This is a genomic window from Flavobacterium marginilacus (genome assembly GCF_026870155.1).
Classification (GTDB): Bacteria; Bacteroidota; Bacteroidia; order Flavobacteriales; family Flavobacteriaceae; genus Flavobacterium; species Flavobacterium marginilacus.
Genome location: NZ_CP113975.1, coordinates 5,132,756 through 5,190,130, shown reverse-complemented (window position 1 = coordinate 5,190,130; position 57,375 = coordinate 5,132,756). Strand labels below are relative to the sequence as shown.

At 34.9% G+C, this 57,375-nt stretch carries 59 protein-coding genes and 1 pseudogene (1 of these 60 running past the window's edge); 41 read left to right on the top strand and 19 right to left on the bottom strand.

Annotation, left to right across the window (positions count from 1 at the left end; genetic code table 11):
• Positions 1 to 106: 106 nt before the first annotated feature.
• The gene (locus tag OZP07_RS21665) at positions 107 to 568 is read right to left on the bottom strand and encodes an FKBP-type peptidyl-prolyl cis-trans isomerase (protein WP_281636741.1); all 462 of its coding nucleotides are present in this window, start codon (positions 566 to 568) and stop codon (positions 107 to 109) included.
• 394 nt (positions 569 to 962) lie between these two features.
• Between OZP07_RS21665 and trhO the strand changes: the two genes are divergently transcribed.
• From trhO to OZP07_RS21580, 17 genes are all read left to right on the top strand, one after another.
• Complete coding sequence (trhO, locus tag OZP07_RS21660) at positions 963 to 2,321, top strand: oxygen-dependent tRNA uridine(34) hydroxylase TrhO (protein ID WP_281636740.1); 1,359 nt, start codon at positions 963 to 965, stop codon at positions 2,319 to 2,321.
• Positions 2,322 to 2,327: 6 nt separating this feature from the next.
• A complete protein-coding gene (locus OZP07_RS21655; RefSeq protein ID WP_194642926.1) occupies positions 2,328 to 3,569 on the top strand; it encodes a peptidase U32 family protein in 1,242 nt (413 codons plus the stop codon).
• Entirely contained in the window at positions 3,569 to 3,799 is a 231-nt protein-coding gene (locus OZP07_RS21650) for a ferredoxin (RefSeq protein ID WP_194642924.1), read from the top strand. Before OZP07_RS21655 ends, OZP07_RS21650 begins: the two co-directional genes overlap by 1 nt.
• A gap of 92 nt (positions 3,800 to 3,891) precedes the next feature.
• Positions 3,892 to 4,881 carry a virulence RhuM family protein gene (locus OZP07_RS21645; protein WP_194642922.1) on the top strand — a complete coding sequence of 330 codons (990 nt, stop codon included), beginning with the start codon at positions 3,892 to 3,894 and terminating at the stop codon, positions 4,879 to 4,881.
• Positions 4,882 to 5,041: 160 nt separating this feature from the next.
• Complete coding sequence (locus OZP07_RS21640; RefSeq protein ID WP_281636739.1) at positions 5,042 to 6,445, top strand: PSP1 domain-containing protein; 1,404 nt, start codon at positions 5,042 to 5,044, stop codon at positions 6,443 to 6,445.
• A complete protein-coding gene (locus OZP07_RS21635) occupies positions 6,429 to 6,908 on the top strand; it encodes a gliding motility lipoprotein GldH (protein WP_194642918.1) in 480 nt (159 codons plus the stop codon). The genes OZP07_RS21640 and OZP07_RS21635 overlap by 17 nt, the downstream gene beginning before the upstream one ends.
• Before the next feature lie 9 nt (positions 6,909 to 6,917).
• Entirely contained in the window at positions 6,918 to 9,236 is a 2,319-nt protein-coding gene (locus tag OZP07_RS21630) for a penicillin-binding protein 1A (RefSeq protein ID WP_194642916.1), read from the top strand.
• A gap of 258 nt (positions 9,237 to 9,494) precedes the next feature.
• A complete protein-coding gene (locus OZP07_RS21625; protein WP_281636738.1) occupies positions 9,495 to 10,193 on the top strand; it encodes a CoA transferase subunit A in 699 nt (232 codons plus the stop codon).
• 69 nt (positions 10,194 to 10,262) lie between these two features.
• Positions 10,263 to 10,922, top strand: a complete 660-nt coding sequence (locus OZP07_RS21620) for a 3-oxoacid CoA-transferase subunit B (protein ID WP_281636737.1) — start codon at positions 10,263 to 10,265, stop codon at positions 10,920 to 10,922.
• A gap of 341 nt (positions 10,923 to 11,263) precedes the next feature.
• A complete protein-coding gene (locus OZP07_RS21615; RefSeq protein ID WP_281636736.1) occupies positions 11,264 to 12,379 on the top strand; it encodes a sensor histidine kinase in 1,116 nt (371 codons plus the stop codon).
• Positions 12,376 to 13,065 carry a LytR/AlgR family response regulator transcription factor gene (locus OZP07_RS21610; RefSeq protein ID WP_281636735.1) on the top strand — a complete coding sequence of 230 codons (690 nt, stop codon included), beginning with the start codon at positions 12,376 to 12,378 and terminating at the stop codon, positions 13,063 to 13,065. The genes OZP07_RS21615 and OZP07_RS21610 overlap by 4 nt, the downstream gene beginning before the upstream one ends.
• Before the next feature lie 132 nt (positions 13,066 to 13,197).
• Positions 13,198 to 13,953, top strand: coding sequence for a dioxygenase family protein (locus OZP07_RS21605; protein ID WP_281636734.1), 756 nt, complete (start codon positions 13,198 to 13,200; stop codon positions 13,951 to 13,953).
• A gap of 14 nt (positions 13,954 to 13,967) precedes the next feature.
• The gene (locus OZP07_RS21600) at positions 13,968 to 14,666 is read left to right on the top strand and encodes a pirin family protein (protein ID WP_194642904.1); all 699 of its coding nucleotides are present in this window, start codon (positions 13,968 to 13,970) and stop codon (positions 14,664 to 14,666) included.
• Positions 14,667 to 14,672: 6 nt separating this feature from the next.
• The gene (locus tag OZP07_RS21595; RefSeq protein ID WP_281636733.1) at positions 14,673 to 15,185 is read left to right on the top strand and encodes a hypothetical protein; all 513 of its coding nucleotides are present in this window, start codon (positions 14,673 to 14,675) and stop codon (positions 15,183 to 15,185) included.
• Positions 15,186 to 15,526: 341 nt separating this feature from the next.
• A complete protein-coding gene (locus OZP07_RS21590) occupies positions 15,527 to 15,901 on the top strand; it encodes a hypothetical protein (protein WP_194642900.1) in 375 nt (124 codons plus the stop codon).
• A 452-nt stretch (positions 15,902 to 16,353) separates the two neighbouring features.
• Positions 16,354 to 16,821: a GNAT family N-acetyltransferase gene (locus OZP07_RS21585; protein WP_281636732.1), complete on the top strand. Its 468-nt coding sequence runs from the start codon at positions 16,354 to 16,356 to the stop codon at positions 16,819 to 16,821.
• 65 nt (positions 16,822 to 16,886) lie between these two features.
• On the top strand, positions 16,887 to 18,146 hold the full coding sequence (locus OZP07_RS21580; RefSeq protein ID WP_281636731.1) for an MFS transporter: 1,260 nt from the start codon (positions 16,887 to 16,889) through the stop codon (positions 18,144 to 18,146).
• A 50-nt stretch (positions 18,147 to 18,196) separates the two neighbouring features.
• Here OZP07_RS21580 and OZP07_RS21575 read toward each other — a convergent pair.
• The 3 genes and pseudogenes from OZP07_RS21575 to OZP07_RS21565 all read right to left on the bottom strand — a co-directional run bounded on the left by OZP07_RS21575 (position 18,197) and on the right by OZP07_RS21565 (position 22,375).
• Positions 18,197 to 19,866, bottom strand: a pseudogene (locus tag OZP07_RS21575) (IS1182 family transposase).
• Between the two features lie 101 nt (positions 19,867 to 19,967).
• Entirely contained in the window at positions 19,968 to 20,711 is a 744-nt protein-coding gene (locus OZP07_RS21570; RefSeq protein WP_281636730.1) for a hypothetical protein, read from the bottom strand.
• 62 nt (positions 20,712 to 20,773) lie between these two features.
• On the bottom strand, positions 20,774 to 22,375 hold the full coding sequence (locus OZP07_RS21565; RefSeq protein ID WP_281636729.1) for a fumarate hydratase: 1,602 nt from the start codon (positions 22,373 to 22,375) through the stop codon (positions 20,774 to 20,776).
• A 266-nt stretch (positions 22,376 to 22,641) separates the two neighbouring features.
• Here OZP07_RS21565 and OZP07_RS21560 point away from each other — a divergent pair, with 266 nt between their 5' ends.
• Positions 22,642 to 23,205 (top strand): DUF4256 domain-containing protein, encoded by a 564-nt coding sequence (locus OZP07_RS21560; protein ID WP_281636728.1) that lies wholly within the window; start codon positions 22,642 to 22,644, stop codon positions 23,203 to 23,205.
• Here the strand turns inward: OZP07_RS21560 and OZP07_RS21555 are convergent.
• The 4 genes from OZP07_RS21555 to OZP07_RS21540 form a co-directional block, all read right to left on the bottom strand.
• Entirely contained in the window at positions 23,202 to 24,839 is a 1,638-nt protein-coding gene (locus OZP07_RS21555) for a S41 family peptidase (protein ID WP_281636727.1), read from the bottom strand. The two genes, OZP07_RS21560 and OZP07_RS21555, sit on opposite strands and share 4 nt — an antisense overlap.
• A 2-nt stretch (positions 24,840 to 24,841) precedes the next feature.
• Positions 24,842 to 25,675 carry a DUF4349 domain-containing protein gene (locus tag OZP07_RS21550; protein WP_281636726.1) on the bottom strand — a complete coding sequence of 278 codons (834 nt, stop codon included), beginning with the start codon at positions 25,673 to 25,675 and terminating at the stop codon, positions 24,842 to 24,844.
• Positions 25,676 to 25,754: 79 nt separating this feature from the next.
• Complete coding sequence (rnpA, locus tag OZP07_RS21545; RefSeq protein WP_281636725.1) at positions 25,755 to 26,147, bottom strand: ribonuclease P protein component; 393 nt, start codon at positions 26,145 to 26,147, stop codon at positions 25,755 to 25,757.
• A 190-nt stretch (positions 26,148 to 26,337) separates the two neighbouring features.
• A complete protein-coding gene (locus OZP07_RS21540) occupies positions 26,338 to 26,763 on the bottom strand; it encodes a hypothetical protein (protein ID WP_281636724.1) in 426 nt (141 codons plus the stop codon).
• Positions 26,764 to 27,050: 287 nt separating this feature from the next.
• Here OZP07_RS21540 and OZP07_RS21535 point away from each other — a divergent pair, with 287 nt between their 5' ends.
• The 4 genes from OZP07_RS21535 to OZP07_RS21520 all read left to right on the top strand — a co-directional run bounded on the left by OZP07_RS21535 (position 27,051) and on the right by OZP07_RS21520 (position 30,021).
• The gene (locus OZP07_RS21535) at positions 27,051 to 27,785 is read left to right on the top strand and encodes a lysophospholipid acyltransferase family protein (protein WP_194642884.1); all 735 of its coding nucleotides are present in this window, start codon (positions 27,051 to 27,053) and stop codon (positions 27,783 to 27,785) included.
• Positions 27,786 to 27,797: 12 nt separating this feature from the next.
• A complete protein-coding gene (locus tag OZP07_RS21530; protein ID WP_194642882.1) occupies positions 27,798 to 28,784 on the top strand; it encodes an acyl-ACP desaturase in 987 nt (328 codons plus the stop codon).
• A 95-nt stretch (positions 28,785 to 28,879) separates the two neighbouring features.
• Positions 28,880 to 29,533, top strand: a complete 654-nt coding sequence (locus OZP07_RS21525; RefSeq protein ID WP_194642880.1) for an HD domain-containing protein — start codon at positions 28,880 to 28,882, stop codon at positions 29,531 to 29,533.
• A 32-nt stretch (positions 29,534 to 29,565) separates the two neighbouring features.
• Complete coding sequence (locus tag OZP07_RS21520) at positions 29,566 to 30,021, top strand: hypothetical protein (protein ID WP_194642878.1); 456 nt, start codon at positions 29,566 to 29,568, stop codon at positions 30,019 to 30,021.
• Positions 30,022 to 30,098: 77 nt separating this feature from the next.
• Here OZP07_RS21520 and OZP07_RS21515 read toward each other — a convergent pair whose 3' ends face one another.
• The 7 genes from OZP07_RS21515 to OZP07_RS21485 all read right to left on the bottom strand — a co-directional run bounded on the left by OZP07_RS21515 (position 30,099) and on the right by OZP07_RS21485 (position 36,599).
• Entirely contained in the window at positions 30,099 to 30,497 is a 399-nt protein-coding gene (locus OZP07_RS21515) for a hypothetical protein (RefSeq protein ID WP_281636723.1), read from the bottom strand.
• A 217-nt stretch (positions 30,498 to 30,714) separates the two neighbouring features.
• Positions 30,715 to 31,497 carry an enoyl-CoA hydratase/isomerase family protein gene (locus OZP07_RS21510; protein WP_281636722.1) on the bottom strand — a complete coding sequence of 261 codons (783 nt, stop codon included), beginning with the start codon at positions 31,495 to 31,497 and terminating at the stop codon, positions 30,715 to 30,717.
• A gap of 10 nt (positions 31,498 to 31,507) precedes the next feature.
• The gene (locus OZP07_RS21505) at positions 31,508 to 32,923 is read right to left on the bottom strand and encodes a sensor histidine kinase (RefSeq protein WP_281638495.1); all 1,416 of its coding nucleotides are present in this window, start codon (positions 32,921 to 32,923) and stop codon (positions 31,508 to 31,510) included.
• Between the two features lie 56 nt (positions 32,924 to 32,979).
• Positions 32,980 to 33,534 (bottom strand): CopD family protein, encoded by a 555-nt coding sequence (locus tag OZP07_RS21500; protein ID WP_281636721.1) that lies wholly within the window; start codon positions 33,532 to 33,534, stop codon positions 32,980 to 32,982.
• 6 nt (positions 33,535 to 33,540) lie between these two features.
• Positions 33,541 to 34,548 carry a PDDEXK nuclease domain-containing protein gene (locus tag OZP07_RS21495; protein ID WP_281636720.1) on the bottom strand — a complete coding sequence of 336 codons (1,008 nt, stop codon included), beginning with the start codon at positions 34,546 to 34,548 and terminating at the stop codon, positions 33,541 to 33,543.
• 63 nt (positions 34,549 to 34,611) lie between these two features.
• Entirely contained in the window at positions 34,612 to 35,625 is a 1,014-nt protein-coding gene (gene hemH / locus OZP07_RS21490) for a ferrochelatase (protein ID WP_281636719.1), read from the bottom strand.
• Positions 35,626 to 35,726: 101 nt separating this feature from the next.
• Positions 35,727 to 36,599 (bottom strand): AraC family transcriptional regulator, encoded by an 873-nt coding sequence (locus OZP07_RS21485; RefSeq protein ID WP_194642867.1) that lies wholly within the window; start codon positions 36,597 to 36,599, stop codon positions 35,727 to 35,729.
• A gap of 228 nt (positions 36,600 to 36,827) precedes the next feature.
• On the opposite strand from OZP07_RS21485, the gene hemA reads away from it, so the two are divergent.
• The 13 genes from hemA to OZP07_RS21420 all read left to right on the top strand — a co-directional run bounded on the left by hemA (position 36,828) and on the right by OZP07_RS21420 (position 46,772).
• Positions 36,828 to 38,084 carry a glutamyl-tRNA reductase gene (hemA, locus tag OZP07_RS21480; RefSeq protein ID WP_194642865.1) on the top strand — a complete coding sequence of 419 codons (1,257 nt, stop codon included), beginning with the start codon at positions 36,828 to 36,830 and terminating at the stop codon, positions 38,082 to 38,084.
• 158 nt (positions 38,085 to 38,242) lie between these two features.
• Entirely contained in the window at positions 38,243 to 39,169 is a 927-nt protein-coding gene (hemC, locus tag OZP07_RS21475) for a hydroxymethylbilane synthase (protein ID WP_281636718.1), read from the top strand.
• A gap of 16 nt (positions 39,170 to 39,185) precedes the next feature.
• Complete coding sequence (locus OZP07_RS21470; RefSeq protein ID WP_281636717.1) at positions 39,186 to 39,839, top strand: uroporphyrinogen-III synthase; 654 nt, start codon at positions 39,186 to 39,188, stop codon at positions 39,837 to 39,839.
• Positions 39,840 to 39,930: 91 nt separating this feature from the next.
• Positions 39,931 to 40,956 (top strand): uroporphyrinogen decarboxylase, encoded by a 1,026-nt coding sequence (gene hemE / locus OZP07_RS21465; RefSeq protein ID WP_281636716.1) that lies wholly within the window; start codon positions 39,931 to 39,933, stop codon positions 40,954 to 40,956.
• 80 nt (positions 40,957 to 41,036) lie between these two features.
• On the top strand, positions 41,037 to 41,414 hold the full coding sequence (locus OZP07_RS21460) for a hypothetical protein (RefSeq protein ID WP_281636715.1): 378 nt from the start codon (positions 41,037 to 41,039) through the stop codon (positions 41,412 to 41,414).
• Between the two features lie 44 nt (positions 41,415 to 41,458).
• Positions 41,459 to 41,764, top strand: coding sequence for a hypothetical protein (locus tag OZP07_RS21455; RefSeq protein WP_194642855.1), 306 nt, complete (start codon positions 41,459 to 41,461; stop codon positions 41,762 to 41,764).
• Positions 41,765 to 42,673, top strand: coding sequence for an oxygen-dependent coproporphyrinogen oxidase (gene hemF / locus OZP07_RS21450; protein WP_281636714.1), 909 nt, complete (start codon positions 41,765 to 41,767; stop codon positions 42,671 to 42,673).
• A gap of 80 nt (positions 42,674 to 42,753) precedes the next feature.
• Positions 42,754 to 43,215, top strand: coding sequence for an IS200/IS605 family transposase (gene tnpA / locus OZP07_RS21445; protein ID WP_281636713.1), 462 nt, complete (start codon positions 42,754 to 42,756; stop codon positions 43,213 to 43,215).
• A 171-nt stretch (positions 43,216 to 43,386) separates the two neighbouring features.
• Positions 43,387 to 44,382 carry a porphobilinogen synthase gene (gene hemB / locus OZP07_RS21440; RefSeq protein WP_281636712.1) on the top strand — a complete coding sequence of 332 codons (996 nt, stop codon included), beginning with the start codon at positions 43,387 to 43,389 and terminating at the stop codon, positions 44,380 to 44,382.
• Between the two features lie 5 nt (positions 44,383 to 44,387).
• A complete protein-coding gene (locus OZP07_RS21435; protein ID WP_281636711.1) occupies positions 44,388 to 44,771 on the top strand; it encodes a c-type cytochrome in 384 nt (127 codons plus the stop codon).
• Positions 44,772 to 45,063: 292 nt separating this feature from the next.
• Positions 45,064 to 45,222, top strand: coding sequence for a hypothetical protein (locus OZP07_RS21430; RefSeq protein ID WP_281636710.1), 159 nt, complete (start codon positions 45,064 to 45,066; stop codon positions 45,220 to 45,222).
• Positions 45,223 to 45,234: 12 nt separating this feature from the next.
• On the top strand, positions 45,235 to 46,605 hold the full coding sequence (locus tag OZP07_RS21425; RefSeq protein ID WP_349293673.1) for an anti-phage dCTP deaminase: 1,371 nt from the start codon (positions 45,235 to 45,237) through the stop codon (positions 46,603 to 46,605).
• Between the two features lie 11 nt (positions 46,606 to 46,616).
• A complete protein-coding gene (locus OZP07_RS21420) occupies positions 46,617 to 46,772 on the top strand; it encodes a hypothetical protein (RefSeq protein WP_281636709.1) in 156 nt (51 codons plus the stop codon).
• A gap of 78 nt (positions 46,773 to 46,850) precedes the next feature.
• Here OZP07_RS21420 and OZP07_RS21415 read toward each other — a convergent pair whose 3' ends face one another.
• Positions 46,851 to 47,558 carry a class I SAM-dependent methyltransferase gene (locus OZP07_RS21415; protein ID WP_281636708.1) on the bottom strand — a complete coding sequence of 236 codons (708 nt, stop codon included), beginning with the start codon at positions 47,556 to 47,558 and terminating at the stop codon, positions 46,851 to 46,853.
• 11 nt (positions 47,559 to 47,569) lie between these two features.
• Complete coding sequence (locus OZP07_RS21410; protein ID WP_281636707.1) at positions 47,570 to 48,193, bottom strand: class I SAM-dependent methyltransferase; 624 nt, start codon at positions 48,191 to 48,193, stop codon at positions 47,570 to 47,572.
• A 90-nt stretch (positions 48,194 to 48,283) separates the two neighbouring features.
• Here OZP07_RS21410 and OZP07_RS21405 point away from each other — a divergent pair, with 90 nt between their 5' ends.
• From OZP07_RS21405 to OZP07_RS21380, 6 genes are all read left to right on the top strand, one after another.
• A complete protein-coding gene (locus tag OZP07_RS21405) occupies positions 48,284 to 49,156 on the top strand; it encodes a LysR family transcriptional regulator (RefSeq protein WP_281636706.1) in 873 nt (290 codons plus the stop codon).
• Positions 49,157 to 49,212: 56 nt separating this feature from the next.
• The gene (locus OZP07_RS21400; RefSeq protein ID WP_281636705.1) at positions 49,213 to 49,995 is read left to right on the top strand and encodes a hypothetical protein; all 783 of its coding nucleotides are present in this window, start codon (positions 49,213 to 49,215) and stop codon (positions 49,993 to 49,995) included.
• 15 nt (positions 49,996 to 50,010) lie between these two features.
• Positions 50,011 to 50,481: a methylated-DNA--[protein]-cysteine S-methyltransferase gene (locus OZP07_RS21395; RefSeq protein ID WP_281636704.1), complete on the top strand. Its 471-nt coding sequence runs from the start codon at positions 50,011 to 50,013 to the stop codon at positions 50,479 to 50,481.
• A gap of 98 nt (positions 50,482 to 50,579) precedes the next feature.
• Positions 50,580 to 51,293, top strand: coding sequence for a 3'-5' exonuclease (locus OZP07_RS21390; RefSeq protein WP_281636703.1), 714 nt, complete (start codon positions 50,580 to 50,582; stop codon positions 51,291 to 51,293).
• Positions 51,294 to 51,305: 12 nt separating this feature from the next.
• Positions 51,306 to 52,376 carry a winged helix DNA-binding domain-containing protein gene (locus OZP07_RS21385; protein WP_281636702.1) on the top strand — a complete coding sequence of 357 codons (1,071 nt, stop codon included), beginning with the start codon at positions 51,306 to 51,308 and terminating at the stop codon, positions 52,374 to 52,376.
• 326 nt (positions 52,377 to 52,702) lie between these two features.
• Entirely contained in the window at positions 52,703 to 54,142 is a 1,440-nt protein-coding gene (locus OZP07_RS21380) for a nucleoside recognition domain-containing protein (RefSeq protein ID WP_281636701.1), read from the top strand.
• Positions 54,143 to 54,770: 628 nt separating this feature from the next.
• Here OZP07_RS21380 and OZP07_RS21375 read toward each other — a convergent pair.
• Positions 54,771 to 56,468 carry a SulP family inorganic anion transporter gene (locus tag OZP07_RS21375; RefSeq protein ID WP_281636700.1) on the bottom strand — a complete coding sequence of 566 codons (1,698 nt, stop codon included), beginning with the start codon at positions 56,466 to 56,468 and terminating at the stop codon, positions 54,771 to 54,773.
• On the bottom strand, positions 56,461 to 57,375 hold the 3' portion of the coding sequence (locus OZP07_RS21370; protein ID WP_281636699.1) for a polyphosphate kinase 2 family protein. The gene runs 57 nt beyond the window's last position; 915 of the gene's 972 nt are visible here — the last part of the coding sequence; its start codon lies off the right edge, out of view; its stop codon occupies positions 56,461 to 56,463. The genes OZP07_RS21375 and OZP07_RS21370 overlap by 8 nt, the downstream gene beginning before the upstream one ends.

Below are 57,375 nucleotides of genomic sequence, written 5' to 3'. Positions count from 1 at the left end.
AATTGATGTTTTTAGCTGTCATTTACAATCGTTGCAGGTTTTAAAAAAACGAAAGCCCCACTTGATGCGGGGCTTTTATATTATTTGTCGTTTTTAGGCAAAAAATTTAATTAACAGTAATTAGGCTGACATCAAAAATCAAAACTGAACCGCCTGGAATACCATTATAATTGTAGCTGCCATAACCTAAATGTGCAGGTACCAAAAGAATACCGCTTCCGCCTTCTTTAAAATAGGTAAGTCCTTCAGTCCAGCCCTTTATTACCTGCTGCAGGTTAAATGAAATCCCAGTGTTATTTTGATCAAAAATAATTTTGTTTGTAAAATAACCTTTGTAAGTCACTTTTACGTTTGAAGTAGAGGTAGGCTGTTTTCCTGTCCCCGCTTCGTTAATTACATAATACAAGCCAGAATCTGATCTTTTTGCATCCAGTTTGTTATCTGCAATATATGCTTTAATTTCTGCTTCATTTTGAGCAGTATAATCTATTGCCGCAGGCAATTCATTGTCGTTGTTGGTACAAGATATAAAAAGTACGGCTATAATCGCCAAAATTGAGTATTTCATAAGTTTTTTAATTATTGTTGGTCACAAATATACTTTTTTGAGTTCATATTAGTAATAAGATTTTCTCAAAAAAATCCAAACAGGCATCCATTTCATTGTGTATTTCTTGGATAGGATGTCAATTTGAATCCAATTGTAAATGGTGGAAAATCAATACTATATTTCTTTTTGAGCACAGATTGCGGCGAATTGCTTCGCCAGTTCGGCTTTCAGCCTCATATACAAGACCAATCTTACTAAAAACATCAAATCTTTCTGCTTCCAAAAAAGTTGAAATCACAATATTCCGCTAAATATCAAGTGAAAATCCTAAAAAATTCACTAATTTTGCGCCCGATTTCGAACCAACACTATCGGAATCAACATATATTTCTCAACTTAAACTGTTTATAGCATGCAACTGTACAACACCTTAAGCGCAGAAGAAAGAGCCATCATGATCGATGATGCCGGTAAACAACGACTAACGTTGTCATTCTATGCGTATGCCAAAATTCAAGATCCTAAACAATTTCGCGACGATTTATTTGTAGCCTGGAATGCACTCGATGCTTTGGGCCGAATTTACGTTGCCAACGAAGGCATCAATGCCCAAATGAGTATTCCTGCCGAAAATCTGGAGGCTTTTAGAGCGACTCTGGAAGTCTATGATTTCATGAAAGGCATTCGTTTGAATGAGGCTGTTGAGCATGATGATCATTCCTTTTTGAAACTGACCATCAAAGTCCGTCACAAAATTGTTGCTGACGGTTTGAACGACGATACCTTTGATGTTACCAATATAGGCGTTCACCTGAAAGCCAAAGAATTCAACGAAATACTTGAAGATCCAAACACGATTGTAGTAGATTTTAGAAATCACTACGAAAGTGAAGTGGGGCATTTTAAAAATGCCATCACTCCTGATGTAGAAACTTTCAGAGAGAGTCTGCCAATAATCAATGAACAGCTTCAAGACCACAAAGAAGATAAAAACCTGGTAATGTACTGCACCGGAGGTATTCGTTGTGAAAAAGCGAGTGCTTATTTTAAACACCAAGGTTTTAAAAATGTTTTTCAATTAGAAGGTGGAATCATCAACTATGCAAAACAACTGAAAGAAGAAGGTCTTGAAAGCAAATTCATTGGTAAAAACTTCGTGTTTGATAATCGTCTAGGTGAAAGAATTACCGATGATATTATTTCGCAATGCCACCAATGCGGGAAACCTTGCGACAACCACACCAATTGTGAAAACGACGGCTGTCATTTATTGTTTATCCAATGTGACGAATGCAAAAGTGCGATGGAAAACTGCTGTTCTACTGAATGTCTTGATATTATTCACCTGCCATTGGTGGATCAGGTGCGATTGAGAACTGGGCAACAGGTTGGAAACAAAGTTTTCAGAAAAGGAAAATCGGAGAACCTAAGATTCAAACATTCGGGTGACTTACCAAATACAGCTTTGGCTCCTGCAGAAAAAACTGTCGATATTCGTCAAAAAGTAAAAGTAAAAAAAGTGCTTCTTGGCAAAGCGGAACATTTTTACGTGAAAGCGAGCGTTGGTCAATTTACTATTGAAAACCACGAACTAAACAGTGGTGACAAAATTTTAATCTCTGGCCCGACAACAGGTAATGAGGAATTAGTTTTAGACAAAATTATCGTAAACGGAGCTGCAACTCCAACGGCTAAAATTGGCGATAAAGTGACTTTTGAAGTTCCTTTCAGAATTAGATTATCGGATAAAATTTACAAAATTTTAGAATAGTTTATCATGACAGCAACAAACAAAATTGAACTCATGGCTCCCGCTGGGAACTTTGAGTCGCTTCAGGCTGGATTAGATAATGGCGCTGATTCTGTTTATTTCGGAGTAGAACAATTGAACATGCGTGCCCGTGCCACGGTAAATTTTACGATGGACGATTTACCCGAAATCGCCCGCCGTTGCGAAGCCCAAAATGTTAGAAGTTATTTAACGTTGAATACTATTATTTACGATCACGACTTATCGGTTGTCAAAACATTATTGAACAAAGCCAAAGAAGCCAATATCACTGCGGTGATAGCCTCTGACCAAGCAGTCATTGCAATGGCAAGAGGAATTGGAATGGAAGTTCATATTTCGACACAGTTGAATATCACCAATATCGAAACCATCAAATTCTACAGTCTTTTTGCCGATACGATGGTTTTGAGCCGTGAATTGAGTCTGCGACAAGTAAAAAAAATCACGGAACAAATCGAAAAAGAACAAATCAAAGGGCCAAACGGTAAACTTGTTGAAATCGAAATTTTCGGTCACGGTGCTTTGTGTATGGCCGTTTCGGGGAAATGCTATTTGAGTTTGCATTCGCACAACTCATCGGCAAACCGTGGTGCCTGCAAACAAAATTGCCGTAAAAAATATACCGTTATCGATCAGGAAACGGGTTTTGAAATCGAGTTGGACAACGAATACATGATGTCTCCAAAAGATTTATGTACATTGGATTTTCTGGATCAGGTAATCGATTCGGGCATTCAAGTATTGAAAATTGAAGGCCGAGGCCGTGCTCCGGAATATGTTGCTACCGTAATAAAAACCTACCGTGAAGCAATTGACAGTTATTTCGAAGGTACTTTTACCAAAGAAAAAATAGCAGTTTGGATGGAAGATTTGAACACTGTTTATAACCGTGGTTTTTGGTCAGGTTATTATCTTGGTCAGGAATTAGGTGAATGGAGCGATGTTTCGGGATCGATGGCGACACAGAAAAAAGTCTATGTGGGGAAAGGAACCCATTTTTTCCCAAAAGCGGCAATTGGACAATTCAAAATCGAAGCTTACGACATAAAAATCGGTGATAAAATATTGGTAACAGGTCCAAGCACCGGAGCGCAGGAAATGGTTATTGAAGAAATGTTTGTGAATGACACTACAGCAGAGAAAGCAACGAAAGGTGACGACTGTACTTTGAAACTTCCTTTCAGAATCCGAATGTCCGACAAATTATATAAAATCGTAGAAACCTAATGGTCATTGTTACGCTACAAAGGGACAAATGTATTGGCTGCAATTATTGCGTAGAAATGGCACCAGTTCAATTTCGAATGTCCAAAAAAGACGGAAAATCGGTGTTGATTAAAAGCGTGAATGCTAAAGGTTTTTTCACTTTGAAATCACCCGACCACACGATAGTTGAAAGTTGTGAGCTGGCAGCCAAAGCTTGTCCGGTGAAAATTATTACGTTGAAAGAGACTTAGAAATTCGTAAAAAAACTACTTTTTTATTTTGCTATCTTTACATTTGTTCCAATTCAAATCCAATGATTTTAGAATAACATTGACAAATAGTTATGAGTGAAGATCTAAAAAAGTTTATTTTATATACCGCGCCAAACGGAGAAATTCGTGTTGATGTACTGCTTCAAAATGAATCGGTGTGGTTGACTCAAAAAGCAATAGCAGAGTTGTTTGGCGTTAAAGTTCCAGCTATAAGTAAACATTTTAAGAATATTTTTGAAGAAGGAGAATTGGTAGAATCTTCAGTTATTTCCAAAATGGAAACAACTGCTTCTGATAATAAAAATTACATTACAAGTTATTATAATCTCGATGCTATAATTTCAGTTGGATACCGAGTAAACTCTACAAAAGCAACCCAATTTAGAATTTGGGCAACTCAAACTTTAAAAGACTATATTATAAAAGGTTTTGTATTAGATGACAATCGTTTAAAACAAGGTCAGGTTATTTTTGGAAAGGATTATTTTAAAGAATTACTTCAAAGAGTTCGTTCTATCCGGGCGAGCGAAAGAAGAATTTACCAGCAGGTAACCGATATTTTTGCCGAATGCAGTATTGATTATGACAACAATTCAGAGATCACTAAAAACTTCTATGCAACAGTTCAGAACAAATTTCATTTTGCCATAACCGGCAAAACTGCTGCCGAAATAATATTTAATACTGCCGACGCCCAAAAGGAAAATATGGGACTGACTACCTGGAAAAACAGTCCAAACGGAAGGGTTTTAAAATCGGATGCGGTGATTGCAAAAAACTATTTACAGGAAAAAGAAATTAAACAGCTGGAACGAACAGTAACAGGTTATTTTGATTACATTGAAGGATTGATAGAAAGAGAAAATACTTTTACAATGGAACAATTAGCAACAAGTGTTAATAAATTTCTCGACTTTAACGACTATAAAGTTTTGGAAGGAAAAGGGAAAATTTCTAAAATTCAGGCTGATAAAAAAGCAATTGCCACTTATGAAGTCTTCAATAAAACACAAAAAATAATTTCTGATTTTGATAAGGAAATAAAAAAACTCAAATCATAATACCATTAATTTCTTAATTCCGCCTTCAGCTTTTCAGCAAAACTTTACATTTTTTTTGGCATTTTTACCCCTTGCGACTTAAACCAAAAAAATACTATCTTTACAGATTAAATCTTTTAAGAACTTAAATTGCTTTTATAGCAATACTACATATAGCATTATGGCATGTACAAGTTGTTCAACTTCTGATGGCGGCGCACCAAAGGGTTGTAAAAATAATGGGACTTGCGGCACCGACAGCTGCAACAAATTAACGGTTTTTGACTGGCTTTCGAACATGAGTTTACCCAATGGAGAAGCTCCTTTTGACTGTGTGGAAGTCCGTTTTAAAAACGGCAGAAAAGAATTTTACCGAAATACCGAGAATTTAACATTAAGCATGGGGGATATAGTGGCAACTGTTGCTTCGCCTGGACATGACATTGGAATTGTAACCCTTACAGGAGAATTGGTAAGAATTCAAATGAAGAAAAAAGGGGTGAATCCTGCCGGTAATGATGTTGCTAAAATTTATCGCAAAGCATCTCAAAAAGATATCGATATTTGGACTGTAGCCCGAAACAAGGAAGAGCCGATGAAGGTTCGTGCCCGTGAATTGGCCATTGCCCAAAAACTGGAAATGAAAATTTCGGATATTGAATTTCAAGGTGACGGCTCTAAAGCGACTTTCTATTATACTGCCAATGACAGAGTCGATTTCAGACTTTTAATCAAAGATTTTGCTAAAGAATTCAGCACCAGAGTTGAGATGAAACAAGTAGGTTTCCGTCAGGAAGCAGCTCGTTTAGGCGGAATCGGTTCCTGCGGAAGAGAATTATGCTGTTCTACTTGGCTGACTGATTTTAGAAGTGTGAACACATCAGCTGCACGTTATCAGCAATTGTCTTTAAATCCTCAGAAACTTGCGGGTCAATGCGGTAAACTGAAATGCTGTCTTAATTACGAACTGGACACTTACATGGATGCCTTAAAGGATTTTCCTGAATTTGATACCAAATTAATTACTGAAAAGGGAGATGCCATTTGCCAGAAACAAGACATTTTCAAAGGTTTAATGTGGTTTGCTTACACTAATAATTTTGCTAACTGGCATGTTCTAAAAATTGAGCAGGTAAAAGAAATTATTGCTGAGAACAAACTAAAAAACAAAGTTTCTTCGTTAGAAGACTATGCGGTTGAAGTTGTTTCTGAGCCAGAACAGAATTTTAATAACGCAATGGGTCAGGAAAGTTTAACACGTTTCGATCAGCCGAAAAGAAAGAAAAAACCAAACAAAAAACCAAGAGCTGCGGGTGAAAAAATGATTGTACCAAACAATGGTAATAATGCAAACAATCAAAATAAGCCGGCAATTCAGAAAAATAATACCCAAAATAATACAAAATCAGGCATTGACCAGAAAGAGAATCCAGTCAGAGAAAATCCGAATGGTAATAATGCCAATAGAAACCGCAAGAAAAACAACCGCAAAAAACCAAACGGTAATCGTCCAGCTGGTGCTGAGAATAAATCAGAAGAGCCTAGAAAACCAATAATTATTAAAAAAAATGAGAATAAAGAATAGTCTTTTACTGATTTTCGCTGCAGTGCTTCTTTTTTCATGTGATAAAAAAAGAGTTTTTGATGAGTATAAATCTGTAGGAAGTGCTTGGAACAAAGACAGTATTGTTACTTTTGATCTGCCTGTTTTGGATTCTACAAAAAGATACAATTTATTTGTAAATTTAAGAGATAACAACAATTATAAATACAGCAATTTGTTTCTTATTGTTTCTTTGGAAAGTCCTAATGGATATACCAAAGTTGATACTTTAGAATACCAAATGGCAGCACCTGACGGGACACTGCTAGGAGATGGTTTTACAGATCTTAAAGAGAGCAAATTATATTACAAAGAGAATGTCCGTTTTAGAGGTAAGTACAAGGTGCATATTAAACAAGCGGTCAGAGAAAACGGAAAAGTGCCTGGCGTAGCTTTTTTGGACGGGATTACCGAAGTTGGTTTTAGAATAGAAAATAAAGATTAGAACACGATTATGGCTATCAAAAAAAATAACCCTCAGACAAAAAACATCAATAAAGATGTGAAATATTATTCCAGAAAATTTTGGAAAATTTACTTCTACGGACTGGGAATTATTGCTTTATTCTTCCTTTTTGCTTCATGGGGTCTTTTTGGATCTATGCCTTCGTTTGAAGATTTAGAAAATCCAGATTCTAATTTAGCAACCGAAATTATTTCTTCTGACGGAGTTGTTTTAGGTAAATACTTTAAGCAGAACCGTTCCCAATTAAAATATTCGGACTTGCCAAAAAGTCTAGTTGACGCGTTAGTCGCTACCGAAGACGCACGTTTTTACGAACATTCAGGTATAGACGGAAGAGGAACATTAAGAGCTATCGCAAGTTTAGGAACAAGCGGAGGAGCGAGTACTTTGACGCAGCAGTTAGCAAAACAGTTATTTCACGGAGAAGGATCGAAATTTTTACCTTTCCGTATTGTGCAGAAAATGAAAGAATGGATTATTGCCATTCGACTGGAAAGACAATATACTAAAAACGAAATCATTGCAATGTACTGCAATGTGTATGATTTTGGAAATTATTCTGTAGGCGTAAGCTCAGCTGCCAAAACGTATTTTTCTAAAGAGCCAAAAGATTTAACTACCGATGAATCAGCTATTTTAGTAGGTATGTTCAAAAACTCAGGACTTTATAATCCGGTTAAAAATCCAGTTGGTGTAAAAAACAGAAGAAATGTGGTGCTTTCTCAAATGGAAAAAGCAAAACTCATTACCGAAGATCAAAAACACCAATTGCAGAGTCTGCCAATTACATTGCATTTCAAATTAGAAAGCCATAGAGAAGGTACAGCAACTTACTTTAGAGAATACCTTCGTGAATACATGAAAAAATGGGTAGAAGAAAATAAAAAACCTGATGGTTCTGACTATGATATTTACAAAGACGGTTTAAAAATTTACACTACAATAGACTCCAGAATGCAGGCTTATGCCGAAGAAGCCGTTTCGGCGCACATGGCTAATATGCAGGAAGAATTTTTTATTCAGTCCAAAACCAATAAAAATGCGCCTTTTGTTAATATTTCTGATGCAGAAACCGATCGCATCATTAATCAAGCAATGAAATCATCTCACAGATGGGCTGTTTTAAAGGAACAGGACAAAAGTGACGAAGAAATCATTAAAACCTTTGGCGAAAAAACCAAAATGACGGTTTTCACTTGGAAAGGAGAAAGAGATACTATCATGACTCCAATGGATTCCATCCGCTATTACAAGCACTTTCTGCAGGCTGGAGTAATGTCTATGGAGCCACAAACAGGTAATATTAAAGTTTGGGTTGGTGGAATTAATTACAAATATTTTCAATACGATCACGTAGGACAAGGAGCCAGACAAGTAGGATCTACGTTCAAGCCTTTTGTATATGCAACTGCAATCGAGCAATTGAATATGTCTCCTTGTGACTCTATACTCGATGGTCCGTTTATGATACGCAAAGGACGTCATCATGTAACCGAAGATTGGGAACCAAGAAACTCTGATAACAATTACCGTGGAATGGTAACTTTAAAACAGGCACTAGCCTACTCCATCAATACAGTATCGGCAAAATTAATTGACAAAGTAAGTCCAGAAGCTGTAGTTGAATTAACTCATAAATTAGGAGTAAAATCAGATATTATCAATCAGCCGTCCATTGCTTTGGGAGCTGTTGAGATTACTGTTGAAGATATGGTAGCAGCCTTCAGTACATTTGCTAATCAAGGAGTTTACACCAAACCGCAGTTCTTAACTAAAATAGAGAACAAAAGCGGTGAAGTTATCTACGAACCAATACCGGAATCCCACGATGTTTTGAACAAAGACATTGCATTTGCCATTATTAAACTGCTAGAGGGTGTAACTGAGAGCGGTTCCGGAGCAAGATTGAGAACTCAAGGAGGAGGAAGCGGAGACAACCGATGGACAGGTTATCCGTATATGTTTAAAAACCCTATTGCAGGAAAAACTGGAACTTCTCAAAATCAGTCTGATGGCTGGTTTATGGGAATGGTACCAAACCTTGTAACGGGTGTTTGGGTAGGCTGTGAAGACCGTTCGGCACATTTCAAGAGTCTAACTTACGGACAGGGAGCCGCAATGGCTTTGCCTATCTGGGGGTATTTCATGAACAAATGCTACAAGGACGAGAATTTAAAAATTTCCAAAGAATCTTTTGAAAGACCAGCCAATCTTTCTATCAAAGTAGATTGTTACACACCGCGTCACACCGTTGTGCAAGATTCGACTGCAACTCCAGAACAGGATACAGAGGAGTTCGCATTATAAAAAGCCTTATCCTAATCCATTAGGACGTGACACCGCTAGAACAAGGAGCCCAATATAGCAAAACGCTTATTCGGCTCCTTTTTCTATTGCTGTCGGACTATCCGTGCTGCTTCGGCAGCTAGCTCCTATTCCCTCACCAAAAAAAACAGAAATCAAAAAAAAGAAAGCGGAACAAATATGATTATTTTACTACATTTGATTGCTAAAATCATTTTTATAAATTAATTACGAAATCGATATAGTAATAAAAAAATTATCATGATTAATAAAAAAGTAAATACTGTTCAGGAAGCACTGCAGGGAATTGAAAACGGAATGACACTGATGCTTGGCGGCTTCGGACTGTGTGGCATTCCAGAAAATTCCATCGCCGAATTGGTTCAAAAAGAAACTAAAAATTTAACCTGCATCTCTAATAATGCTGGAGTAGACGATTTTGGTCTTGGTCTGCTTCTGCAAAAAAAACAAATCAAGAAAATGATTTCTTCCTATGTAGGCGAAAATGCCGAGTTCGAGCGCCAGATGCTTTCTGGCGAACTTGAAGTGGATCTCATTCCTCAGGGAACTTTGGCTGAAAGATGCCGTGCTGCTCAGGCTGGAATTCCAGCTTTTTTTACACCGGCTGGTTATGGAACTGAAGTCGCCGAGGGAAAAGAAATTCGTGAGTTCAATGGTAAAATGCATATTATGGAACACGCTTTCAAAGCCGATTTTGCTATCATAAAAGCATGGAAAGGTGACACTGCAGGAAACCTCATCTTTAAAGGAACAGCCAGAAATTTCAATCCGGCAATGGCAGGAGCTGCCAAAATCACCGTCGCCGAAGTAGAAGAACTAGTCGATGCAGGAACTTTAGATCCAAATCAAATTCATATCCCAGGGATTTTAGTGCAGCGTATTTTTCAAGGCGAAAAATATGAGAAAAGGATAGAACAGCGAACAGTAAGAATTAGATAATTAGAAAATGAGGGAATTAGATTAATATAGGCAATACATTATCTAATTTTCTAATTAACACATTAACAAATGGCATTAGATAAAATAGGAATTGCAAAACGAATTGCACAGGAATTGAAAGACCGTTATTTCGTGAATCTCGGAATAGGTATTCCGACTTTGGTGGCAAATTATATACCAAAAGGAATTGATGTCGAATTTCAAAGCGAAAATGGTGTTCTCGGCATGGGGCAGTTCCCTTTTGAAGGAGATGAAGATGCTGATATTATCAATGCGGGAAAACAAACGATTACCACTTTACCCGGAGCTTCCTTCTTTGATTCCGCCACCAGTTTTGGAATGATCCGCGGAAAGCATGTTGATTTAACCATTCTAGGTGCCATGGAGGTTTCAGAGAACGGCGATATAGCCAACTGGAAAATCCCAGGCAAAATGGTTAAAGGAATGGGAGGAGCGATGGATTTAGTTGCTTCGGCTGAAAATATTATTGTAGCAATGATGCATGTCAACAAAGCAGGAGAATCCAAAATATTAAAAAAATGCACCCTGCCATTAACAGGCGTAGGCTGTGTAAAAAAAGTAGTAACCGAATTGGCTGTTTTAGAAATCACATCCCAAGGGTTTAAACTGCTTGAACGTGCACCAGGAGTTACAGTCGAACATATTGTCGCCTCGACTGAAGCCAGCTTGATTGTAGAAGGTGATATTCCGGAAATGATAATTAATTAACATTTTCAGTAAAAAATAATTCTTATAAATTGTTTTTATGACAGAACTTATAAAAGAGGATTCGTTTATAATCGCTTGGAATACTGGATTTTTTGTATTTTAGTCTATAAATTAGCATATAATTTGGATACAGGTGATATGGTGCTGAATTCGATTTTTCCTCAAAAATCAACTTCTGTAGAACTTAAATACTTAAGACTTGATACCTTTATGGCAACTCGACAGAGTTGCTTTTTTTGTTTATGCAGTTTCTCTGAAAGTAACCGCAGTAATTATCATTTCTACCGCAATAATTTTATTCGAAAGGTTAATAATCATACTTTTGAGAAATTAATCTGATTATGAAAAAAAATATCTCCTTTTATGTAATGCACTTTTGTCTGTGCTTCATATTTCTGTTTTTGCCGTATGCTTTTACAGCTTCCGGGAGTATTTTTAGTCTGCCAAAACTGGCAAGTAATCCGCATGACAGAATTTATTTTTTTATTTATTTCTTATTGCTGCTTTTTTTCTATTTCAATTTTTATGTTTTAATTCCAAAGGTTTATTTCAACGAAAAACAAATTCGGTATGCAGTAATTTTGGTGTTGTTTCTATTGTTTTTTCTTTGGATTTCTACAGTTTTTGATACTCCTGACCGCAATTTCCTTGATTTTAGATCTGGTAAACCATTTCCCTCAGGAGAAATGCATCCACCAAAACATGGAGAATTTAAGCACCCGAATGGTTTGTTTCCGAATAAATTTCCTCACCCAGAGTCAAACGGCAAAGCACATTTTGGAGGACCGCCAACACAGTACAGCCATACTATTTTAGTTTACTTGATTGGTGTTGTTTCCAGTTTATTCATTGCTATAAAAATCCGTCTTCAAAAGGTAGAAGAAGATAAAATGAAATCGGAACTGTCATTTTTGAAAGCACAGATAAATCCGCATTTTTTATTTAATACCTTGAACAGTATTTATTCATTGGCGATAAAAAAAGACGATAAAACTGCCGATGCTGTGGTACAGTTATCCGAATTGATGAGGTATATCATTACAAATGCTAATGATGATGTTATCGCATTAGACAAAGAAATTAATTACATCAGTAATTATATACAATTGCAAAAGACCCGTCTGGGAAATACTGTGACTGTTGATTATACAATGGAAGGAAATCTATTTGGTAAGGCTGTTACACCGCTTATTTTAATTTCATTTATTGAAAATGCTTTCAAACACGGTGTAAATCCAAATGAAGATTCTGTAATTTGTATCCGGATTAACATTGTTGGCGAGTATCTGACTTTATTTGTTTCTAATAATAAAGTACAGTCCAAACAAACGGATAGCGGCATTGGACTGCAGAATACAATCGAAAGACTCACACATTTGTATCCCAATAATCATGTTTTGGTAATTGATGATAATTCAAAAACATATCAAGTAACTTTAACTTTAAAAGTAGAATGATAAAAGCGATTGCTCTTGATGACGAACCGCCTGCACTTGAGGTTTTGCAAAATTTTTGTGGTAAAATTGATTTTATCGATTTAGAAAAAACATTTACAAAATCAGAGGATGCTCTCAAATATCTGAAAAAATACCCTGTTGATTTATTGTTTTTGGATATTAACATGCCTGCTATTTCTGGTATTGATTTCTATAAAAAACTGCCTAGAAAAACAATGGTGATATTCACCACCGCTTATTCAGAATATGCTGTAGAAGGATTTACATTGAGTGCCACTGATTATCTGCTGAAACCTATTTCATTTGTACGTTTTGAGCAGGCTGTTGAAAAAGCATACTCCCAATGGAAATCACAAAATCAGAGTTCAGAACAGCAGTATCTTTTTATCCGTGCGGATTACAGTCTGATAAAAATTCTGCTTTCGGATATTTTATTTATAGAAGGACTGGATGATTATCTCAAAATTCATATTCAAAACCAAAAAACAATTGTCGCCAGAATGACCATGAAAGCATTGCTGCAAAAACTGCCAGAGTCTGAATTTATTAGAGTACACCGTTCTTTTATTGTTTCCATCTCTAAAATAGAAAAAGTGAGAAGCAAAATAATTTACATAAATGACGAAGAAATTCCAGTAAGTGCGAGTTATGAGGCTACCTTTTTTGCCTTGCTCAATCAACAGTAATTTAGCATTTGCAGTTAAAAAAGGATACTATTATCTTATTTACCTCTTAAAATCATGACATTACCTCATAAATTTTAGTACATTTAAGTGTTTAAATACTTTTACAGCAGTAACCTTAAAATTGTATTTAGCATGGAAAGAAAAGATTTTTTAAGAGGATTAGGTTTAGCAGGATTGGGGTCTTTGGCCATTGTTCCAATAATTAACGCATGCAGTAAAGATGATGATGCGGTTTCTGCTTCATCCGATACAACTCAGGCAACAGATACAGGAGGAAGTTCTTCTACTGGAAGCTGTTCTGTTACCGCATCAGAAACAGCAGGTCCGTTTCCAACCAAATCACCTTCTTCATTAGTCACAGCAAATATTGTTAGTGATAGAACAGGAGTTGGATTCACCATCAATATCACTATCAAAAACACCAATGCCAGCTGTGCAGCATTGGCTGGAGCAATTGTCGATATTTGGCATTGCGACAAAGACGGTTATTATTCTGAATATGGAGGAACTACAATGCAGTCTGCCGACTTTACAAGTGTTCATTTCTTAAGAGGCAGACAAACAACCAATGCTAATGGGCTAGTAAGTTTCAAATCAATTTTTCCAGGCTGGTACACCAGTAGAGCTACTCACATTCACGTACATATTTACAACGCTTCGGGAACTTCGTTACTGGTTACTCAAATTGCTTTTCCAGAAGGCTCAGGAAGTGCTGTGGCATTGGTCAACGCATCTACCGCCAATGGATATACAAAAGGATTATCGGGTTATACCTATAATGCTTCAGACAATGTGTTTTCTGACAGTGTTGCCAATGAAATGTCGACAATTACAGGAAGTGTTGCCGATGGTTTTGTGTTGACGCATACGATAAACGTTGCCGGTTAATCACTTATAGAAAAATGATCAAGCAAACTCCAGCCCAAATTTTTAAATCCGATTTACGAGGTATTTCTAAATCGGATGCTTTTCAAAGGCTGTCGGTTTTCAATTTTGAGACGTATCATGATTGGTCCAGAAAACCGTTTGGTACTTTGAAAGTTTTAAATGAAGTGCTATTAGAACCTTCGAAAAAAACATTCACATTCATTGATATTGATACAGAGGTGATTCTTCTGCCTTTGTTTGGTGGCATTGATTATAAAGACAACACGGGTAATGAAGATTTTATCAGAATTGAACAAATAAAGCACATTTCGGCACAAAAAGGAATGTCCTTTGAGGTTTCTAATCCCTATGCATCAGAAACTGTGAGTTATTTGGAAATTTGGTTTTCGGCTAAATCAGCTGGTTTTTGTTTAAATGCCGATAGAATTGATTTTGATTTTTCAGAAAGGAATAAAATGAATCTCCTTTTTGAGTTTGCAGACACTATGGGTTTCATCGGTATTTATGATGGAAGAAAAGAAGGATTTTATACGTTGAAAAATAATTTGAACGGCCTATTTGTTTTTGTAATCAGTGGTGCATTTGAAGTTGAAAACAGATTACTGCAGGCAAAAGATGGTTTGAGTCTTAAAAAAATAGAAACTGTTGAATGGGAAGCTCTCTCAGAGAATGCAGTTTTGTTATTGTTTGAAGTGCCAATAGAAAATTTATAAACCATTATGGATAAAGCTAAAATACGATTGGCTTACCGGATTGAGATTGACAGCAGTTCGGTATTTCTTTGGGATAAATATGTATGGGAAGATACGTTCAAAGAATATTTAATGCAGCATCAGCAGTTTAACTCGAAAGAAAATCCCAAAAACACTTTTAGAGAATTATTGTCGGAAAATGAAAAAGCAGTACAGCTGCATTATTTGGTTGGCATTGCTGCAGAGGGTTATGTTAAACAGTTAAAAGGTAATCTTCACCGCATCACTGATGTGTTAGGAAATAACTATTTACCTTTTGTGAATTATCAGTTGGATATTATCAATACAGACATTACTGATCCGTCAAAACACAAAATCGGTATTACTTTCTATTCCCCTTTTTTAACATTAATAGGTATTGTTGAAGGCAATTATTTGGTTTCAAAAAATTGTGAGTCCGTCAATGGACTGGAAACTTTGATGTTTCCTGTTCAGCCACATTTGTCGATTTGTTATTATGAAAAAAATAATCCTTTATAAATTAATTAGTTTTAAATTGTTTGAATAGCATTATTTAAACAATTTAAAATAATCCTTTTTTATTTTTTTAGAAATATTTTGATACATAACATTAAATAATTAATTGATATTTTAAGAAAAAAAAATGAACTATGTTCTTAATCCTTATGGGTTTATATTGTTTTTAATATCTAAAAATATAATTTTAATCTCTTTTTGTTATTAATAAATCAACTAATTCCCAAAATAAGCATTTATTCCTTATTTAACATTTGTTTAATATTTATATTTTATTGTATATACAACTATTGCAAATATTATACTTTATTTTTGCATATAACAATTTTAAAAAAAATACCACCATGTCAGATTTTTTAAAACAATTTGGAGAAGAAGTAAAAAAAAATATTCCTGGATACATAGCAGTAGCAGTATCTGAAATTAAAAGCGGTATCTCTTATTACAGCGATACTTCAGTACCAAGTTTTGATCCAGAATTAGCTTCAGCATTTAATCTTGAAGTTGTAAAAGCGAAACTAAACGCAATTAGTGCTTTAGGATTAAACGAATCTATCGATGATATCATGATTACGCTAACGAATCAAATACACATCATTGATATTTCAGCAAACAACGAATATTTTATTTATCTAGCAGTTGATTCATCTAAAGCAAATTTAGGTATGACCAAAGCGCTATTGAATAAATACAAAAAAGAAATTGCAGAAAAATTGTAAAAGCTGTTTTTATAAAATTATCTTCAAAAGTTTTACCACCTAAAATCAAAAAAAATACTACTAAATAAATATTTTTTTGATAATTATTAGAAAAACTTATAGCGAGTTGTTAATTGTAACAGCTCGCTATTTTTTGATTTTTATATTCAACTTATTTCTCTCATTTAGTTATGTCTTTTTAACTATTTGAACCCAAACACTAATATAAAACAGCTGGTTAAATTTATCCTCACCCCCTGTCTTCTCAGGAGTCGAAAGAGTACAGATTGTATTATTATATATTTTCGTTTGGTATGAGATAATTTTTCATTCAGCATTCCTAATAAATATGCTGTTTAGGAATAAATTTCATTACATGAATATAATACTCGATTTTTTGGAAAATTTTTTTGAATAAAGAAAACCATTAATCTATTTAATACGTATATAATTTTAACGCAACACAGTTCTTGATGGATATTGGAGAAATAGAAGAAATAAAATCTAACGATTTTCATACAGTAGTTGATATAATTTATGAATCTAAATTAATTGATGAACAATTGCTTGATTTAGAAAACGCAATAGTATCTATAAAACACAAATTAGATAGAAATAAAGCTAAGATTTTTGTAAAAAAACAAAATGGAATTCCTATCGCATTCCTGGTTTTGCATTATAAAGTAAATGTGTTATCTGCAATAAAATACAATTGGCATATATCGTATTTATATGTTAAACCTGAATTTAGAAGAAAACATATAGCAAAAGAAATTATGATGAAATGTATTGACTATGCTAGACGGACTAAAGTAGATCATATCTCTTTAAATACGGATATCGAAAATTATCCTGCACATCAACTATATGAAAGTTTCGGCTTTAATCGCATGAATTTTATTTCAAATTATTATTATTATGAGATAAAAATGAATCCATAATCTTCAATTTTAGATACAGTTTATTAAATACAGTAAAAAAAATATCTCCCCCAAATTATTACACAATGATAAAAAAATTACTTTCCAATTATTTGCAGCATTTTAGAGATTTTTCTTTAGAAGTTAAGATTTTAGCAATAGCAACTTTTATTAATAGATGTGGTGCAATGGTTGTACCGTTTTTGTCTAAATACATGTTAGAAGAACTCCATTTTACCTATAGCCAAATTGGCTGGGTGATGGTTTTTTTTGGAGTTGGATCTTTTATAGGAACTTGGATCAGCGGAAAATTGTCTGATAAAATAGGTTTTTATAAGGTGATGATTTTTAGTTTATTTACTACTGGAATTCTCTTTATTCTTTTGCAGTTTTTAACTACTTTTTATAGTTTTTGCTTCGGAGTTTTACTTTTAACTACGGTGTCAGATATGTATAGACCCGCCATGTTAGTTTCATTAGACACTTATGCTACTAAAGAGAATAGAACAAGAGCATTATCTTTAGTGCGTTCTGCGGTTAATCTAGGTTTTATGTTTGGCCCTGTTATTGGCGGAATAATAATAACTGTTTTAGATTATAATTTTCTTTTTTATATAGATGGTTTAACCTGTATGCTTAGCATTTTAATATTTTACATCTATATTAAAGAAAAGAAATTACCTTATAAATTAAAAGTATTTAAACATTTAAAAGATACTAATTCCGTTTTTGATGATAAACCATTTTTAATTCATCTTTTAGTAACACTGATAACAGGCATTTTGTTTTTTCAAATATTTACAACTTTATCTCTGTACTATAAAGAAGTTTTTAATTTTTCAAGTTTCCAAGGAGCTTTGTTTTTGGCATTGAATGGTGTTTTAATTTTACTTTTTGAGCTGCCAATTGTAAAATATGTTGAAACAAATAAAATCAACAAACTAATGGTCGTTAGTTATGGTGTTTTAGCAATGTCTGTGGCGTATTTGTTTCTGCTGATTGAAGGAAATGTTTTCACACTAATTCTGATGATGCTTTTAATGACAGTAGGTATGATGTTTACTTTTCCGTTTGCAAACTCCTTTGTTAAAAAAAGATCTTTAAAAAATCACGAAGGCAAATTCATGGCAGTCTTTACCATGAGTTATAGTATCGCTCAGATAATAAGCACAAAAACAGGAATGGAAATTATTGGAAATTATGGTTATAAAGCAAATTGGATTTTCTTGTCTGCTCTTGGTTTAATTGGTTTTGTTATTGCTTATCGTTTAGTTTATATCGTAAAAAAGGAAAAGGAAATCTTAAAGGGAAAAATTGTACAGTCTCTTTTTGCTGATTCTAAATGATTGGGTATAATTTATTAAAACAAGAGGCTGTCCGAAAAGGACAGCTTTTTTTATGCTGCAAATTTCAGGAATCGATTTTGGGTTGGTTGATTAATGAAAAAATATTCTGTTACAGTATTTAAAAAGTGAATTTCGACTTTTATAGCTCTATTTAGAACTCTGAAGGAGATTTTTAGATGAGTTTTCGACGCATCATTGTTCTTTGCTATCATTTTTCTGAAATTATGCCCGATAGCCATCAATAGAAATTCCATTTCCACTTTTTCGATGCTTGTGAAAGTAAACCGGCTGAATTTATTGTTGTTTTTTAGCTGTCCGAATACTGCTTCAACTTCTATTGGGCGTTTGCTTCGGTGTTCGAGTCCTTTTTCGCTCATGAGCAGCTCTTTGGCCTGAGCCCTTAATTGGTTCAGGCGGTGGTTTACTTCTATTGTTCTGTTTCCTTTGGCTTTATGGCACAAACTTCTAAGTGGACATCCATCACATCTTTTTGCTTGATAATAAGATACTTGTGATTCGTATCCGTTGGCCGATGTCCGTTTTCCACTGCCAATGTTTTCCATTCTTTGTCCCATTGGACACACATAAAAATCCTGCTGTATATTGTAGAACAAATTCTGGACAAGAAACGGATTGTCCTTCATTTTTTTCTTCTGTTCTTTGTGAAAATAATTATACTTTACATAGGCCGTTATATCTTTATTTTCAAGCATTTCGTAGTTTTCTTCGCTTCCATAACCAGCATCGGCTACAACTGTTTTGCTTTGTTTTTGATACATTTTTTCAAATTCCTCCAGATGGGATTTTAAAGTCGTAGTGTCGTTAGGTGTCTGATGAATGGTTACATTGGTAATGAATTGATTTTCAGTAGAAATCTGAGGATTGTATGCAGGTTTTAACTGTCCGTTTTTCATATGGTCTTCCTTCATTCTCATAAAGGTAGCGTCAGGATCTGTTTTGCTGTAGGAGTTTCTATTGCCTAAAATCACTAAATCTTTTTCGTATTTTTCAAGCTTTGGCAGGTGCTCTTCCTGAAGCTTTTCAAGCTCTTTGGTTATCTTCTTGTTGGGCTCTTTGAGTTTTTTATTGAGTTCTGATAATTTTTCTTTCAGCTCTTCCGAGTTTATTTTTTTGGTAATTCTTCCTTGTTGACTTCTTGATTATCTGATAAAATACTGTTTTCGATATCGGATAAGATGCTGTTGATTTTTACTTCGAGTTTTTCTTTGTATTTCTCTATAGAACCCCGCCAGACAAAGGTGTATTTGTTGGATTTGGCTTCAATTTTTGTTCCATCGATGTATTGGATATCCAGACTGACATAGCCCATTTCCACAAGCATTTTGACTACTTCTGCAAATAAATCTTTGATGTTTTCTTTTAGAACCTTTCCTCTAAAATCGTTGATGGTTCTAAAATCAGGGGTTGAGTTGCCTGAAATAAACATAAAATGAATGTTCTCGGTGAGTGCTTTTGCTATTTTTCGGCAGGAATAAGTGTTGCTCAAATAGCTGTAAAACAAAACTTTAAGCATCATTCTGGGATGATAAGCCGAGGTCCCTCCTCCTTTATATTTTTTAAGTATATGGCTTATATCCAATGAATTGACGACCTTGTCCACTAAGCGGACAGGGTGGTTTTCTGAAATTTTATCAAAAATATTTATCGGAAAAAGTTCCGGTGTATTGATCGATTGCGATTTAAATATTACTTTAGCCATTGCTCGTTTTTTGTGCAACTCTAAGATACTATTTTAGATTAAAAACAGCAAAAAAAAGGCTGTCCTTACTTTTTGGACAGCCTCTTGAAATATTTTAGATTCTATTTACTACCGAAAACACGACTAAAAAGAGATTTTTTTTCTTTGTTTTCTTTTTCGGCTGCAACTTCACTTTTGGGATCGTCTTTTAACCCTTGTGATTCATCAATAGCTTTTGTTGGTTTACTTAGAGTCTCATTTTTGTCATTTTCTATTGATAATTCAAGTTTTAAAATACCATTAGCTTCTAATAAACCTGTATTATTTTCTTTGGCATAATTTAATGATTCAATAAATGCTTTTGCATTACTTTGTCCAAAAAAATCATCTATATCTTTTTTTACAATCAAATTCCCATTGTAATCTTTGAGTAATTCGACAACTTTTTCTAAAGGAATATAAATACCTGATGAAGGTGTATCAGTAGTTAGACTATTTAAAAAGGTAAAATCGCCTGCTTTTTCTAAAATCTCTTCCCAAGGTTTTGTATATTCTTTAAAATACTCTTTTTGCTCTATCAATCTAGAAAATGAAACATTTACAATAAACGACTGCCTAAAATAATTTTGAATTGTAGCTATAAAAAAACCATGCGTGCTATCAAAAACAGCATTAGAATCTGTTTTTACCGCTTGTTTCATCGTTTTGATGTACTTTTTCAAAGACTCATCATCCATTTTTTCAGCACGAGCTGTTTTTATCATTGAATAATTTACATCATCAGAAATTAAAGAAAAATCCATATTGTAATACCAATTATGAATTTCTTTCTCAGATATAGGATGGTAACTAATGACAGTTTTCATGTTTTATTTTAGTCAAATTTAAAATTTAGACTTTTATCGAGTTCTTTTTTATATTAAAAATATTACAAATTAGAAAAGAAATCATTCCCTTTATCATCGGTAATAATAAAAGCAGGGAAATCTTTAATCGTAATCTTACGAACGGCTTCCATTCCTAATTCCTCAAAATCCACTACTTCAACCGAAAGAATGTTTTCTTTGGCCAAGATTGCTGCCGGCCCTCCGATAGAACCCAAATAGAATCCGCCGTAAGTTTTACAGGCATTCATCACATCTTTAGTTCTGTTTCCTTTGGCAAGCATCACCATGCTTCCTCCGTTCTTTTGGAACTCTTCTACATACACGTCCATACGACCTGCAGTGGTTGGTCCAAAACTTCCCGAAGCCATTCCTTCCGGAGTTTTTGCTGGCCCGGCGTAATAGATTGGGTGGTTTTTAAAGTATTCTGGCATAGGTTTACCAGCATCCAGTAATTCTTTGATTTTAGCATGCGCAATATCACGGGCAACGATCAAAGTTCCGTTTAGTTTCAAGCGGGTTTTGATTGGGTATTGCGATAATTTCTTAAGAATATCGGCCATCGGCTGGTTCAAGTCAATTTCAACTGCTTCTTCCAAATGTGGCGGCGTTTCTGGCAATAAGCGTTTTGGATTTACTTCCAATTGTTCTACAAAAATACCGTCTTTGGTAATTTTTCCTTTGATATTTCTATCAGCCGAACAAGAAACTCCCAATCCAACCGGGCAGGAAGCGGCGTGGCGAGGCAAACGGATTACACGAACATCATGCGTGAAATATTTTCCGCCAAATTGCGCTCCAATGGCACTTTGCTGACAGATTAACTGTACTCTTTTTTCCCATTCCAGGTCACGGAAAGCCTGACCTGCCATATTTCCTGAAGTAGGTAAATTATCAAAATAACCTGCAGATGCTTTTTTTACTGCTGATAAGTTCGCTTCCGCAGAAGTTCCTCCAATCACTAAAGCCAAGTGATACGGCGGACAGGCCGAAGTTCCTAAATCCATTATTTTGGCACGAATGAAAGCATCCAAAGATTTTTCATTCAACAACGATTTTGTCTGCTGGTACAAATAGGTTTTGTTCGCAGAACCTCCTCCTTTTGCCAAAAACAAAAACTCATACGAAGCTCCTTTTTTGGCATAAATATCAATCTGCGCAGGAAGATTCGATCCCGAATTTTTTTCCTCAAACATTGAGATTGGCACAATTTGGGAATAACGAAGGTTTCTTTCCTGATACGTATTAAAAATCCCTTTAGAGAGCCATTCTGCATCATCGGCTCCCGTATATACATTTTCTCCTTTTTTGGCCATTACAATTGCTGTTCCGGTGTCCTGGCAAGAAGGCAATTCACCGTCGATGGCAACAACTGCATTCTGTAATAAATTATAAGCGACAAAGCGGTCATTATCGGTTGCTTCCGGATCGTCAAGAATGGCTCTTAATTTTTCCAAATGCGAAGTACGAAGCATAAACGAAACATCTTTCAACGCTTCCTGCGCCAATAATTCCAATCCTTTTGGGTCAACAGTAAGGATTTCACGTTCTCCTAATTGTTCTACTTTTACAAAATCAGAAGTGATTTTACGGTATTGGGTATCGTCTTTCAAAATAGGATAAGGATCCTGGTATATAAAGTCCATAAGTTTGTTTTTTTTAAAGATTGCCAAATATAAGAATTGTTGAAAGATTCCTAACTGATTTATATCACGTTCGGTAAAGAAATTATTAAAAAAATTAAGATTGATTGTCTGTTTTATCCATACCATCCGTGGCTAATTAAATCGTTCGCTAGATAGACTTTTTTTGTAATTTTACGAAAACGCTATTTTATTTAAATAAGCAAATACTTGCATGATTGCTAAATAGCTATAATAAAAAACACCTGTTTAATAATAATCTGACTAGAATGGGAATCCAAAAAAAACTTTCACAGGAAAAAAGTACCGAATTGCTTCAAATATTAAAAACCCGTTTTGAAAAACATTCGGACCGACACAAAGGTCTTGAATGGAAAAACATACAAGCAAAATTAGACGCCAATCCTGAAAAATTATGGTCTATTAATGAAATGGAAACAACTGGCGGAGAACCAGATGTAGTGGGTTATGACAGTAAAAGTGACGAATATATTTTCGTCGATTGTTCCGTAGAAAGTCCGTCAGGAAGAAGAAGTTTCTGCTATGACCGTGAAGCGCTTGACAAAAGAAAAGAAAACAAACCTAAAGACACCGCTATCGACGCAGCATCAGCAATGGGCATTGAACTCTTGTCCGAAGATCAATATCGTGACTTGCAAAAACTGGGAAAGTTTGACAGCAAAACCTCCAGCTGGATTGTAACACCAGCGAACATCAGAAAACTTGGCGGAGCTCTTTTCTGCGATTTTAGATATGGAACAGTATTTGTATATCACAATGGTGCCGATTCCTATTATGCCGCAAGAGGATTTAGAGGTTCGTTAAGAGTTTAGATTTTCAAAATCGAATTATACTCAGCGGTGGTATTCAAAATAGTAACCGCTTTTTTAATTTCAGGATTGTTTTTGATGTAATAATCATAAAGTCCTTCCTGATATTGATAGCGTTTGATGATTTCGTCCAGCAGCAATCCTTTGATTTCCTTCTGATTTTTATCCAATAAAGCATTCTCCGATTTTTGAAGCGCAGTAAGAAGCTGCTGGTATTCCATCGTAATAGCTTCATCCAGTTTTTCTTTTTTGGCGGAAGCCAAAGTGTTTTTCAAAGCGATTTCGGTTTCTGTATCAAAATTGAATTTTTGTGCTTTTAAATATTGTTTGAAATCGGCATAATCAGCATCAGAGATTACTGGAATTTTAGTTCCTAGATTTGGATTTTTGTAATAATATTTGGTTGCATAATCAAAAATACCGTCATTTTTCAATAAAGCATTAGCGATCGGGCTTGTTTTGGTTTCTTCCATTTCGATGTCCGGCAAAATGCCGCCACCATCATAAACCGTTCTTCCTTTTCGGGTTTTAAAAGCGTTATAGTTTTTGGAATCCGTTCGGGTTGCTGCACCATTTTTGTCTTTATGTGCATAATCCAAAGCCTGAATGCACCTGCCGGAAGGAGTGTAATAACGCGAAATTGTAACTTTGAGCTGCGTTCCATACGTTAACTCAACCGGTCGTTGCACCAGCCCTTTTCCAAAACTGCGGCTTCCCAAAACAACAGCACGATCTAAATCCTGTAGCGCTCCTGAAACAATTTCAGAGGCAGAAGCGCTTCGGCCGTTTACTAAAATCACTAAAGGAATCGTCGTATCCACAGGTTCCTGCGAGGTTTTATAAGTGTTGTTGTGTTTTTCAATTTTGGATTTAGTGGTTACAATAACTTCATTTCTAGGCACAAAAAGGTTACAGATATTTACTGCTTCATTTAATAATCCGCCTGGATTTCCTCTTAAATCCAAAACGATTCTTTCGGCTCCTTGTCTTTTTAATTGTTCTAATGCGTCTCTAGTTTCATTTGAAGCTTTTCTGTTGAAATGAGCCAAAACAATATAACCCGTTTTGTCATCAATTTTGGCAAAATAGGGAACCGATTTGATTTCAACTTCATCTAATACAATTACAGCCGAATAGGGTTTTCCCTGACGAATGTATTTAACGTCAATTTTTGTGTTTTTCGATCCTTTAAAAAGCTGTGAAGCATCATCTTTAAAATCGGCCAAAGGCGTATCGCCAATCTGAATGATTTCGTCACCAGCTTTGAGTCCCGCTTTGTCGGCTGGGAAATTTTTATACGGTTCTTTTAAAATCAGTTTGTCGTTTTCACGAGTGATTAATGCACCAATTCCGGTATACTCGCCGGTATTATTGATTTTAAACTTAAGTACTTCCTGCTCATTAAAATATACAGTATAAGGATCAAGAGAACTCAGCATTCCTTTAACGGCGTTGTTCATCAGCTCGGCGGGAGTTGTTTCGTCGACATAATTTTTATTCAATTCTTTGAACAGCGTCGTGAAAATTTCCAATTGTTTGGCAATCTCAAAATAGTCGTCTTTGAAGCTTACCCCCACAAACAAAAATGCGGATGCAATAACTGGAATAATGATTTTTTTTTGGAAAAGGGTACGCATGATTATATGTTTTTTTTCTTGAATCGTTTTCTTATAAAATAAAATAGTGCAGCTGCTAAAATAATGAAAGGCCAAATTTCCAGTAACCACAAAAAGAAGCTTGAAATACCATAAAAACCAGATTTGATTGAGTTCCAAATTTTGGCTCCATAAGAAATGGTAACACCGCTTTCTTCGGCAATTGTTTTATAGAATTCTATTGTGACAGTGCTCAACGAGACCAGGCTTTGCATGTATCTTAATTGTCCTTCTTTTGCCTCAATTTCTTCTCTGATAGCAGAAAGCTGTGCTTCAATCGCCAGCATTTCAGACATTTTGTTGGCCTTTGCCAAAAGTTCAAGATACCTGTTTTCAAGTTTCTTTTTGGCTTTTAATCGGGCATCAATATCGATGTATTCTTCTGTTACATCCTGTGAATTAATCTCTTTATTGTCAAAATAGTCTACTCCATTAGAAATGTCTTTTACGAAAGTGTCAAAATTTTCGCTAGGAATACGAACTGTTATTCGTCTGTAAACGGAAGCATATTCTTTTCCCTGACTATCGTTCTGTATAAAGGCTTTTCCTTTTTTTACAGCATTTTTTATCTGTTCATAGGTAGTTTCCAGATTATCGGTTTGAAATCTAAGATTGCCAGTTCTGATTATTTTTTTCTCAATGACTTTATCATTTTCATTTGGTGATTCAGAATAAGCTTCTGAATTGACAGACTTTACTTTTGGAGGTAATTTTACAGTCATTACTTTTAAATCTTCGGAAGCTGAGGCTTCTGCATCAGCTTTTTTGCAGCTTAAAGCAGCAAAAAATAAAAGAGCAATTATTAATTTTGATTTCATGGGAGGATAATTTATTTTAAAAATACAAAATTAATTTAGATTACAACTAAGCAGTGGAATTGCTCTATGAAATGGATGTTTATTTGGATTGCTCTTCTTCCTTTTTTATCTCCAGTGCAAATTTTTCAAACAATTGGACTGTTTTAGTATTGATTTCTTCAAAAGTCAAACGGTCCTTGCATTGGTAAAAAAGCATAAAAGAATACGGCTGATCCAGATTGTCCAAAAGTAAATGTTTGTTGAGTCTGTAAGTTTCCCGCAGTACTCTTTTGAAATAATTACGGTCTACTGCTTTTTTGAAATATTTTTTAGAAACCGAAACACCTATTTTTATTTTTTCGCCTTCGCCAAAAGTTCCTGTATTATAAACCAACCGCAACGGATATTTAGCCACCGATTTTCCTTCGGTAAACAATAAACCAATGGTAATTTTGCTTTTTAGTTTTTCGTTTTTGGGGTAAGTGAAGTTCATTTTAAAAAATAAGCACTGTTATAGCAGGCAAAGGTACAATTAAACCCTAAATTGAATAATTGTTATAGTTTAAAATTGACCAGTAAAAGGAGATTTATTTATTAATTTTGATAAAATTGTAAAAAAAGAGGTTCGGCTTTAACAAAAAAGCCAAACCTTTAAAATAAATAATCGTTTTTTAAAATACTTTCTAATGTAATTCAACTAAGCCATTTTGGTCAATTAATAGGTGACATTTGCCCTGAGTACAGCTAAAGTTGAATTCTTTATAAGAAGTTCCTTTTATTCCTTCAAAACTAAGTCCATCTTCTGTTTTCTTAATTGTAAAAAGAAAGTTAGCAAGAGGACCGGTTTTTGTTGTACTATTTTTTTCTGCAGGATTGATACCGTGTTGGTCAACACTTTTTTTGTCGTCAGTTTTTAATGTGAATTTAAGTTCATTAAAAGAACAGCCAAGTCGAGAAGTAAGCTTAATACTGTCGTTTGTAGTTTCAATTAAAATTAGAAATTTGTTTGACTCTAAACGTTTTTGAGCGAATAAAGAATTTGATGCTCCGATCATAAAAATTAATGAAAGAGCAATTGTAAAGATTAATTTTTGTCTTGTGTTTTTCATTTTAAATAATTTGGGGTTATTGTAAAAAATACAGTGTTTTTCATTTCAAACTTAAAAAATAATTTTATATTTATTTAAAAAATAATTTTCAGAGCATTATTGCTTGGACATTTGTGTATTCATAATTTGAAATTTAAAATTTACTTAATTTAATAATTTTGCACGGTTTTTTTATTTTATTTTAATTAAATTATTGTTTTACAAACAGATATATTTTTATTTATTAACTGGAATAGTTGTAAATAGACTAAAAATATATTTCTTACTTTTGCACTAAATTTAATAGTATGCAGAAGTTAATTTCGTATCCCTTATCTTTTATTGTTTTAATATTGGTATTGTTGACTTTGGTGGTATTTCACCCAATTCAATGGATTTGTCTGAACATATTTGGTTATCAGGCGCATAAAAAAAGTGTCGATTATCTCAATTTTGTACTGCTGAAAATCGTTATACTTCTAGGAACAACTTTTACTTTTGAAAACAGGGAAAGCATCCCGAAAGGAGTGCCTATTATTTTTGTAGCCAATCATCAGAGTTTGTACGACATTATTATGTCGATTTGGTATCTGAGAAGATTTCATCCAAAATTTGTAAGTAAAAAAGAATTGGCAAAAGGAATTCCAAGTGTTTCCTATAATCTGAGACACGGCGGATCAGTAGTTATAGACAGGAAAAACCCAAAACAAGCGATACCAGAGATCAAAAAAATAGCTGAGTATATAGAAAAGCATACTCGATCAGCAGTTATTTTTCCAGAAGGAACCCGCAGTAAAGACGGAAAACCAAAGGAATTTGCAGAAACAGGTTTGAAAATATTATGCAAAAATGCACCATCGGCATATATAGTTCCCATAAGTATCAATAATTCATGGAAACTCGTAAAATATGGAACTTTCCCCTATGGTTTGGGAAATCATATTACCTTTGTAGTGCACGAAGCATTTGCAGTAAAAGATTTTGAGTTTAAAGAGATCATGGAAAAAACCGAGTCGGCAATTGTAAACGGAATAAAAATTTAATAATTATATATAATGTCTATAAAAAACATTCGTCTGGAAGTAATGCAGTTTCTGGAAAACAAGGTTGACAGTTTTGTGGATCAATACCTAATACCTGTAGAAAAGATTTGGCAGCCTTCTGACTTTTTGCCCAACTCCGAAAGCGATAATTTCCTTGAAGAAGTAAAAGAACTTAGAGAAATTTCCAAAGATCTTCCTTATGATTTTTGGGTCGCTATGGTTGGAGATATGATTACCGAAGAAGCACTGCCAACTTACGAAAACTGGCTGATGGAAGTAGAAGGAGTTGATAATGAAGGCAGAAACGGCTGGTCAAAATGGGTTCGTGAATGGACTGGAGAAGAGAACCGTCACGGTGACTTATTGAATAAATACCTGTATTTGTCAGGCCGTGTGAACATGCGCGAAATCGAAATGACTACTCAGCATTTAATTAACGATGGTTTTGATATTGGAACTGGAAGAGATCCATATAAAAATTTCGTTTACACTAGTTTTCAGGAGTTAGCGACTTATATTTCTCATAACCGTGTGTCGCAATTGGCCAAAAGTTATGGAGATAAGAAATTATCCAAAATGTGCAAGATGATTGCTGGTGACGAAATGCGCCACCACCATGCGTATAGCCATTTTGTTACCGAAATTTTTAAAGTAGATCCAAGCGAAATGATGCTGGCTTTTCAATACATGATGAAGCAAAAAATCGTTATGCCTGCTCACTTCCTGAGAGAATCTGGAGAGAAAATTAGCTCTGCATTTGTACATTTTTCTGACTCAGCACAGCGAATTGGTGTTTACACCGCAAGTGATTATGTTGATATTATGCAGAAATTAATCGAAAAGTGGGAAATCGACAAAATTGGAAGTTTAACTGATGAAGCCGAAAAAGCCCGTGATTACTTAATGAAACTGCCAGCAAGAATGGCTAAAATTTCTGAAAGATTAGTAATCCCGACTGAATCATTTCAATTTAAATGGGTAGAACCCGCAAGATTGTAGATTGCAGATTTTTGATTAACGATTTAAAATTTGAAATTGCTGATTTTTGAGGTTTATACTTTAAAAGTCAGCTTTTTTTATAAATGCGGACAGCTATGAGTAATCCCGATTTAATAAATAAAACGATTCTTTTTGTAAAAGAAAAATTAGAAAATGCCGAAGGAGGTCATGATTGGTTTCATATTCAGCGCGTGTATAAAAATGCGCTGTTAATTGCCAGCGGTGAAACCTGCGATGAAACAGTCGTTAAACTTGGCGCATTGCTCCATGATATTGCCGACAGTAAATTTCATGGCGGTGATGAAACTGTTGGGCCAAAAGCTGCTCGTGAGTTTTTAGAAAAAGAAGGTGCTTCAGAAGATACAATCAAACATATTGTCCAGATTATAGATAACATCTCTTTTAAGGGCGGAAATAACGAAAAGACATTCTCGTCTATCGAGCTGGATATCGTTCAGGATGCGGATCGTTTGGATGCAATTGGAGCCATTGGAATTGCCAGAGCTTTCAACTACGGCGGATTCAAGAACAGAGCGATGTATAATCCTCAAATTTCCCCTAATTTGAGTATGACCAAAGAAGAATACAAAAACAGTCAGGCACCGACAATTAATCATTTCTATGAAAAGCTGTTATTGCTAAAAGACAAAATGAATACCCAGACAGGTAAAGAAATTGCCCAAAAAAGACATGAATATATGCAGGGATTTTTGTCGCAGTTTTACGCAGAATGGGATGGGGAATTGTAGATGTTAGAATGCAGAATTAAAAATGTCTAAAAATGAAAATATCTTTTGATCTTGATGACACATTAATTTCTAAGACCAAATTTCCATTGGAAAAAGATACTTTTTTTCATCAATTTTTTAGTTTTGAAAGAATTCGTTTAGGAACAATTGATTTATTTAAAAAGCTGAAATCTGAAAATCATGAGATTTATATTTACACTACATCTTTCAGAAGTGTGAGTAAAATTCGGCTGATGTTTTTTATTTATGGAATTTCAGTTGATGGCATAATTAACCAGCAGAAGCATATAAAAGTTTTAGGCGAAAAAAGCAAAACCATTTCAAAACTGCCTTCAAAATTTGGAATAGATATTCACGTAGATGACTCAAAAGGAGTTGAAATGGAAGGTGAAAGACATGACTTTAAAACTATAATAATTTCAGATAATGATAAAAATTGGACGAATTTTATTTTAAAAAACATTAGAATGCAAGCTATTAATATCTAATCAGTAAATGGCATTTTTATCAATTTTAGTGTTGACTGCAATCTAAATTCTGCCAACTGAATACTGAACACTACCCTCTAAATTCCCTTCTCTTTCATCTCCAGAATCACATCCGAAGCATTTTTAAAAGTCGGTGCCAGCTCAGTAATTGTTCCTGTTCTTTTTTTATTGAGTTTAAAAGTAATATCATTTTCTGTGGTGAATAATATTGCCGACAAAAATGGATTATTCATAAAGGGAGCCAGTACAAAAAAAGCTTCTTCCAGCGAATGAAAGCTCTCTGTTTCTTCAGTCTTGTATCGGGCAATAATCGAAAGCTTGAACTCGTCATTTTCCAATAAAACAGGACGAACATAAATATTTTTCAAATCGGTATCACCAATGGTTTTGGCCAAAGTTAATTTGGCAAAGGTTTTATCAGCAATGCTTTCTTTTACTTTTTCCCAAAATTTGGCAAATACAGGCTGGAAGGACATATCTATTCGTTTTTATTTTTTATAATGAAAGCACAAAATTAAGTTATGTCTTTATGATTCTCACTTTTTTAAAGCAAATAATCCCAAAAAATTCTTTTAGGATTATTTGAAAAATATAATAATATGATATTACAATATCAAAAAAATATAATAATTTGATATTTGAGGCGACTAACGTAAACTGTGCACTAATTACTAAACACTGCCAGCTTTTTAATTATTTTCCTTTAAAAACGGGCTTTCTTTTCTCTAAAAATGCCTTTGTTCCTTCATTGAAATCTTCAGTTCCGAAACAGCGCCCGAAGTTTTTTATCTCCGTTTCGTATCCGTTTTTGCCTTCAGTAAAATTAGCATTGACAGCTTTTATCGCTCTGCCGATAGCAAAAGGAGAATTATTCATGATTTTTTGCGCTATAGAAGCAGCAAATTCAATTAATTCAGCTTGAGGAACTACGTGATTTACTAACCCATACTGTTTGGCTTCATCGGCAGTAATCATCCCGGCAGTCATTATCATTTCCATCGCACGGCCTTTGCCCACTAACTGCGGTAAACGCTGTGTTCCTCCATAACCGGGAATAACACCAAGTGAAACTTCCGGAAGTCCCATTTTGGCATTGTCCGAAGCTACTCTGATATGACAAGCCATGGCCAGTTCTAATCCGCCTCCCAAGGCAAAACCATTCACCGCAGCAATGACAGGAGTTTTTAAATTTTCGATATAATTAAAAAGCAGTTCTTGTCCCTGAAAAGCCAGCTGAGCTCCTTCTTCTATAGTGAAATGTGCAAATTCTGAAATATCGGCACCGGCAACAAATGCTTTATCTCCGCTTCCGGTGAGTATAATAACTTGAATTTCCTTGTTTTTTCCCAATACTTTAATGGCTTTATGCAAGTCATTTATAGTTGCGATATTCAACGCATTTAATTTGGCCGGTCTATTGATTACAACAGTTGCAATACCTTTTTCGATTGTGATTGAAAGATTCTCGTAGTTCATTTTTTTGTAGTTAAGAGTTTATGATGGGCAGAGTTACCGTAAAAATGGTTCCTCTTCCGTATTTAGTTTCAAATGTTATTGTTCCGCTGTAATTTTCGATGATGTTTTTTATAATTCCAAGACCAAGACCCATTCCGCTGTTTTTGGTAGTGAATTTGGGTTCAAAAATATTGTCAATATGTTCTGGATTTATACCTGTTCCGTTATCTTTTATAACAATGATAACCTGATTGTTCTCTTTTTTAATGGTAACCAATATCATTTTGGTTTCCTGATCACAAGGGATGGCCTGAATGGCATTTTTAACCAAATTTGTAATGATTCGAATGAGCTGAGTCCTGTCAATTTTTGAAATAATCTCTTTTTCAGTGCATTCAAAAACAATATAATCTTCATGAAAGATATCCAAAGTCAGTTCTACCACTTCGACCACATTCAGCAGTTCGTTTTGCTGGGCAGGCATAGACGCAAAATCTGAAAAGGCAGATGCTACCGAGCTCATCGTATCAATCTGCTGAATTAGCGATTCGGAAAAGTCATTTAGTTTTTGTCTGATACTAGGTTCTTCTGGATTAAATTTTCGCTGAAAACTCTGAATTGTAAGTCGCATTGGCGTAAGCGGATTCTTGATTTCGTGAGCAACTTGTTTCGCCATTTCTCTCCAGGCCAGATCGCGTTCGTTCTGCGCGAGAACTATAGCATTTCTTTCCAGTTCTTCGGTCATTCTATTGTAGGCGATTAATAGCATGTTGATTTCTTTAATCTTTGCCGAAAACGGAATCTTTTCATTCTTCTGATTCAAGCTGGTTTCTCGTAATTTTTCGGCAAAATCGTAAATCGGCTTGGTGATAAATGATGATAATATGTAAGCCAATCCAAAAGCAATTGCAATCATCAGCGAATAAACCTGCACCAAACGGATCAAAAAGCTGTTTAGTTCTTTTTCATAATAGCCGTCATCTGGAATATTTGGCAGTTTTAAAATGGCTATGGGTTTGAACTTCTTGTTTTTTATCAAACTATACGAAGATCTGTACTTGATTCCATTAACGGTTTTAACTTCAAGAAATCTTTTGTCAATTGAGGAATTAACTAGCCGAAGGATGAATTTTGATACTGTTGGTGAATATTTTTCTACTGAAAATGATTCTTTGGATGATTTAATCAGGTTTCCGTTTAGGGAATAAATCTGTATTTCAGCATTTTGAATATCTGATATTTCGTGGATTTTGTCCTTAAAAATTATCTTGATATTGTCATCAGTCAGCGGGTAGTCTGTTGTTGAAAGCATGTAGTCAATATGCTTTTTTACATACATTTCCATGCCTTCTATTCGCCTTTGATTGTACTTTTTGGCGACATTTTTATACTGAATAATGGAAATGGTTATGAGTAAAAGAGAGGTAGCAATGATTAGTATAACCATCGAAATGAAGATTCTAAAACGTAATGAAATTAACGGAATCTTTGCTTTAAACATGATTATGAATTGTTTTTCTCTCTGATTTTTTTATAAAATTTAAAGCCTAACATAATGGTAATCGAGAATACAAAAATTCCAATTACACCGTAAATCCAGTTTACTGCATTTTTTAAAATGACCAAAAATACTACTGCAAATAATATAATCGTCGCTATTTCATTCCACAAACGCATAAAATTGGTGGTGTATTTCACTTCGTTTCTTTGTAATTGACTGAAAATCTGCTGGCATTTTAAATGATATAAATATAGCACAAAAACAAAGCCAAGTTTCACATGCATCCAAGGCATTTGGAGCCAGGCATTTCCCATTGGCGTAAAAAACAGCATCCAAAACGCAAAAATACTAGCCAAAACAGCACTTGGCCAAGTAATAATGTACCACAATCGATAGGTCATTAATTTGTACTGTTTCTGCAGAATTTCTTTTTCCGGCGAGGGTTTATCATTGGCTTCTATTTGGTAGACAAACAATCGGACGATATAAAAAAGACCGGCAAACCAAGTGATTACAAAGATAAGGTGCAGGGATTTTAGGTAGTTATAGATTTCCATTTATTTTTAGTTTTTTATGTCTAATCTCTTTTTGGCTTCCAATAACAATAGGTGTATTTTTTCTTCAAATTGTTTTTTGGGAGGCAAATCAGTCCAATACTCGGCAACGATTATTCCGTCTTTGTGCATTTCCAGCAATTCTACTTGCTCTTTACTGCTTTCAGCACAAAGGATTAATCCAATTGGCGGGTTCTCTTCTTCTTGTTTTTCGTGCTTGTCTAGCCATTTCAGATATAATTCCATTTGACCTTTATGCTTGGCTTGAAATTTACCCAATTTTAATTCAACGGCAACCAATCTCCTTAACTTTCGATGGTAGAAAAGTAAGTCCAAATAGAAATCCTCATCGTCAATAATCATCCTCTTTTGCCTTTCAACAAAAGTAAATCCTTTGCCCAATTCAAGAATAAATTTTTCTAAATCATTGAGAATAACCTGTTCTAAATCTTTTTCTAAATAAGCATTTCCTAAATTAAGAAAGTCTAATAAATAAGGGTCTTTAAATGTATTTTGAAGCTGATTTGTAGACGGACTTGCTTGAATATTCGCTATTGTAGTGCGTTCATACGTTTTAGTTGAAATTAGTTTTCGCAAATCTCTTACACTCAATAATTGCTGAGATACTTGATCGGCATAAAATAATTTTGCTTCTGGATTTTTGATTGGTAATAATTCTATAAAATGAGACCAATTCAGTTTTCGTGAGAATGTTACGACAATTTGTTTGTCGGGAAATTGTTCTGCAAAACGAAGCATTCTTCGAACATTTTTTTCAGTAAAATTTCTGCCATATTTGTTTTCCAATTGTGCCGACACTGTCGGCACAATCTGTTTTCCATAATCAGCTCGGTTATTATTAAGGATTTCATTATTGATTTTAAAACCAATCTGCCAAAATAACAAAGTCAAAACACTATTAGTTTGAATAACAACTTGATACTGACTTTGTTCAATGAGAAATGAAAGTTCATTGTATAAAGAATCAAAACGTTGTAAACTATTTTCTTTATCCATATTAAAAATTTAGCAGAATGATATGCATTATGTAATAGTTATAATGAACTAATTCCATCAGTGTTACTTTGCCCACTCATTAATCCAATTTCCAACCGTCTCACACCATTCGTCATCATCATTCAAACAAGGAATCGCCAAGAAATTTTCACCGCCTTTGGCTTCAAAATCCTCTTTGGCGCGCATTGCAATTTCTTCAAGGGTTTCAAGACAATCCGAAACAAATGCCGGAGTTACAACGGCAAGATTTTTAATTCCTTTTTCGGGCATTTTGTCAATTTCGACATCAGTATAAGGCTCTAGCCATTTGTCTCCCGCCAATCTTGACTGAAAAGTCAGACTGTATTTATCTTCGGGAAGATTTAGTAATTTAACGACTTGTCTGGTGGTTTCGTAACATTGATGACGGTAACAAAAATCATGTGCAGGCGATGGCGTATTGCAACAAGAGCCATCAATTTTGCAGTGCGATTTGGTCACATCTGTTTTGCGGATATGGCGCTCTGGAATTCCATGATAGGAAAACAATAAATGATCGTATTCAAATCCGGATAAATGCTTTCGAATTGAATCGGCTAAGTTTTTAATATAATCCGGTTTGTTGTAAAACGCAGGAACATCAGTGAATTTCATATTTGGAAATTTCTTCTTGCGGATTTCTTCGGCTTTGACCAAAATAGTCAGAGTCGAGGCCATAGCATACTGCGGATATAAAGGAAAAAGCAAAACCTCATCTACACCTTTATCGTGTAATTCCTGCAGTCCTTTTTCAATATTCATCGAGCCGTAGCGCATTGCTAATGCTACAGGAACATCCACTAAAGGCTGTACTTTTTTATGCATTCTTTCGGAAAGAACTACTAATGGAGAACCTTCGTCCCACCAGATTTTCTGATAAGCATGAGCCGATTCTTCCGGACGTTTTCTTAAAATAATCCCACGAACCAATAAAGCACGCAATAAATAAGGAACGTCAATAACGTATTTGTCCATTAAAAATTCGTCTAAATACGGTTTTACATCTTTTGTCTGCGGACTTTCTGGTGAACCTAAATTTACTAATAATACGCCTTTCATTTTTTTGTCTATTTTTTTGCCAAAAGTATATAAAGCTACTTTTGGGGGATATGATAAATGTTATTTTTTAGTTATGATTTGATGTTCAAAATCGATTGTTTTTACACATTCGAATTAATCGACATCAGGTATTTTTTGGGAGTAGTACCAAATTTTTTCTTGAAGGCCGCAATAAAATGGCTTCCGGTGCTGTAACCAATTTTCAGTCCCACTTCATTAACATTATAAGAACCGCTGTCCAGCAATTGACGGGCGTAATCCATTTTGTAATCAAAAAGATAGCCATAAACGGTGTCGCCATAGATTTGCTTGAAACCCATTTTGAGTTTCTTTAACGTTAAGCCAATTTCGTCTGCCAATTCTTGTAAACCTGGAGGTTCAGCCATATTGGCGATGATGATTTCTTTGGCTTTTTTAATTTTATAAACGTTTTCTTCATCAATCAAAAACGGACATTGTTCGGCATTGGGATCTTCGGAGCGATTGAAATACAGGCTCAATAATTCGTAACCTTTGCCTTTGTAATATAGATTCTTGATGGAAGGATTAAGATTATAATGAAACAATTGACTCAAAACAATTGCCATCGACGGACTGATATCTCCCTCTTTATAATATTTTTTATCTTTGTTTTCTTCGCTCAAAAAAGGAATATGCCCAGCATCATTCGAAAATAAGCGGTGAAATTTTTGAATCGAAATTAAAATGGAGATTACCCAAGTATTAGGTGCTAATTCCAGATTAAGCGGTAATTCTTTTTGCGGATTATAAAATAAATAAGACTTCTCCTCATTCAAATCCAATACATAACTCCCTTGATTAAAGTTAAATTTGGCTTTGCCCTTTAATCCAAAATGGAATTGAATCAGCCCGCTGCTGACTTCATGCTGTGCATGAAAGGAAACATCAGAATCATTTTGAAAACGAAGTAGGGTAAAATCCTCTTCAATTGTTATAATATCTTGTGAACTCATAACGATATTTTTTATGTAAAAAAATGACTTTTTTCGAAAACTTTTATTTAGAATGACTCTAAATAAAATTCAATATAACCCTTGATAACACTGCAAAAATAGCAGTTTTTCTTAAAAAACAACGAATTAAATTCAAAAAAGCATACAGCGACACAAAAAGAACTTTTAGCGTTATTTTTATAAAAACGATAGTAATAGTTTTGTAATACTTTATATGAAAGTGAATATATGGAAAATCATAACGTTTCGAAGCATCAGTTTTTTTACTCCATCGGATTGAGCTACAAAAAAGCCGATGCAGAAACAAGAGGCAAATTTAGCCTCGATACTGTAGCAAAAACACGTTTGCTGGAACAGGCAAAAAACGAAGGAATCCAGAGTTTGTTCGTGACTTCTACCTGCAACAGAACCGAAATTTACGGGCATGCCGAACACCCTTATCAATTAATCAAATTACTTTGCGAGAACAGCAACGGAACCGTTGAGGATTTTCAAAAAGTGGCGTATGTTTACAAAAGCCAAGAAGCGATTTCTCATTTATTCCGGGTTGGAACCGGTTTGGACAGTCAGATTCTGGGTGATTTTGAAATTATCAGCCAAATCCGAAATGGTTTTGCCGAAGCCAGAGCAATGGGTTTGTCTAATGCTTTTTTGGAACGATTAGTCAATGCGGTAATCCAGTCTAGCAAAAAAATCAAAAATGAAACCGAAATCAGTTCGGGCGCTACTTCGGTATCTTTTGCATCGGTTCAGTATATTATCAAAAATGTTCCAGACATTGGAAACAAAAATATTTTACTTTTCGGAACAGGTAAAATCGGAAGAAATACCTGCGAGAATTTAGTGAAACACACCAAAAACGAGCACATCACCTTAATCAACAGAACCAAAGACAAAGCCGAGAAATTGGCCGGAAAACTGAATCTGATTGTTAAGGATTATTCCGAACTGCATATCGAACTTCAAAAAGCGGATGTAGTTGTGGTAGCTACGGGAGCCCAAAACCCGACTATCGACAAAGCCATTCTAAATTTGAAAAAACCGTTACTGATTCTGGATTTATCGATTCCAAAAAACGTTAACGAAAACGTCAAAGATCTTGAAGGCGTGACTTTGATTCACATGGATCATTTGTCGCAGATGACTGACGAGACGTTGGAAAACAGAAAAGCCCATATCCCAGCTGCTGAGGCTATTATTGAAGAAATAAAGGAGGAATTTGTCGCCTGGACAAAGATTAGAAAGTTTGCTCCAACGATTAACGCCCTGAAAGAGAAGCTGAATACCATTAAAAATTCAGAATTGGACTTTCAAAGCAAAAAAATCTCCAACTTCAACGAAGAACAAGCCGAAATCATCAGTTCAAGAATCATCCAAAAAATCACGACCCATTTTGCCAACCATCTTAAAAATGAAGATACTATGGTAGATGAGAGCATCGATTGGATTCAAAAAGTTTTTCAAATAGAAACGGTTACTAAATAGTTTAACCAATTTAATTAAAAAATTGAACCATTAAGATATTAAGAAAATTAAGTTTTGATGGCTAAAAAATGAACCATTAAGGGATTAAGATAAATTAAGTTTGTATTTATAAAAGTAGACTTAATAACCTTAATATCTTAATGGTAAAAAAACAAAAAATGGCTGAAAAAACAATCAGAATTGGAACACGCGATAGTGAATTAGCGCTTTGGCAAGCTCACACAGTAGAAAAAAAACTAAACGATTTAGGGTATAAAACTGAAATCATTGCCGTAAAATCGGAAGGTGATATTATTCTTGACAAACCGCTGTACGAATTGGGAATCACAGGAATTTTCACCAAAACATTAGATATTGCAATGATTAACGGTCAAGTTGATATTGCCGTGCATTCGATGAAAGACGTTCCAACAGCTTTGCCAATCGGAATTGTACAATCGGCAGTTTTGCAAAGAGCCAATACTTTGGATATTTTGGTTCATAAAGGGAATCTTGATTTTCTGGAAACTAGCGGAACTATTGCCACAGGAAGTCTGCGTCGTCAGGCAATGTGGCTTAATAAATATCCCAATCATACTGTAGTTGATTTGCGTGGAAACGTAAATACTAGAATGCAAAAATTAAAAGATAACGACTGGAACGGAGCTGTCTTCGCAGCTGCAGGTCTGGAAAGAATCAACTTAAAACCGACTGATTTTATAGATTTGGATTGGATGATTCCTGCTCCTGCTCAGGGTGCGATGGTAGTTGTGGCTATGGCCAATGATGAATTTGTTCTGGATGCGGTTTCTCAGCTGAATGATGTCGAAACGGAAGTCTGCACACACATTGAAAGACAATTTCTGAAAATTCTTGAAGGTGGCTGTACCGCGCCAATTGGAGCATTGGCAACTTATTCTGAATTAGAAGATACTTTTACTTTTAAAGGAATTTTATTGTCTATTGATGGAAAACAGAAGTTGGAAATCGAAAAAACAGTAGATGTCAGCGAATGGAAAAAATTAGGTTTCAATTGTGCCAAAGAGATTTTGGATAATGGCGGAGCCGAATTGATGGAAACCATAAAAGCAACTTTGAAAAAATAATTCGGTTTCCCAAATTATGAAAATACTATCAACCAAAATACTTGCCGATTATCAAAAGAAGCCTCTAACTGATGCGGGTTTTGAGCTAATTGAAAATGATTTTATTACTGTCAAAACCAAATCTTTTGATTTAAAAAACATAAATGAAAGTTTGATTTTCAGCAGTCAAAATGCAGTAGAAAGCATTTTACAGCATCCTGATTTAGAAAAATTAAAAGCTAAAAAAGTGTATTGTGTTGGTTTGAAAACCAAAAATTTACTGACTGATAATGGTTTTGAAGTTGTAGCTTATACGGGTTACGCTTCTGATTTAGCCGAAATCATCACTTTGATTTACAAATCAGAAACTTTTACTTTTTTTAGCGGAAACCTTCGAAAAGACACATTGCCAAATGCGTTGAAAGAAGCTGAAGTAATTTTTAACGAAATCAACGTTTACGAAACGACTTTAACACCTCATAAAATAAAAAATTCTGTAGATGCTATTTTGTTTTTCAGTCCTTCAGGGATTGAGAGTTTTCTAAAAGAGAATATAATCAAAAAAGAAATGTGCTTTTGCATCGGCGAAACCACCGCATCAGCATTGGAAAATAAAACAAAAAATATCATCATCGCAGACCAGCCAACTATAGAAAATGTGATTGAGGATGTGATCGAAGAATATAAATAGCAATACGCTTTTGGTAATAAGCCATAAGCAAGAAAATTAGACAAACAAAAATGCTTAAAGCCTAATGCTTAAAGCCTAACGCAAGAAAACAATGATTAAGAACGACCTATTTTTAAAAGCATTAAAAGGAGAAACAGTACAACGCCCGCCGGTTTGGATGATGCGTCAGGCAGGAAGATATTTGCCAGAGTTTAGAGCTTTGCGTGACAAATATGATTTTTTCACCCGTTGTGAAACTCCAGAATTAGCTGCCGAAATCACCGTTCAGCCTATCCGAATAATTGGTCCGGATGCTGCAATATTGTTTTCGGATATTTTGGTTGTGCCAAGAGCAATGGGAATTCACGTAGAATTGAAAGACAATTTGGGGCCAATTATTCCAAATCCAATTCGTACGATGGAGCAGGTAAATCAGGTTTATGTTCCAGATGTAAATGAAACTTTGGGCTATGTTTTTGATGCCGTTAAATTGACCAAAGAAATGCTGAACGATGAGGTGCCTTTGATTGGTTTCGCAGGTTCGCCTTGGACAATTTTTTGTTATGCAGTTGAAGGAAAAGGTTCAAAAAGTTTTGATACTGCCAAAGGATTCTGTTTTTCAAACCCAGTAGCGGCGCATACTTTATTGCAAAAAATTACAGATACCACTATTTTATATTTAAAAGAAAAAGTAAAAGCAGGTGTAAATGCCGTTCAGATTTTTGATTCTTGGGGCGGAATGCTTTCTCCAACAGATTATCAAGAGTTCTCATGGAAATACATCAACCAGATTGTCGATGCTTTGGCCGAAATCACTCCTGTGATTGTTTTCGGAAAAGGATGCTGGTTTGCCCTAAACGATATGGGAAAAAGCAAAGCTTCGGCACTTGGAGTAGATTGGACTTGTTCTGCCAGAAATGCCCGTTATTTGTCGGGTGGTAATATTACTTTACAAGGAAATTTTGATCCGTCAAGATTGCTTTCGCCCATTCCGACTATCAAGAAAATGGTACACGAAATGATTGACGAATTCGGAAAAGACAAATACATCGTAAACCTTGGCCACGGAATTTTACCAAATATTCCTGTAGATCATGCCAAAGCGTTTATTGATGCGGTGAAGGAATACGGTCAATAGTTGACGGTTGTTAGTTGATAGTTGTTGGGAATCTCATTACGACTATCAACTAACAACTAATAACCAACAACCAATAAAAAATGCTAAACAAAGGCCTAAGAGATCAAGAAAGTATCCGAATTGACAACATCCTCAAAAAGTTGATGTCATTGGTCTATGTGCCCAAGTTTTGGAATTTGGAAGACCTGCAGAATTTGGAAAATGAATTAAAAGACTTGGCGATGAATGTCGAAATTCTCAACAATTTCAGCGAAGAAGAATTAATTGTTCATATGCAACGTCTCCATTTGGATTGGAATCAGTTAGAGTTATTTGCTGATTTTTTGGTGGCTTTTTCCAAAGACAATCAATTTGATTTTTCGCAAAAAGCAATTGCCATTTACAATTATATTCAACAGGAAAGCAAGACCTTTTCGTTTGGGATTTCAAATAAAATTATTGCTTCAAAATTAAATTAAAAATTAACTAGATTTATAATTATAAACTAAATAAGGGAACCTTTATGAGAAAATTTGTTGTTTTTTTCGTTATTCTTCCTTTGTTGATAGCTTGTGAAGGAAATAGAGTAGGCACGGGAATTATTATAGATAAAACAACGAATAAACCTGTTGATAGTGTAAAATATTTTCATATTGAAAGAGATCCATACATTTTATATACCGATTCAACAGGAAAGTATTATGTAGAAGGACCTTTTGGTGGATGTATGCGAGATTGTTTGGATTTTGAGGCAGAATTTTCTAAGAAAGGATATAAAACTATTAAACTCATAAATCCTGATGGGGATATTTATTTAGAGCAAGAATAAATGAAAAACAAATTTTATCAATACATACAAAACCTTCAAGACCAAATCGTAGCCGGATTAGAAGCTGTTGATGGTCAGGCTAAATTCAAAGAAGACCTTTGGGAACGCCCGGAAGGCGGAGGAGGAAGAACCCGCGTGATTGAAAACGGAGCCGTTTTCGAAAAAGGCGGTGTAAATATCTCAGCTGTTCATGGTAAATTACCAGACAGTATGCAAAAATTATTCAATGTAGGCGAAGCTGATTTTTTTGCCTGCGGACTGAGTTTGGTTTTACATCCAAAAAGCCCAATGGTACCAACCGTTCATGCTAATTGGCGTTATTTCGAAATGTACGATGATAACGGAAACGTGATTCAGCAATGGTTTGGCGGCGGACAGGATTTAACGCCCTATTATCTGTTTGAAGAAGATGCAAAACACTTTCATCAAACGTGTAAAACTGCTTGCGACAAACACAATCCGGAGTTTTATCCAAAATACAAAAAGCAATGTGATGCCTATTTTTGGAACGCACATCGCAACGAAGCCCGCGGAATTGGCGGTTTGTTCTTCGATTATTGCAAAGCAAGTGAGCAAATGTCAATGGAAAATTGGTTTAACTTTGTTACTGAAGTTGGGAATAGTTTCTTAGAAGCTTACGTTCCGATAGTAGAAAGAAGAAAAAATTTACCATATTCACCAGAACAAAAAAGCTGGCAGGAAATCCGAAGAGGCCGATATGTAGAGTTCAATTTGGTGCACGACAAAGGCACATTATTCGGCTTAAAAACCAATGGTCGAATAGAAAGTATTTTGATGAGTTTACCCCCTCATGTGCAATGGGTTTACGATCATCATCCTGAAGCGGGAAGTGAAGAAGAAAAGTTATTGAAAGTTCTTGAATCTCCTATTGAGTGGTTAGCTCTGTAAGAGCGTTATATTTATAGCAAATAATGTAGTTGTATTCATTTGAGCTCCATCGGAGCGTAATATTTATAAACATATCAATTATGGCAAACACCTATTCTCAATTGTATGTTCAAATTGTATTTGCTGTCAAAGGAAGACAAAACTTGATTTCGAGCAAATGGAAAGACGAATTGTATAAATATATAACGGGAATTGTTACAAACGAAAATCAAAAATTGATTGCCATCAACGGTATGCCTGACCATATTCATATTTTAATTGGTTTAAAACCAAATAAAGCATTGTCGGATTTAGTAAGAGACATAAAAGCCAATTCTTCCCGCTTCATTAATGAAAAAAGATGGATAAATGGTAAATTTGAATGGCAAACTGGATTTGGAGCATTCACCTATAGTCATTCACATTTGACCAACGTAATTAATTATATCCAAAATCAGGAAAAACATCATAAAACAAAAACATTTAAAGAAGAATATATCGCATTTTTAAAAGCATTTGAAATTGATTACAAAGACGAATATGTTTTTGAAGAATTAAAATAAATATGACGCCCCTACAGGGCTAAAATACACATACTAAATTAAGCTATAAATATTACGCTCCTACGGAGCTAAAAAAATAAAAGATTGTCGATTTTGATTTCAGATTTCCTGAAATCTTCAATATATTTAAATCACAAATCAGCAATCGTTAATCTAAAATTATAAATAATTATGTTCCCATTACACAGAGGCAGAAGACTCCGAGTAAACGAATCCATTCGTTCATTAGTTCGTGAAACCACATTAAGTCCTTCCGATTTCATGTTCCCGATGTTTATTGCCGAAGGCGAAAACGTAAACGTTGCGATTCCATCAATGCCTGGAATCTTCCGTCGTTCGATAGATTTGACGGTGGAAGAAGTCAAAGAATTATTTGCTTTGGGTATTCGTGCAGTCAATATTTACGTAAAAGTAAGCGAAGATTTAAAAGACAATACAGGAAAGGAAGCTTGGAACAAGGACGGATTAATGCAACAGGCCATTCGTGCGATTAAAACAGCATGTCCTGAGATGATTGTTATGCCAGATGTGGCTTTGGATCCGTATTCCATTTACGGTCACGACGGAATCATTACCAATGGCGATGTCGAAAATGATGCTACGAACGATGCTCTGGTAAAAATGGCCGTTTCGCACGCCCAAGCAGGTGCCGATTTTGTAGCTCCATCGGATATGATGGACGGACGTGTATTACGCTTGCGCGAAGGATTAGATAAGGCAGGTTTCCACAATGTTGGAATTATGAGTTACTCGGCTAAGTATGCATCTGCGTTTTACGGTCCTTTTCGTGATGCTCTGGACAGTGCGCCTAGGGAAGCTGATGTTGTGGTTCCAAAAGACAAAAAAACATACCAAATGGACTATGCGAATCGAATCGAAGCTGTCAAAGAAGCGCTTTGGGATGTTGAAGAAGGTGCCGATATGGTAATGGTGAAACCTGGAATCGCATATTTGGACATCGTCCGTGAAGTTAAAAACGCCGTGAATGTTCCGGTAACTGTTTTTCACGTATCGGGCGAATATGCAATGATCAAAGCCGCCTCCGAAAGAGGATGGCTGGATAATGACAAAATCATGATGGAGCAGTTAATGTGTATCAAAAGAGCCGGAGCCAGTTTGATTTCGACTTATTTTGCCAAAGAAGCTGCCATTCTTTTAAACAAATAAAAAAAATGAAGAAATTAGTATTCTTATTATCCGTTTTGACTTTTCTTTCTTGTAAAAAAGAAAGTGAGGAACCCTTTGGAAAATCCACTGAAACAACAACAGAAGTTAAATCTCCCGAAGCATTAGGAAAAGAAATTTTCGAAGGGAAAGGAAATTGTATCTCTTGCCATCAAGTGGATCAAAAAGTGATTGGACCAAGTATTCAGGACATTGCCAAAATCTACAAAGACAAAAACGGCAATCTTGTCAATTTCCTTAAAGGTGAAAGTGAAGCTATCGTTGACCCTGCTCAATTTCCTGTAATGCAGGCTAATTTGGCAATTACCAAAACTTTTACTGATGAAGAATTAAAAGCGGTTGAAGCTTATATCAATTCGAATCTAAAATAATAATTTTCTGGAGCTAATCCAGCTGTCCACTATATCTCTTGTGGCGAACCCTGCTACAAGAGGATGCCGTTTCCATCTGGGCTAGAAAAGACAAACTATTTGTATGAACAATAGTTTGTCTTTTTTAATTTTTTTAGGGATAACAATATTTGTTTATAGCTAAAGAAATTTATAATTCATTGCAATAATTATATAAACTCTATTTTCTAACTAAAATAAAGTTATTTGACATATTTTACTTTAAAAATATCAGATGTAACTATTATTTGATATTTTTATAAAAAATAGAACTATGTCAGAAGCAACACAATTAAGAATTGAAACTAGTCATGATGAAATAGAAAATAATGATTCATCAACTTTAAAGGAACATTTGAAAGACACGATTACTGATGAGTTAATAATTGGTCTTTGTGGTCCAATAGGAACAGATATTAATTATGTCTCATAATGTTTAAGAGATATTTTAGAAGATTCATTTGATTATGTATGTATTGATATAAAATTAAGTGAATTTATTAAAAAGAAGTTTAATATAAATGGATCTGCAAAATCATTTAATTATTATAATTCATTAATAAATAAAGGAAATGAATTAAGAGAAATACATGGAAATGATATTTTGGCTAAACTTACGATTCATCAAATTACAAAAAACAGACAACATAAATCCAAAAGTCCTGAGGATTTAGTTAAATCTAAAAGAGTGTGTTATATTGTAAATTCAATAAAAAATCATGATGAATATAAACTACTTAAAATGGTTTATCAGAATATTTTTTATTTTATAGGTGTTTTTTCCCCTCTGGATATCAGACGTAAAAATTTGAAAGATAAAGGAATCAAAAACCCGGATATTGAAAAATTAGTAGAGATAGATTCTGAACAAAATTTTCCTCATGGCCAAAAAGTAACTAAAACCTTTACAACTGCAGGTTACTTTTTAAGAATAGAAGACAGCCATGAACAATTAATTAAATCAAAAATAGAAAGATTTTTAGATTTAATTTTTGGAACTAATATTATTACTCCTAATTATTATGAAACGGCAATGTATTTGGCTTCTTCTTCCTCTGCTAATTCAGCTTGTCTTTCGAGACAAGTAGGAGCATCAATTACTAATAAAAAAGGAGATGTAATATCCGTGGGTTGGAATGATGTTCCAAAATTTGGAGGAAACCTTTATAATTCGTCAGATGATTTTTCTAATGATCATCGATGTGTAAATAAAAAAGGAGGAAAATGTTTTAATGATGAGGAAAAAGATTTTCTAACTGAAGTAATTGTTGAAGAACTAATAGAAAGTAAATTAATTTCTAATGAAAAAAAAGCAGATTTGTTTAAGCAATTGAGAGATTCAAGGATTAAAGATCTTATTGAGTTTTCAAGAGCTGTTCATGCGGAAATGCACGCAATCATAAATGCTTCTCAAAAAACAGGGTCAGAAATGATTGGAGGAAAGTTATTCTGTACTACATATCCTTGTCACAATTGTGCTAGACATATTGTGGCATCAGGAATCACCGAAATATATTATATAGAGCCTTATAAAAAAAGTTTAGCCTTAAAATTACATGATGACTCAATTACTGAAAATGAAAACGAGAAAGATCGAGTTAAAATTTTAATGTATGATGGTGTTTCACCTACAAGATATATTGATTTATTTAAAATGTTTGATGGTGATGTAAGGAAAAAGGACAACAATAAAATTCTAATTAAGAAAAAAAATGCCTCCCCAAGAAAAAGTATTTCTTTAGATGCAATTCCTTATTTAGAAAAAAAAGCGACAAAAGAATTAAAAAATATAAGTACATTTGAGGACTTAATTTAATTTAACTTGAAATGAAAAAATCTCCACCTACTCAAGCACAATTAAAAATTGAATTTAAAGAAAGTAAAATGGGCGAACCTCGAGAAATCAAGGTTATATCTTTACAAAAAATTCAAAATAATGAACTTAATGCGAAAATTTTAAATCGTCAAAGACCTATTTATTAATGAATTACTCTGTTTAAATTTATATACCCCAACCTTTTGAAGGTTGGGTTTTTTGTATCTAAATATTTTGTTTTTTATTTACTTAATCCCTCCAAAAGTACCAAAACAGGCATTTTTATGCAAAATTTCTACGCTTGAAAAACCGACTTTCTTCATTAATTCCAATTGATAGGTCATTGATCTTGGTGTATCTTCAATCTCAATGTAATCAAAGACTTTTTGCTGGTATTCCTGACCTCCGTGCTGTGTCAAATAATCAGCATATCTTTCCCACACCATTTGGTTTACTCCTTCATGATCCTGAACTAACAAATCTGAAATCATCAGACAGCCTCCAGGCGATAAACTGTTGTATAATTTCTGGAAAACAAACTCCCAATCGGAGTCTTCTCTTAAATGATGCAGAACGGCTCCAGCCAAAATGATATCAAAATGGTTTCTTGGCAATTCTATATCTCGGATATCGCCTTGTATTGTTTCTACTTTCCCCGTTGTTGTTGCTAAAACACGTTCCTGTGCCTTGTCTAACATATTTTGGCTTAAATCAATCAAAACAGAGTTCAAATTGGGTATTTTCGAAAGCATTTTCAAAGTATAATTCCCTGCTCCGCATCCAATATCAAGAACATTTACTGCTTTTGGCTTTATTGCTTTTGACGCTGAGGTTAAAAGTTCCAATGATATTTGGGCATCCATTGTTGCCACCTGGCCTGTTTCTAAATTTGCAAAACGTTCGACATCGTTGTCAAATCGCTTCTTGATTTCATTTACTGTTGATTTTTTCATAGCTGTAAGTTTTACTTTTTTCGTCCCACAAATCGTATTACCGATCCTTTTCCATTGTGAAATTCTCCCTCGTTAAGTTCAATTTCTATTTCTGTCAATTCTTCAAAATCATAATCTGGAAAATCAGACTGTATTTCTTCGATGGAGAATAGCGATTCAATATCTTTTGGACCGCCAACTTTCGCATCTTTTTGAACATATTCCAGATGTTTTTTGCTGAAAGCTTCAAAAATTACAACACCGTCTTTTCGCAGATACGTATCCAAAATCCTGTGATATTGTGATTTAATGTTCGCAGGAAAATGAGCATAAATAAGAGCTATTGCATCAAATTGACCTGTTTCATAATTCATTGTCTCTAATTCGCCAATTTCATAACTGATTTTTACATTATTGGAATCGGCAAGTTGTAATGCTTTCCTTTTTCCCTCCGAACTGATGTCGAATGCAAAAACGTTCCAGCCTTTTTTGGCTGCATACACAGCATTGCGCCCTTCTCCTTCAGCTGGAAAAAGAATGGTTCCGGATTTTAGTTTATCTAATTCATTTTTCAGGTATTTATTAGGTTCCTTTCCGTATGCAAACTGTTCGCTGCTGTATCTTTCGTTCCATCGGTCTTTCCAAATTTCTTCCATGATTGTTTTCTTTTGTTTTACAAACCTATTATTTTTATATATGACTTAAAAATACTTATTTTGTCAATAATTAATACTTAATAGGTATTTATGGAACTCCGTCATATTAAATATTTCCTGAAACTAGCCGAAGAACTCAGTTTTGTTCGGGCTGCCGAAAAATTATTTATTTCACAGCCGCCGTTGAGCCGGCAGATCAAAGAATTAGAAAACGAAATCGGTGCGCAGCTTTTTGAGCGAAATAACAAACGGGTCATTCTCACCGAAGCTGGTAAATTCTACCAAAAAGAAATGCGTGAAGTATTGAAAAACATAGAACGCATCAACATTCAAACCAAAAGAATAAGCGAGAATCAAAGCGGTGAGTTTCGGATTGCCTATGTGAGCTCTACTTTCTCGGGAGATATTTCAAAGCTGCTGCAGTTTTTGTCCGAAAAATATCCTTTTGTCAATTTTCGGTTATACGAAGTACCAACGGTTAAGCAGATTGCAGCTCTGGAAGACGGGAAAATTGACTTGGGAATAATCCGGGCGCCTCTTTATTCGTCCAAAATTGACTCTCAATTGTGGTTTAAGGACAGTTTTTCCATTGTTTTTAACCGCAATAAATATAGTATTACTGCTGAGGAAGAACTAGAAAAGCTGAAAGAAGCGACTTTTGTGTTTTTTAATAAAGATTATGCGCCGTACTTTTATGATGTTTTACTGCAGATTTGTGCGCAATATGGTTTTGAACCAAAAGTGGTGCATGAATCCAATAATATTTCGTCGATCATCCAGTTAGTCAAAAATGGTTTGGGCATTTCGATTGTGCCTACAAATGTGGTTAAAAATTATAATGATCCTGATTTAGGTTTTGTAGAACTCAAGAAAATTAACCTTTTCACCGATATTTTATTGGCAACACCTAAAAATCAAAATTCTGAAATAGGTCAAAGGGCAATTGCTTTTTTATTGACATAAAATTTATCTACATTTATGCCTAAATCAAATTTAAAGTTGCAAAAAATATTAAAATAATGAAAAAAAGTAACCTACTACTTATTATAATATTTGTGACTTTCAATTATGGGTATAGTCAAGAAATTAATTTGGATACGATACGAATAACTAATCAGATTAAAGTTTCCAAAAAAATTTCTAAAGACTACATAAAGAATGTTGTTGATAGCGAAGAAATAATTCAGTATAATTATCAAAACAAACAACTTACTTCAATAATAACAACTTCACCAGCTGGTGATGTGATTGAAAAAGAAACAGTTAAATGTCAAGATAACAAATTGAATGAGATTCATTATGAATATTTTAAATATAAAGATATTGAAGCTTCAGCGTTTACATTTAGTTTTGAATATACTAATGACTTAATTACAAAATTAATAGAGACTGAAAACGGCATACAAACGGAGGAACATTATACTTATAATAAATTAAATCAGCTTAAAGAAGTCCGAATTGTAAAAGATAAAAAAGTATTAGAAACGAGAAAATGTAAGTATAACAAAAAAGGGCATTTGGTCAAAGTAATCTATTTTGTAAATGATTATTCTTATAGTGATAGTTATAAATCCTATGATACCAAAAAAAATAGCTATGAACTAATTTTTCCTAAACCCTACTTAAAATTAATAAATTCAGAAGGAAACAATGTTTTGGAAGAAAATATAAAAGGTGATAATTTTACCTATGATTACGAATATAATTCTGATGACTATCCTGTAAAAATAATTGAAAAAAAGGATAACGAAATAGTAAATATTACCTCAATCGAATATCAGTATAGGAATTATTTAAAATAAATACGATTTTTATTTATGCAAATTGTCAACATAAAAACTCCTTTAGGAATCGCTAAAATTATAGGCGACGAAAATGGCGTTTCCGAAATTTCTGTTTTGGATGAAGGAGCAGTTTCTTCAACAATTCCTAAAGTTTTACAAGAAGCTGTTACTCAACTCAACGATTATTTCGAAGGCAAAAGAATAGATTTCGACTTTAAACTCAATCCAAAAGGAACCGAATTCCAACAAAAAGTATGGAAAGCCTTATTGGAAATTCCATACGGAAAAACCAGAACGTATCTGGAACAATCCAAAATTTTAGGAGACGTAAAAGCGATTCGTGCCGTGGCTTCCGCAAATGGAAAAAACCCGCTCTGGATTGTAGTCCCATGTCACAGGGTAATTGGAACTGACGGTTCGCTTACAGGTTATGCCGGCGGATTATGGCGAAAAAAATGGCTTTTGGAGCACGAAAATCCAACTACTCAACAAAGTTTATTTTAGGTTAGACTTTTAGATTATAAGATAATTAGACTATCTTAGATTTTTACTATTGCAGATTTTAGTCTACAAATCTAAGTTGTCTAATGAAAGTCTAAAAAATGATCGAAAAAATTAATCTCAACAACATCCTTTTTCTAGATATCGAAACTGTACCGGAAACTGAAAATTTCAATACTTTGGATTCCGAAATGCAGGTTTTGTACGAACAAAAAACCCAATACCAGCGAAAAGACGATTTTACTGCAGAAGAATTCTATGACCGAGCTGGAATCTGGGCTGAGTTTGGAAAGATTATCTGTATCTCTGTTGGTTTTTTTGTTATTAAAGGGGATATCCGGAATTTCAGGGTAACTTCTTTTTTTGGCGATGAGCCGAAACTTTTGAAAGACTTCAATAACCTGCTGAATAATCACTTCAACGGACCACAGCATATTTTGTGCGGTCATAATGCCAAAGAATTTGATATTCCGTTTCTGGCACGCCGAATGATCATCAATCAGATTCCAATTCCCGATAAGCTGAATTTATTTGGCAAAAAGCCTTGGGAGATTCCGCATTTAGATACTTTGGAATTGTGGAAATTTGGCGATTACAAACATTTTACGTCTTTAAAATTAATGTGTAAAGTCCTCGGAATTCCTTCTCCCAAAGGTGATATCGACGGCAGTCAGGTAGGGCATGTTTTTTATGTTGAAAAAGACATTGACCGAATAGTCATTTACTGCGAAAAGGACACAATTGCTGTCGCACAGATCTTTCTCCGCCTTCGAAGAGAGGATTTATTGATCGAAGAGGAAATTATTCACGTGTAATTTTTGTTTCAAATGACCCATCGCGAAATTGCAAATTATCGGCTTGCTTCTCAAAATCTTTTAAAAACAAATGACAAGTCACCTCAGGATATAGTACGTCATTTAGGTGCTGTACAGGCTCAGGATTATGCTATGGCAAAATGGGCGGTCGGTTCAAGAGGAAGCGCGACTGAAAAAGAAGTTGAAGAAGCGGTTAATTCAGGTAAAATTATACGGACACACATTCTTCGTCCGACGTGGCATTTTGTTTCTGCTGATGATATTTACTGGATGCTCGATATTTCTGGGGCAGTGGTTAAACGTCTTTTTGCTTCAATGGCCAGACAGCACGGCTATGATGAAAAGAAACTGGATCAGGTTAACTCGGCTATCGAAAAACTTTTGGCTGGAAATAATCATCTAACTCGGGATGAAATCATGCAGGAGCTTAATATTCAAAAGGCTTCGGGTGACTTATCTCCCGTTATTGTTATGATGAATGCAGAACTGGATGGTTTGGTTTGTAACGGCAGGATGAAAGGCAAAAAAATCACCTATGCATTGCTTGAAGAACGCGTTCCAAAACCCAAATCAGCTTTGACCAATGAAGAGGCGTTAGTTAAATTAGCAAAGCGGTATTTCGAAAGTCACGGACCGGCGACTCTGCTTGATTTTTCGTGGTGGTCAGGTTTTTCGCAGACTACGGCTAAGCTGGCGATTAATTTAATTGAATCAGAACTGAATTCGGTTGAAATAGATAATCAGAAATACTGGTTTGGTACAAATATTCCGAATGCGGATAACTTTCGTGAGAGCGTACATTTTCTGCCGGCTTTTGATGAGATTTTGATTTCGTACAAAAATAGGGAAGCTTCCATACCATTGGAACATCAATCAAAAGCATTTACTAACAATGGCATTTTTAAACCTATTATTCTCGAAAATGGAAAAGTGATTGGTGACTGGAAACGAACCTTCAAAAAAGATCATGTAAAAATCGAAACACAGTTTTTTTCTCCGATTGATGACACAAAAAAAGCAATACTTTTTGAGGCGGTAAAACCTTTTGAAGATTATCTGGAAACCAAAATTAGTATTGAATAAATTGATTTCGGTCTTTAAGAGAAGGTAAAAATTACTAATGTCACTATTTTCCAAAAAAGATATATTCTAACTCAAAGTACTGTGTTTTCTAGAAAAATTATTTTGACTGAGTGGTCAGTTTTTAATTTTAGCAGTTTTTTATCTAAATCCATCTTCATTTATGAAGAGTTTAATAGACGATAAGATTTAAAAAATAATATCAATGACAAAATTCAATGACAGTTTCAATAATTGAGTTTTATTATTGATTTTTGCAATTGTCATTGCCATTGATTTTTGCCTTTCTCATTGCGATTGATTTATTACATTTACAAAAAATATAAGTTATGGTATTAAGCAGATTCTGGTTAGTTATTTTTATTTCATCGATTGTCTTTATTGTTGTCAGTCTGTTTACTGCCAATACGTATACCATAGATTATGTTTTGAACGGGAAAAAAGACGATCCTGTTTTAATTTCTGAAAAATATATTGAACAGGTTCCTGCTTTTATCAGAGACAGTATCAAGAAATCGGAGGATCAGACGATGATTATCAATCGTGATACGCTGAATGCTGATACTACTTACGTTTATAAAAACAAAACCGTAAAAATCTTCAGCGGTGTTCAAAAATCAGACGGTTTACTGCCAACGTGTAAGAGTACTTTACTTGATCTGATTCTGCCGCTTATTGCTTATTTGGCCTTCTTCTGCGGACTGATGGAACTTTTAATTATTTCTGGCGCTTCCGGGAAACTGGCAAAATTATTGAGTCCAGTGTTTGTAAAAGTGTTTCCGAGTATCCCAAAAGATCATCCGTCTATTTCGTATATGACATTGAATTTTGCTGCTAATTTCTTGGGATTGGACTCCGCCGCAACGCCTTTTGGATTAAAGGCGATGGAAAGCCTGCAGGAAATAAATCCCGAAAAAGACCGGGCGAGCGATGCACAGATTATGTTTATGTGCCTGCACGCTTCGGGACTGACGCTGATTGCAACATCTATCATTGGTTACCGCGCGGCTGCAAATGCCACAAACCCAGCAGATGTGATGCTGCCTTGCATTATCACTTCGTTTATTGGTACAATTGCCGCTTTCCTTATTGTTGGAATCAGACAGAAAATAAATTTCAAAAGCGCTTCTCTGGTTGTGGTACTGATGGGATTAATCGCTGCAATTGTTGGTTTGCTGATGTATGTAAACCACTTGGATTTAATCGGAAAAAACTATTTCACCTCTAATCTTTCGGCTTTAATCTTAGTAGGAATTATTGCTTTTACTTTGGTTTTTTCATTTATAAAAGAGAAGAAATTTACAGAAGCGAAAACCACCGTTTTTGAAGCTTTTGTTTCAGGAGCAAATAATGGAATTAAAACCGGAGTTACTATTTTCCCTTATGTTTTAGGAATGCTGGTAGCGATTTCACTGTTTAGAAACAGCGGTTTATTTGAAATTATCAGTGATTGGATTGCTTTTGCTTTTTCGAATATGGGTGTAAGCAAAGAAATCACCGATGCCCTGCCGGTAGCTTTGCTCAGACCATTTAGTTCAGCAGGTTCAAGAGGATTTCTGATTGATTCGATGAATACTTTTGGCGCCGATTCTATGACGGGCAGATTGAGCAGTATTTTTCAGTGCAGTGCCGAAAGTACTTTTTATGTAATTGCCGTTTATTTTGGTTCGGTAAATATCAAAAATACCCGTTACGCTTTGGGTACAATGCTTCTGGTGGATGTGGTTTGTGTGATTACGGCTATTTTTGTCGCCAGCTGGTTTTTTTGATTAAAAATAATAGAATATTTATAAATACATTTTCTTTGGAATATTAATTTATTTTTCATTCTTTTGAACGCTTTACAAATCTTTAATAAAATTAAAAAATGTCAAAATACACAAAATACATCGCTATAGGCTTACTTATCTTATTCTTAGTTACTAGTTTATTAAGTTAAATTTTCTGTTATTATTAAAAAAACAAAAGCTACAGGTTGAACATAACCTGTAGCTTTTTTGCTTTATAACATTTTAAAGGCGTTAATTTTTTTAGGAGCAGAAACATTAGGTAATTTTATAAACATTCCTCCCGCTTTCCATTGCAATCTTTTGTAGATACGGGTTTCAAACCCGTCTCTACAAAAGGATTTCCACTTCGATCGGGGCTAAAAATCAGCATTTGTGCTTTTTAGAAGAATCCAGAATAACCGTTGAAACATTAATTTTCATTATTCAAACAATGTAGATTATGCCTAACAATTCTCTGTGCTGTATTATTGTTTATGACTATCATTAACTAATACCTAACAGATCGAATTAGCCACTGATTACAAAGATTTACAAAGATTTTTTTTAAAAAATAGTAATGAAATCTGTGAGAATCTTTGTAATCAGCGGCGAAAAAAAGAACATCGTATTATTTGCGGACAGTCAAATTATTGTTTTGCATAGCAACAACTACCAAATCATCCACCGAAACTGAACGGCTGATGTGTCCCAAAAGCTCTTCTAGGCCCTCAGCGCGAAGACTGTCGCGGACTTCGGCGCGTGCTTCGGCAATTTTTAGTGAAATATCCATGGTTTTCAAATCCATAAAGAGATTCTTTAAGAATCGGGCTCCCGAAATATCAATGCGGGGAGAAGAATTGAGATCTAAAATTACTGTTTTTAAGGTACTGGCTTCACTGTAGATTTTTTCCCAAATACATTCCTTGATGTATTCGGTATTAAAATAGAATATTGATGATTCCACCCTTACAATCAGTATTCCTTCGAGGTTTTCATTGTCAGGATGCCTTTCAATATCGGTGTAGCGTTTAGTGCCGGGAATTCTGCCAAGAAAAGCTACTGTTGGTTTTGAAGTTGCTTTTATCAGCAGCAGTAAAGTTACTATGGCTGCAAGCAGAACGCCCGTCAGGATTCCCCAAATAAGCACACCAACAAACGCAATCATCGCTACGCCAAATTCCTGTTTGTTTATTCGGTAAAGATGCTGTATTTCTTTAAAATCAAAAAGGCCTCTAATAGCCGCCAATACGATAGATGCTAAAATCACCGTTGGCAAATTTTGAAGATAACCTGTTAAAAACAACAGACAGAACGCAATTGTTATTGAAGCAAATACCAGTGACAAAGGAGTTCTGGCACCAGCAGTATCATTTACTGCCGACTGTGATAATCCGCCGGCAACAGGATATCCCTGTCCAAAGGCAACAGCTGCATTAGCAATTCCAAGTGCCAGTAACTCCTGACGTGGATCGATGACATATCCGTTTTTTTGTGCCAATGTTCTTGCTGCCGAAACACTTTCGATATAAGACAATAAAAAGCAGGCCATAGCGAGAGGCAGTACACCATCGACATCTTTGATTTGAAGTGTAGGCACATTAAATTCCGGCAGACCCGTCGGGATGGCACCAACAGTATTAAATCCATGAATTCCCAATGTCGTAGTAGAAATAAGAATTATGGATAAAATGACAATCAGAATTGCTACAGGACGGCCTGGAGCCATTTTTTCGCTTAGAATAAGAATGATAATTGCAGTTATTCCAAAAATAAAGACAGCAGTATTCATGTTCGGCAATTGGCTGAAAAGAGTGACTATTCGGTCAATAAAATTATCACCACCGCCTTTTACACCAAATAATTTTGGGAGCTGTGTCAGACCAATGGTTATGGCTACTCCGGCTTTGAAACCAACCAAAACAGTTTCGCTTATGAAATTGATGATACCGCTCAGCCGCACCAGATATGCGGCTATTGCCATTACTGCAAATACGAGCGCGGTGAGCGAAGCAATATCAGCCCATCGCTGCATATCTCCTTGTGCCATCTTGGCTATGGTTGTGCCAATCAATAATGAAATTGCCGATGTTGGCCCAATAGCAAGCTGTCTGCTGGTTCCCAGCAGGGCATAAAATAAACCGCCTATGAGGTAACCATAAATTCCATATTGCGGAGGTAGTCCCGCGAGTGTGGCATAGGCAAGTGACACAGGAATACCATATGCGGCAAGCGTGATTCCAGAAATAAAATCGCTTTTTAGAATTTTGGCATTATATTCTTTAATCCAGACCGCCGGAGGAAAAAGTTTTGAGGCTATACTAGTCATTCTCGTCCAATAATGCTTGCTTAACGGCATTCAATTCGGCTATTTTTTCTGCACTAACTTTTGGGTATTCCAAATCCATTTCTTCCAGTGCTGTGATAATTGCCGACGCTATTGCAATACGGGCATAGGATTTGTTGTCGGCAGGGATTACATACCATGGAGATTTTTTAGTCGAAGTGTTTTTTATCAGTTCCTGATAAGCGTGCATATAATCGTCCCAATAGCCTCTTTCTTTGGCATCGGAGGCACTGAATTTCCAATTTTTGTCCGGATCGTCTACTCGTTCTATAAATCTTTTTTTCTGTTCTTTTTTGGAAACATTCAGAAAAAATTTTAGAACTATTGTTCCGTTTCTGGTCAGGTATTTTTCGAAGTTTCGAATGTCTTGGAAGCGTTCGTCCCAAATATCTTTGGTGACCAGCTTTTCGGGGATTTTTTGGCTTTTCAAAATTTGTTCATGTACGCGTACTACAAGTACTTCCTCATAATACGAACGGTTGAATATCCCGATGCGGCCTCGTTCCGGCAAATGTTTTTGGCACCGCCATAAAAAATCATGATCCAAATCCTCGGAACTCGGCGCTTTAAAAGAAAAAACCTGACATCCCTGCGGATTCACCCCAGACATTACATGCTTGATGGCCCCGTCTTTGCCCGCGGCATCCATTGCCTGAAAAACAAGAAGCAAAGACCATTTGTCTTGGGCATACAGCACTTCCTGCATGGCTGCCAAAGCATCAACTCCCATTTGCAGGGTTTGGTTTACCAATGGTTTTCCTTCTTCTCCCAGATTGAAACTGGCTTTGGTTTCATAATCTTTTAATTTGAAATTGTCACCATCGCCTACACAATACTGCTTGGAGAATTTTTTTGCCCGCTGTATTAATTCTTTTTTACTCAAAGAGTT

What these genes read in the sequence shown, in the direction of transcription:
- OZP07_RS21525 (WP_194642880.1), top strand. Translation starts at nt 28,880, where the DNA reads ATGAGTAATCCCGATTTAATAAATAAAACGATTCTTTTTGTAAAAGAA.
- hemB (WP_281636712.1), top strand. Translation starts at nt 43,387, where the DNA reads ATGTTCCCATTACACAGAGGCAGAAGACTCCGAGTAAACGAATCCATT.
- OZP07_RS21400 (WP_281636705.1), top strand. Translation starts at nt 49,213, where the DNA reads ATGAAAAAAAGTAACCTACTACTTATTATAATATTTGTGACTTTCAAT.
- OZP07_RS21615 (WP_281636736.1), top strand. Translation starts at nt 11,264, where the DNA reads ATGAAAAAAAATATCTCCTTTTATGTAATGCACTTTTGTCTGTGCTTC.
- hemE (WP_281636716.1), top strand. Translation starts at nt 39,931, where the DNA reads ATGATTAAGAACGACCTATTTTTAAAAGCATTAAAAGGAGAAACAGTA.
- OZP07_RS21470 (WP_281636717.1), top strand. Translation starts at nt 39,186, where the DNA reads ATGAAAATACTATCAACCAAAATACTTGCCGATTATCAAAAGAAGCCT.
- OZP07_RS21420 (WP_281636709.1), top strand. Translation starts at nt 46,617, where the DNA reads ATGAAAAAATCTCCACCTACTCAAGCACAATTAAAAATTGAATTTAAA.
- OZP07_RS21630 (WP_194642916.1), top strand. Translation starts at nt 6,918, where the DNA reads ATGGCTATCAAAAAAAATAACCCTCAGACAAAAAACATCAATAAAGAT.
- OZP07_RS21555 (WP_281636727.1), bottom strand. Translation starts at nt 24,839, where the DNA reads ATGCGTACCCTTTTCCAAAAAAAAATCATTATTCCAGTTATTGCATCC.
- hemA (WP_194642865.1), top strand. Translation starts at nt 36,828, where the DNA reads ATGGAAAATCATAACGTTTCGAAGCATCAGTTTTTTTACTCCATCGGA.
- tnpA (WP_281636713.1), top strand. Translation starts at nt 42,754, where the DNA reads ATGGCAAACACCTATTCTCAATTGTATGTTCAAATTGTATTTGCTGTC.
- OZP07_RS21485 (WP_194642867.1), bottom strand. Translation starts at nt 36,599, where the DNA reads ATGAGTTCACAAGATATTATAACAATTGAAGAGGATTTTACCCTACTT.
- OZP07_RS21560 (WP_281636728.1), top strand. Translation starts at nt 22,642, where the DNA reads ATGGGAATCCAAAAAAAACTTTCACAGGAAAAAAGTACCGAATTGCTT.
- OZP07_RS21430 (WP_281636710.1), top strand. Translation starts at nt 45,064, where the DNA reads ATGTCAGAAGCAACACAATTAAGAATTGAAACTAGTCATGATGAAATA.
- hemF (WP_281636714.1), top strand. Translation starts at nt 41,765, where the DNA reads ATGAAAAACAAATTTTATCAATACATACAAAACCTTCAAGACCAAATC.
- OZP07_RS21640 (WP_281636739.1), top strand. Translation starts at nt 5,042, where the DNA reads ATGGCATGTACAAGTTGTTCAACTTCTGATGGCGGCGCACCAAAGGGT.
- OZP07_RS21405 (WP_281636706.1), top strand. Translation starts at nt 48,284, where the DNA reads ATGGAACTCCGTCATATTAAATATTTCCTGAAACTAGCCGAAGAACTC.
- OZP07_RS21395 (WP_281636704.1), top strand. Translation starts at nt 50,011, where the DNA reads ATGCAAATTGTCAACATAAAAACTCCTTTAGGAATCGCTAAAATTATA.
- hemC (WP_281636718.1), top strand. Translation starts at nt 38,243, where the DNA reads ATGGCTGAAAAAACAATCAGAATTGGAACACGCGATAGTGAATTAGCG.
- OZP07_RS21530 (WP_194642882.1), top strand. Translation starts at nt 27,798, where the DNA reads ATGTCTATAAAAAACATTCGTCTGGAAGTAATGCAGTTTCTGGAAAAC.
- OZP07_RS21515 (WP_281636723.1), bottom strand. Translation starts at nt 30,497, where the DNA reads ATGTCCTTCCAGCCTGTATTTGCCAAATTTTGGGAAAAAGTAAAAGAA.
- OZP07_RS21435 (WP_281636711.1), top strand. Translation starts at nt 44,388, where the DNA reads ATGAAGAAATTAGTATTCTTATTATCCGTTTTGACTTTTCTTTCTTGT.
- OZP07_RS21455 (WP_194642855.1), top strand. Translation starts at nt 41,459, where the DNA reads ATGAGAAAATTTGTTGTTTTTTTCGTTATTCTTCCTTTGTTGATAGCT.
- OZP07_RS21375 (WP_281636700.1), bottom strand. Translation starts at nt 56,468, where the DNA reads ATGACTAGTATAGCCTCAAAACTTTTTCCTCCGGCGGTCTGGATTAAA.
- OZP07_RS21540 (WP_281636724.1), bottom strand. Translation starts at nt 26,763, where the DNA reads ATGAAAAACACAAGACAAAAATTAATCTTTACAATTGCTCTTTCATTA.
- OZP07_RS21565 (WP_281636729.1), bottom strand. Translation starts at nt 22,375, where the DNA reads ATGGACTTTATATACCAGGATCCTTATCCTATTTTGAAAGACGATACC.
- OZP07_RS21655 (WP_194642926.1), top strand. Translation starts at nt 2,328, where the DNA reads ATGACAGCAACAAACAAAATTGAACTCATGGCTCCCGCTGGGAACTTT.
- OZP07_RS21460 (WP_281636715.1), top strand. Translation starts at nt 41,037, where the DNA reads ATGCTAAACAAAGGCCTAAGAGATCAAGAAAGTATCCGAATTGACAAC.
- hemH (WP_281636719.1), bottom strand. Translation starts at nt 35,625, where the DNA reads ATGAAAGGCGTATTATTAGTAAATTTAGGTTCACCAGAAAGTCCGCAG.
- rnpA (WP_281636725.1), bottom strand. Translation starts at nt 26,147, where the DNA reads ATGAACTTCACTTACCCCAAAAACGAAAAACTAAAAAGCAAAATTACC.
- OZP07_RS21390 (WP_281636703.1), top strand. Translation starts at nt 50,580, where the DNA reads ATGATCGAAAAAATTAATCTCAACAACATCCTTTTTCTAGATATCGAA.
- OZP07_RS21580 (WP_281636731.1), top strand. Translation starts at nt 16,887, where the DNA reads ATGATAAAAAAATTACTTTCCAATTATTTGCAGCATTTTAGAGATTTT.
- OZP07_RS21590 (WP_194642900.1), top strand. Translation starts at nt 15,527, where the DNA reads ATGTCAGATTTTTTAAAACAATTTGGAGAAGAAGTAAAAAAAAATATT.
- OZP07_RS21600 (WP_194642904.1), top strand. Translation starts at nt 13,968, where the DNA reads ATGATCAAGCAAACTCCAGCCCAAATTTTTAAATCCGATTTACGAGGT.
- OZP07_RS21510 (WP_281636722.1), bottom strand. Translation starts at nt 31,497, where the DNA reads ATGAACTACGAGAATCTTTCAATCACAATCGAAAAAGGTATTGCAACT.
- OZP07_RS21645 (WP_194642922.1), top strand. Translation starts at nt 3,892, where the DNA reads ATGAGTGAAGATCTAAAAAAGTTTATTTTATATACCGCGCCAAACGGA.
- OZP07_RS21410 (WP_281636707.1), bottom strand. Translation starts at nt 48,193, where the DNA reads ATGGAAGAAATTTGGAAAGACCGATGGAACGAAAGATACAGCAGCGAA.
- OZP07_RS21500 (WP_281636721.1), bottom strand. Translation starts at nt 33,534, where the DNA reads ATGGAAATCTATAACTACCTAAAATCCCTGCACCTTATCTTTGTAATC.
- OZP07_RS21585 (WP_281636732.1), top strand. Translation starts at nt 16,354, where the DNA reads ATGGATATTGGAGAAATAGAAGAAATAAAATCTAACGATTTTCATACA.
- OZP07_RS21665 (WP_281636741.1), bottom strand. Translation starts at nt 568, where the DNA reads ATGAAATACTCAATTTTGGCGATTATAGCCGTACTTTTTATATCTTGT.
- OZP07_RS21570 (WP_281636730.1), bottom strand. Translation starts at nt 20,711, where the DNA reads ATGAAAACTGTCATTAGTTACCATCCTATATCTGAGAAAGAAATTCAT.
- OZP07_RS21385 (WP_281636702.1), top strand. Translation starts at nt 51,306, where the DNA reads ATGACCCATCGCGAAATTGCAAATTATCGGCTTGCTTCTCAAAATCTT.
- OZP07_RS21635 (WP_194642918.1), top strand. Translation starts at nt 6,429, where the DNA reads ATGAGAATAAAGAATAGTCTTTTACTGATTTTCGCTGCAGTGCTTCTT.
- OZP07_RS21415 (WP_281636708.1), bottom strand. Translation starts at nt 47,558, where the DNA reads ATGAAAAAATCAACAGTAAATGAAATCAAGAAGCGATTTGACAACGAT.
- OZP07_RS21535 (WP_194642884.1), top strand. Translation starts at nt 27,051, where the DNA reads ATGCAGAAGTTAATTTCGTATCCCTTATCTTTTATTGTTTTAATATTG.
- OZP07_RS21595 (WP_281636733.1), top strand. Translation starts at nt 14,673, where the DNA reads ATGGATAAAGCTAAAATACGATTGGCTTACCGGATTGAGATTGACAGC.
- OZP07_RS21620 (WP_281636737.1), top strand. Translation starts at nt 10,263, where the DNA reads ATGGCATTAGATAAAATAGGAATTGCAAAACGAATTGCACAGGAATTG.
- OZP07_RS21550 (WP_281636726.1), bottom strand. Translation starts at nt 25,675, where the DNA reads ATGAAATCAAAATTAATAATTGCTCTTTTATTTTTTGCTGCTTTAAGC.
- OZP07_RS21520 (WP_194642878.1), top strand. Translation starts at nt 29,566, where the DNA reads ATGAAAATATCTTTTGATCTTGATGACACATTAATTTCTAAGACCAAA.
- OZP07_RS21495 (WP_281636720.1), bottom strand. Translation starts at nt 34,548, where the DNA reads ATGGATAAAGAAAATAGTTTACAACGTTTTGATTCTTTATACAATGAA.
- OZP07_RS21380 (WP_281636701.1), top strand. Translation starts at nt 52,703, where the DNA reads ATGGTATTAAGCAGATTCTGGTTAGTTATTTTTATTTCATCGATTGTC.
- OZP07_RS21610 (WP_281636735.1), top strand. Translation starts at nt 12,376, where the DNA reads ATGATAAAAGCGATTGCTCTTGATGACGAACCGCCTGCACTTGAGGTT.
- OZP07_RS21505 (WP_281638495.1), bottom strand. Translation starts at nt 32,923, where the DNA reads ATGGTTATACTAATCATTGCTACCTCTCTTTTACTCATAACCATTTCC.
- OZP07_RS21650 (WP_194642924.1), top strand. Translation starts at nt 3,569, where the DNA reads ATGGTCATTGTTACGCTACAAAGGGACAAATGTATTGGCTGCAATTAT.
- OZP07_RS21605 (WP_281636734.1), top strand. Translation starts at nt 13,198, where the DNA reads ATGGAAAGAAAAGATTTTTTAAGAGGATTAGGTTTAGCAGGATTGGGG.
- trhO (WP_281636740.1), top strand. Translation starts at nt 963, where the DNA reads ATGCAACTGTACAACACCTTAAGCGCAGAAGAAAGAGCCATCATGATC.
- OZP07_RS21625 (WP_281636738.1), top strand. Translation starts at nt 9,495, where the DNA reads ATGATTAATAAAAAAGTAAATACTGTTCAGGAAGCACTGCAGGGAATT.